This is a genomic window from Rhizobium phaseoli, assembly GCF_003985125.1.
Lineage (GTDB): Bacteria > Pseudomonadota > Alphaproteobacteria > Rhizobiales > Rhizobiaceae > Rhizobium > Rhizobium phaseoli.
This window is the reverse complement of record NZ_ML133574.1, coordinates 1-56407: the sequence shown is the minus strand read 5'-3', so window position 1 is coordinate 56407 and position 56407 is coordinate 1. Positions and strand designations below refer to the sequence as shown.

Annotated in this window: 54 protein-coding genes and 1 tRNA gene (1 of these 55 cut by a window edge); 23 read left to right on the top strand and 32 right to left on the bottom strand. The window is 60.6% G+C overall.

Going from position 1 to position 56407, the window contains the following annotated elements; all coding sequences use genetic code 11:
* Both argC and EFD56_RS17970 read left to right on the top strand, forming a co-directional pair.
* Window positions 1-49 carry the 3' portion of an N-acetyl-gamma-glutamyl-phosphate reductase gene (gene argC, locus EFD56_RS17975; RefSeq protein ID WP_037118496.1) on the top strand. The gene continues 884 nt to the left of window position 1, outside the view, so the window shows 49 of its 933 coding nt (coding positions 885-933); the start codon falls outside the window, past its left edge; it ends in the stop codon at window positions 47-49.
* Between the two features lie 4 nt (window positions 50-53).
* A complete protein-coding gene (locus tag EFD56_RS17970; RefSeq protein WP_037138061.1) occupies window positions 54-845 on the top strand; it encodes a sulfite exporter TauE/SafE family protein in 792 nt (263 codons plus the stop codon).
* A 124-nt stretch (window positions 846-969) separates the two neighbouring features.
* Here the strand turns inward: EFD56_RS17970 and EFD56_RS17965 are convergent, their stop codons facing one another.
* The gene (locus EFD56_RS17965; RefSeq protein WP_126905920.1) at window positions 970-2073 is read right to left on the bottom strand and encodes a COX15/CtaA family protein; all 1104 of its coding nucleotides are present in this window, start codon (window positions 2071-2073) and stop codon (window positions 970-972) included.
* A gap of 113 nt (window positions 2074-2186) precedes the next feature.
* Between EFD56_RS17965 and EFD56_RS17960 the strand changes: the two genes are divergently transcribed.
* Both EFD56_RS17960 and EFD56_RS17955 read left to right on the top strand, forming a co-directional pair.
* Window positions 2187-2396, top strand: coding sequence for a DUF2842 domain-containing protein (locus EFD56_RS17960; RefSeq protein ID WP_126905919.1), 210 nt, complete (start codon window positions 2187-2189; stop codon window positions 2394-2396).
* 118 nt (window positions 2397-2514) lie between these two features.
* Window positions 2515-3756 (top strand): GNAT family N-acetyltransferase, encoded by a 1242-nt coding sequence (locus tag EFD56_RS17955; protein ID WP_126905918.1) that lies wholly within the window; start codon window positions 2515-2517, stop codon window positions 3754-3756.
* Between the two features lie 53 nt (window positions 3757-3809).
* Here EFD56_RS17955 and EFD56_RS17950 read toward each other — a convergent pair whose 3' ends face one another.
* On the bottom strand, window positions 3810-5981 hold the full coding sequence (locus EFD56_RS17950; RefSeq protein ID WP_126905917.1) for a GumC family protein: 2172 nt from the start codon (window positions 5979-5981) through the stop codon (window positions 3810-3812).
* A gap of 190 nt (window positions 5982-6171) precedes the next feature.
* On the opposite strand from EFD56_RS17950, the gene EFD56_RS17945 reads away from it, so the two are divergent.
* From EFD56_RS17945 to EFD56_RS17930, 4 genes are read left to right on the top strand one after another with little or no spacing between them, the layout of a single operon-like run.
* Window positions 6172-6747 carry a polysaccharide biosynthesis/export family protein gene (locus tag EFD56_RS17945; RefSeq protein WP_012483394.1) on the top strand — a complete coding sequence of 192 codons (576 nt, stop codon included), beginning with the start codon at window positions 6172-6174 and terminating at the stop codon, window positions 6745-6747.
* Between the two features lie 3 nt (window positions 6748-6750).
* On the top strand, window positions 6751-7920 hold the full coding sequence (locus EFD56_RS17940; protein ID WP_126905916.1) for a glycosyltransferase family 4 protein: 1170 nt from the start codon (window positions 6751-6753) through the stop codon (window positions 7918-7920).
* Between the two features lie 56 nt (window positions 7921-7976).
* Window positions 7977-9539 carry an undecaprenyl-phosphate glucose phosphotransferase gene (locus EFD56_RS17935; RefSeq protein ID WP_126905915.1) on the top strand — a complete coding sequence of 521 codons (1563 nt, stop codon included), beginning with the start codon at window positions 7977-7979 and terminating at the stop codon, window positions 9537-9539.
* The gene (locus EFD56_RS17930) at window positions 9536-10816 is read left to right on the top strand and encodes an O-antigen ligase family protein (protein ID WP_016734073.1); all 1281 of its coding nucleotides are present in this window, start codon (window positions 9536-9538) and stop codon (window positions 10814-10816) included. Before EFD56_RS17935 ends, EFD56_RS17930 begins: the two co-directional genes overlap by 4 nt.
* On the opposite strand, the gene EFD56_RS17925 is transcribed toward EFD56_RS17930, so the two are convergent.
* The 3 genes from EFD56_RS17925 to EFD56_RS17915 all read right to left on the bottom strand — a co-directional run bounded on the left by EFD56_RS17925 (window position 10782) and on the right by EFD56_RS17915 (window position 13964).
* The gene (locus EFD56_RS17925) at window positions 10782-11612 is read right to left on the bottom strand and encodes a carbohydrate ABC transporter permease (RefSeq protein WP_016734074.1); all 831 of its coding nucleotides are present in this window, start codon (window positions 11610-11612) and stop codon (window positions 10782-10784) included. The genes EFD56_RS17930 and EFD56_RS17925 overlap by 35 nt on opposite strands.
* Entirely contained in the window at window positions 11612-12505 is an 894-nt protein-coding gene (locus EFD56_RS17920) for a carbohydrate ABC transporter permease (protein ID WP_012483389.1), read from the bottom strand. The genes EFD56_RS17925 and EFD56_RS17920 overlap by 1 nt, the downstream gene beginning before the upstream one ends.
* Window positions 12506-12629: 124 nt before the next feature.
* Window positions 12630-13964, bottom strand: coding sequence for an extracellular solute-binding protein (locus EFD56_RS17915; RefSeq protein ID WP_016734075.1), 1335 nt, complete (start codon window positions 13962-13964; stop codon window positions 12630-12632).
* 177 nt (window positions 13965-14141) lie between these two features.
* Here EFD56_RS17915 and EFD56_RS17910 point away from each other — a divergent pair, with 177 nt between their 5' ends.
* A complete protein-coding gene (locus EFD56_RS17910) occupies window positions 14142-14756 on the top strand; it encodes a GNAT family N-acetyltransferase (protein WP_126905914.1) in 615 nt (204 codons plus the stop codon).
* A 23-nt stretch (window positions 14757-14779) separates the two neighbouring features.
* Here the strand turns inward: EFD56_RS17910 and EFD56_RS17905 are convergent, their stop codons facing one another.
* Window positions 14780-16534 (bottom strand): glucosidase family protein, encoded by a 1755-nt coding sequence (locus EFD56_RS17905; protein WP_126905913.1) that lies wholly within the window; start codon window positions 16532-16534, stop codon window positions 14780-14782.
* Window positions 16535-16886: 352 nt separating this feature from the next.
* On the opposite strand from EFD56_RS17905, the gene EFD56_RS17900 reads away from it, so the two are divergent.
* Window positions 16887-18068, top strand: a complete 1182-nt coding sequence (locus EFD56_RS17900; protein WP_126905912.1) for an ROK family transcriptional regulator — start codon at window positions 16887-16889, stop codon at window positions 18066-18068.
* A gap of 186 nt (window positions 18069-18254) precedes the next feature.
* Window positions 18255-18548, top strand: a complete 294-nt coding sequence (locus EFD56_RS17895; RefSeq protein WP_004679940.1) for a helix-turn-helix domain-containing protein — start codon at window positions 18255-18257, stop codon at window positions 18546-18548.
* A gap of 48 nt (window positions 18549-18596) precedes the next feature.
* Here the strand turns inward: EFD56_RS17895 and EFD56_RS17890 are convergent, their stop codons facing one another.
* A complete protein-coding gene (locus tag EFD56_RS17890) occupies window positions 18597-18809 on the bottom strand; it encodes a hypothetical protein (protein WP_009996470.1) in 213 nt (70 codons plus the stop codon).
* A gap of 450 nt (window positions 18810-19259) precedes the next feature.
* The gene (locus EFD56_RS17885) at window positions 19260-19478 is read right to left on the bottom strand and encodes a hypothetical protein (RefSeq protein WP_012483384.1); all 219 of its coding nucleotides are present in this window, start codon (window positions 19476-19478) and stop codon (window positions 19260-19262) included.
* Window positions 19479-20031: 553 nt separating this feature from the next.
* On the opposite strand from EFD56_RS17885, the gene EFD56_RS17880 reads away from it, so the two are divergent.
* The gene (locus EFD56_RS17880; RefSeq protein WP_004679934.1) at window positions 20032-20664 is read left to right on the top strand and encodes a class I SAM-dependent methyltransferase; all 633 of its coding nucleotides are present in this window, start codon (window positions 20032-20034) and stop codon (window positions 20662-20664) included.
* An 81-nt stretch (window positions 20665-20745) separates the two neighbouring features.
* On the opposite strand, the gene EFD56_RS17875 is transcribed toward EFD56_RS17880, so the two are convergent.
* The 7 genes from EFD56_RS17875 to bcsN form a co-directional block, all read right to left on the bottom strand.
* Window positions 20746-20822: transfer RNA gene (locus EFD56_RS17875), tRNA-Pro, on the bottom strand.
* 100 nt (window positions 20823-20922) lie between these two features.
* Complete coding sequence (locus tag EFD56_RS17870; protein WP_037118475.1) at window positions 20923-21591, bottom strand: HAD family hydrolase; 669 nt, start codon at window positions 21589-21591, stop codon at window positions 20923-20925.
* A 66-nt stretch (window positions 21592-21657) separates the two neighbouring features.
* On the bottom strand, window positions 21658-23985 hold the full coding sequence (locus tag EFD56_RS17865) for a cellulose synthase (protein WP_126905911.1): 2328 nt from the start codon (window positions 23983-23985) through the stop codon (window positions 21658-21660).
* On the bottom strand, window positions 23982-25028 hold the full coding sequence (locus tag EFD56_RS17860; RefSeq protein ID WP_012483380.1) for a family 8 glycosyl hydrolase: 1047 nt from the start codon (window positions 25026-25028) through the stop codon (window positions 23982-23984). The genes EFD56_RS17865 and EFD56_RS17860 overlap by 4 nt, the downstream gene beginning before the upstream one ends.
* Entirely contained in the window at window positions 25025-27469 is a 2445-nt protein-coding gene (locus EFD56_RS17855) for a cellulose biosynthesis cyclic di-GMP-binding regulatory protein BcsB (RefSeq protein ID WP_126905910.1), read from the bottom strand. The genes EFD56_RS17860 and EFD56_RS17855 overlap by 4 nt, the downstream gene beginning before the upstream one ends.
* Entirely contained in the window at window positions 27466-29658 is a 2193-nt protein-coding gene (bcsA, locus tag EFD56_RS17850; protein ID WP_085743609.1) for a UDP-forming cellulose synthase catalytic subunit, read from the bottom strand. The genes EFD56_RS17855 and bcsA overlap by 4 nt, the downstream gene beginning before the upstream one ends.
* A 169-nt stretch (window positions 29659-29827) precedes the next feature.
* Window positions 29828-30811 carry a cellulose biosynthesis protein BcsN gene (bcsN, locus tag EFD56_RS17845; protein WP_085742198.1) on the bottom strand — a complete coding sequence of 328 codons (984 nt, stop codon included), beginning with the start codon at window positions 30809-30811 and terminating at the stop codon, window positions 29828-29830.
* Between the two features lie 319 nt (window positions 30812-31130).
* Here bcsN and EFD56_RS17840 point away from each other — a divergent pair, with 319 nt between their 5' ends.
* Entirely contained in the window at window positions 31131-31445 is a 315-nt protein-coding gene (locus tag EFD56_RS17840; protein WP_004677463.1) for a DUF1236 domain-containing protein, read from the top strand.
* A gap of 39 nt (window positions 31446-31484) precedes the next feature.
* On the opposite strand, the gene EFD56_RS17835 is transcribed toward EFD56_RS17840, so the two are convergent.
* Complete coding sequence (locus tag EFD56_RS17835) at window positions 31485-33131, bottom strand: ATP-binding protein (protein WP_126905909.1); 1647 nt, start codon at window positions 33129-33131, stop codon at window positions 31485-31487.
* Between the two features lie 373 nt (window positions 33132-33504).
* On the opposite strand from EFD56_RS17835, the gene EFD56_RS17830 reads away from it, so the two are divergent.
* A complete protein-coding gene (locus EFD56_RS17830; protein ID WP_004677459.1) occupies window positions 33505-33852 on the top strand; it encodes a response regulator in 348 nt (115 codons plus the stop codon).
* An 11-nt stretch (window positions 33853-33863) separates the two neighbouring features.
* On the opposite strand, the gene EFD56_RS17825 is transcribed toward EFD56_RS17830, so the two are convergent.
* The 6 genes from EFD56_RS17825 to EFD56_RS17800 form a co-directional block, all read right to left on the bottom strand.
* Window positions 33864-34406, bottom strand: a complete 543-nt coding sequence (locus EFD56_RS17825) for a MerR family transcriptional regulator (protein WP_004677457.1) — start codon at window positions 34404-34406, stop codon at window positions 33864-33866.
* Between the two features lie 150 nt (window positions 34407-34556).
* Window positions 34557-34895: an integration host factor subunit alpha gene (locus EFD56_RS17820; RefSeq protein WP_010019728.1), complete on the bottom strand. Its 339-nt coding sequence runs from the start codon at window positions 34893-34895 to the stop codon at window positions 34557-34559.
* Window positions 34896-35001: 106 nt separating this feature from the next.
* On the bottom strand, window positions 35002-35973 hold the full coding sequence (locus tag EFD56_RS17815) for a beta-ketoacyl-ACP synthase III (RefSeq protein WP_064817911.1): 972 nt from the start codon (window positions 35971-35973) through the stop codon (window positions 35002-35004).
* Window positions 35974-35993: 20 nt separating this feature from the next.
* Window positions 35994-37040 carry a phosphate acyltransferase PlsX gene (gene plsX, locus EFD56_RS17810; protein WP_029531529.1) on the bottom strand — a complete coding sequence of 349 codons (1047 nt, stop codon included), beginning with the start codon at window positions 37038-37040 and terminating at the stop codon, window positions 35994-35996.
* A gap of 99 nt (window positions 37041-37139) precedes the next feature.
* Window positions 37140-37694 carry a YceD family protein gene (locus EFD56_RS17805; RefSeq protein ID WP_064825076.1) on the bottom strand — a complete coding sequence of 185 codons (555 nt, stop codon included), beginning with the start codon at window positions 37692-37694 and terminating at the stop codon, window positions 37140-37142.
* An 11-nt stretch (window positions 37695-37705) separates the two neighbouring features.
* Window positions 37706-38311, bottom strand: coding sequence for a ubiquinol-cytochrome C chaperone family protein (locus EFD56_RS17800; RefSeq protein ID WP_126905908.1), 606 nt, complete (start codon window positions 38309-38311; stop codon window positions 37706-37708).
* Window positions 38312-38496: 185 nt separating this feature from the next.
* On the opposite strand from EFD56_RS17800, the gene EFD56_RS17795 reads away from it, so the two are divergent.
* Window positions 38497-39030 (top strand): outer membrane protein assembly factor BamE, encoded by a 534-nt coding sequence (locus tag EFD56_RS17795; protein WP_037117218.1) that lies wholly within the window; start codon window positions 38497-38499, stop codon window positions 39028-39030.
* A gap of 277 nt (window positions 39031-39307) precedes the next feature.
* On the opposite strand, the gene EFD56_RS17785 is transcribed toward EFD56_RS17795, so the two are convergent.
* The 3 genes from EFD56_RS17785 to ribH all read right to left on the bottom strand — a co-directional run bounded on the left by EFD56_RS17785 (window position 39308) and on the right by ribH (window position 42586).
* The gene (locus EFD56_RS17785; RefSeq protein ID WP_126905907.1) at window positions 39308-41446 is read right to left on the bottom strand and encodes a sodium-translocating pyrophosphatase; all 2139 of its coding nucleotides are present in this window, start codon (window positions 41444-41446) and stop codon (window positions 39308-39310) included.
* Between the two features lie 198 nt (window positions 41447-41644).
* Window positions 41645-42127 (bottom strand): transcription antitermination factor NusB, encoded by a 483-nt coding sequence (nusB, locus tag EFD56_RS17780; RefSeq protein ID WP_004674117.1) that lies wholly within the window; start codon window positions 42125-42127, stop codon window positions 41645-41647.
* Window positions 42128-42130: 3 nt separating this feature from the next.
* Window positions 42131-42586, bottom strand: a complete 456-nt coding sequence (gene ribH / locus EFD56_RS17775; protein ID WP_004674116.1) for a 6,7-dimethyl-8-ribityllumazine synthase — start codon at window positions 42584-42586, stop codon at window positions 42131-42133.
* A gap of 334 nt (window positions 42587-42920) precedes the next feature.
* Between ribH and EFD56_RS17770 the strand changes: the two genes are divergently transcribed.
* From EFD56_RS17770 to EFD56_RS17760, 3 genes are all read left to right on the top strand, one after another.
* A complete protein-coding gene (locus EFD56_RS17770) occupies window positions 42921-43280 on the top strand; it encodes a hypothetical protein (protein WP_126905906.1) in 360 nt (119 codons plus the stop codon).
* Window positions 43281-43457: 177 nt separating this feature from the next.
* Window positions 43458-43961, top strand: coding sequence for a cupin domain-containing protein (locus EFD56_RS17765; protein WP_126905905.1), 504 nt, complete (start codon window positions 43458-43460; stop codon window positions 43959-43961).
* 25 nt (window positions 43962-43986) lie between these two features.
* Complete coding sequence (locus EFD56_RS17760; RefSeq protein ID WP_126905904.1) at window positions 43987-44502, top strand: GNAT family N-acetyltransferase; 516 nt, start codon at window positions 43987-43989, stop codon at window positions 44500-44502.
* Window positions 44503-44603: 101 nt separating this feature from the next.
* On the opposite strand, the gene EFD56_RS17755 is transcribed toward EFD56_RS17760, so the two are convergent.
* Genes EFD56_RS17755 through EFD56_RS17725 form a run of 7 tightly spaced genes read right to left on the bottom strand, consistent with a single transcriptional unit; the run spans window position 44604 to window position 50535 of the window.
* Complete coding sequence (locus tag EFD56_RS17755; protein WP_064834504.1) at window positions 44604-45482, bottom strand: glycosyltransferase family 2 protein; 879 nt, start codon at window positions 45480-45482, stop codon at window positions 44604-44606.
* 45 nt (window positions 45483-45527) lie between these two features.
* Window positions 45528-46280 carry a class I SAM-dependent methyltransferase gene (locus EFD56_RS17750; protein WP_064821780.1) on the bottom strand — a complete coding sequence of 251 codons (753 nt, stop codon included), beginning with the start codon at window positions 46278-46280 and terminating at the stop codon, window positions 45528-45530.
* A gap of 3 nt (window positions 46281-46283) precedes the next feature.
* Window positions 46284-46727, bottom strand: coding sequence for a GNAT family N-acetyltransferase (locus tag EFD56_RS17745; RefSeq protein WP_064821779.1), 444 nt, complete (start codon window positions 46725-46727; stop codon window positions 46284-46286).
* Entirely contained in the window at window positions 46724-47695 is a 972-nt protein-coding gene (locus EFD56_RS17740; RefSeq protein ID WP_064821778.1) for a glycoside hydrolase family protein, read from the bottom strand. Before EFD56_RS17740 ends, EFD56_RS17745 begins: the two co-directional genes overlap by 4 nt.
* Window positions 47692-48660 carry a glycoside hydrolase family protein gene (locus EFD56_RS17735; RefSeq protein ID WP_064821777.1) on the bottom strand — a complete coding sequence of 323 codons (969 nt, stop codon included), beginning with the start codon at window positions 48658-48660 and terminating at the stop codon, window positions 47692-47694. The genes EFD56_RS17740 and EFD56_RS17735 overlap by 4 nt, the downstream gene beginning before the upstream one ends.
* Window positions 48661-48713: 53 nt before the next feature.
* The gene (locus EFD56_RS17730; RefSeq protein ID WP_064823108.1) at window positions 48714-49418 is read right to left on the bottom strand and encodes a WbqC family protein; all 705 of its coding nucleotides are present in this window, start codon (window positions 49416-49418) and stop codon (window positions 48714-48716) included.
* A gap of 10 nt (window positions 49419-49428) precedes the next feature.
* Window positions 49429-50535, bottom strand: coding sequence for a DegT/DnrJ/EryC1/StrS family aminotransferase (locus EFD56_RS17725; protein ID WP_064823109.1), 1107 nt, complete (start codon window positions 50533-50535; stop codon window positions 49429-49431).
* 195 nt (window positions 50536-50730) lie between these two features.
* Between EFD56_RS17725 and EFD56_RS17720 the strand changes: the two genes are divergently transcribed.
* Genes EFD56_RS17720 through rfbA form a run of 5 tightly spaced genes read left to right on the top strand, consistent with a single transcriptional unit; the run spans window position 50731 to window position 56113 of the window.
* Window positions 50731-52713 carry a CgeB family protein gene (locus tag EFD56_RS17720; RefSeq protein WP_126905903.1) on the top strand — a complete coding sequence of 661 codons (1983 nt, stop codon included), beginning with the start codon at window positions 50731-50733 and terminating at the stop codon, window positions 52711-52713.
* Window positions 52703-53281, top strand: a complete 579-nt coding sequence (rfbC, locus tag EFD56_RS17715; protein WP_126905902.1) for a dTDP-4-dehydrorhamnose 3,5-epimerase — start codon at window positions 52703-52705, stop codon at window positions 53279-53281. Before EFD56_RS17720 ends, rfbC begins: the two co-directional genes overlap by 11 nt.
* 6 nt (window positions 53282-53287) lie before the next feature.
* Window positions 53288-54343 carry a dTDP-glucose 4,6-dehydratase gene (rfbB, locus tag EFD56_RS17710; protein ID WP_126905901.1) on the top strand — a complete coding sequence of 352 codons (1056 nt, stop codon included), beginning with the start codon at window positions 53288-53290 and terminating at the stop codon, window positions 54341-54343.
* Between the two features lie 3 nt (window positions 54344-54346).
* The gene (gene rfbD / locus EFD56_RS17705) at window positions 54347-55234 is read left to right on the top strand and encodes a dTDP-4-dehydrorhamnose reductase (RefSeq protein WP_126905900.1); all 888 of its coding nucleotides are present in this window, start codon (window positions 54347-54349) and stop codon (window positions 55232-55234) included.
* 9 nt (window positions 55235-55243) lie between these two features.
* Window positions 55244-56113, top strand: coding sequence for a glucose-1-phosphate thymidylyltransferase RfbA (gene rfbA / locus EFD56_RS17700; protein WP_126905899.1), 870 nt, complete (start codon window positions 55244-55246; stop codon window positions 56111-56113).
* Window positions 56114-56407 lie beyond the last annotated feature (294 nt).

Below are 56407 nucleotides of genomic sequence, written 5' to 3'. Positions count from 1 at the left end.
CGCCTCTGGTGCCGCCGTGCAGAATATGGACCTGATGCTCGCCTCCTGACGTCATGACGCTGGATGCGCTTATCACTGACGGGCAGGCCTGGTTTGCCGCCGCCCTGCCCGATCACGGCATCTATGCCCTGATGGCCTTCGCCTTCATCGCCGGGCTCGCCCGCGGCTTTTCCGGTTTCGGGGCGGCGCTGATCTTCATTCCGCTCGGTGGCGCCATCATCGGTCCGAAGCTGGTCTCGCCGATCCTGCTCGTCATCGACGGCATCGCCACGCTCGGGATGATCCCACCCGCCTGGCGCGGCGCCAACCGGCCCGAAGTCTTCGTCATGGCGGCGGGTGCGGCACTGGGCGTCCCGGCCGGCACCGCGATGCTGGCACTGCTCGACCCGACGCTCCTGCGCTGGAGCATCACGATCATCGCCATCGCACTGCTCGCGCTTCTCGTCTCGGGATGGCGTTATCACGGCGCGCCTTCGGCACCGCTCAGCAGCGGCGTCGGGCTGGTTGCCGGCCTGTTCAGCGGCGCCGCCCAGCTCGGCGGACCGCCAGTCGTCGCCTACTGGCTCGGCGGCAAGAGCGACTTCACGCGCGTCAGGGCCAATGTCGTGCTGTATTTCTCGATCTCGTCCGTCTTCAGCGCCATCAGCTATTATATCGGCGGACTGTTCGTGCCGGCCGTCTTTGCCCTGACGGCCGTCATTTTGCCGAGTTATGCAGTTGGGCTCTACGGCGGCTCGAAACTGTTCGGCCTTGCTGAGGAACGAACCTTCCGCATTGCCTGTTACGTGCTGATTGCCGCCGCGGCCATTATCGGCATGCCGCTGCTCGACAGCGTGCTGCGCTAGAACAGAATGATTTTAGGCCCGGCGGTCCTAAAATTTAATCCTGTTCTAAATTAAAGAGTTAGAGCATGATGTCGTCCGAAAACCGCCTGCATTTTTCGGCATCATGCTCTAAACGGCTCGCGCTTCAATCGCGCTCCGCGATTGCCGTGGCGTGCGGGTATTCGCCGTAAAAGCCGCGCCAGTTGGCGACGGCGAAGCCGAAGACCACCAGAGCGCCGGCCTGATGCAGCAGGCCCCAGTGAAGCGGCACCTGCATCAAGAGCGTGGCGATGCCGATCGCCGCCTGCAGCGTCACCAGCGAGAAAAGCACGACGGCGCGGCGGGCATGCGTGGTCCAAGGTGCTGCGCGAAGGGCAATCACCATGTTGATCAGTGTCAGCGCGAAGAGCGTATAGGCGCCGATGCGATGGATGAACTGCACCGTCTTCGGGTTCTCGAAGGCGTTGATCCAGAACGGCTGCTGGATCAGCAAATCGGAGGGAATGACGGCGCCGTCCATCAGCGGCCAGGTGTTATAGGAGAATCCGGCGTCGAGCCCGGCCACCAGCGCGCCGAGATAGATCTGGAACAGCGCGAAGACGGCGATGACGGCGGCAAACCCGCGCGAACTGCGCGCCGGCGCCGGATCGTTGGAATGTGGCGAGAGCCCGCGCATGATCCACATGCAGCCGGCAAAGATCAGGCAGGCCATGACGAGATGTGTCGCAAGCCGGTACTGGCTGACGTCGGTGCGGACGGAAAGACCCGAGGACACCATCCACCAGCCGATAAAACCCTGCAGGCCGCCGAGCGCCAGAATGCCGACGAGCGGCCAGCGCAGGCGCCTTTCGATCCGCCCGGTCAGCCAGAAAAAGATGAGCGGCAGCGCGAAGATCACGCCGATGCCGCGGGCGATCAGCCGGTGGGCCCATTCCCACCAGAAAATGCCTTTGAACTCGTCGACGGTCATCGAGCTGTTCAATTGCCGAAATTCGGGGATGCGCTGGTAGAGGCGGAATTCCTCGTCCCATTCCGCTGCCGACAGCGGCGGAATGACACCATGGATCGGCTTCCATTCGGTGATCGACAGGCCGGAATTGGTCAGCCGCGTGGCGCCCCCGACGAGCACGAGACAGAAGAGCGCCAGAAGCACGAAGCCGAGCCACAGCCGCAAGGCGCGGCGATCGCGGTTCTGCTTGCGCACTTCGGTGAGGATCGCCTGTTCCGAGGTGAGGTTTGCGACGGCCATGATGTCTCCTTCTATCCGGCAGTTGATTTGCCCCACCGGCTCATGCAAAACAAGCCCCGAACCTTTGCGGCATGCCGTCGCGCCGTCCGCGCCACCCATAGAAGAGATAAGCGATGCCCGTCCGCCTCCGCAAATTCATCGGCACGATCCTCATCATCGTACTCGTGCTCGTCTATGCGCTAGTGGCGAACACGATCGCGGTGGCGACACTCGGCAACGCGCCCTGGTGGGGTCACCTGCTCTACTTCCTGCTCACCGGCCTGCTTTGGATCTTGCCGGCGATGGTGATCATCAAATGGATGGCCGGACCGCGGGGGCAGTAAGCCATTAACGGCCGGATAACCGTGATCGGCGGAAAACCTCGCTGATGGCTGACGATTAAACCAAATATACGTCCTGCATTCCTAACTTCCCGCTCAGCATTTTGACTGGAGAGTTCCCGTGCAGACGCAAAAGCTCGATGACTACGAACAGCCGTCAGACGACGCAGCGCTGGCCGACACGGCAATTTCACGCCTACGCCAGGTGAGCATGAAACTTGCCATGGCGAAAATCGACATCGCAGTTTTCGATGCGATGCAGCCGTTGGAAGATGATTGGCGGGCTCTGGAGGTCGACAATCTCCAGTCGCTCCATCAGAGCTACGATTGGTGTAGCGCCTGGGTAAACGCCTTTCAACGGCCGCTGGCGATCCTCAAAGGCACCTATGCCGGCGAGACGGCCTTCATTCTGCCGGTCGAGATCGTCAAGTCGCGTGGCCTTGCCGTCGCGAAATTCATCGCTGCCGATCACAGCAATATCAATACCGGTCTTTTCTCCGGGAATTTCGCCGAAAGTGGCGGGAGCATCGACGCCGAAAAATTCGCTCGTCAGCTTCAGCATGCATTGAAGGGGCGGGCCGATCTGCTGTTGCTGCAGAACATTCCGTTGGAATGGCGCGGACGGCCGACCCCGCTCACCGGGCTGCCGATGGTGCAAAACCAGAACCACGCCTATCAACTGCCGCTCCTTGCCGTTTTCGAGGAGACGCTGAAACAGATCAATGCCAAGAGCCGGCGCAAGAAATTCCGCGTTCAATCGCGGCGTTTCGAGGCCGCCGGCGGTGTCGAATACGTCGTCCCCGAAACATCGGAAGAACAGCATCGCCTGCTCGATATCTTCTTCCGTCTGAAGAGCATCCGCTTCGCCAGCCTTGGCCTGCCCGACGTCTTTGCCGACCGGGAAACACAGGCCTTTTTGCACGGCCTCATCGACAGGCGGGATGATGCCGGGCAGTCCTTCGGCCTGCAGATGCATGCCCTGCGGCTGAAGGGCGGAAATGAGGACCGGATCGCTGCGATCTCGGGCATCTCGCGCAAGGCCGATCATGTCATCTGCCAATTCGGGGCGATCGACGAAGACCTGGTGCCGGATACGAGCCCCGGCGAATTCCTCTACTGGCAGATCATCTCGGGTTTGCACGGCAAAGGCATCGCCCTGTTCGATTTCGGCCTCGGCGATCAGACCTACAAACGATCCTGGGCGCCGGTCGAGACCGCGCATTACGACGTGGTGCTGCCGGTTTCGCCGATCGGCGTCGCCGCCGGCGCGGCGCACCGGATCGTCACGCGCGGTAAGGCGCATATCAAGGCGCGCCCGAAGCTCTATAAATTCGCCCAGGGGATCCGCGCAAGGATCGGCTGAGCGGTCTTTGTCCGGCGCATAGGGTTGCTACAATAGCAGCATGCCGCCATGCGTCAGGCCGCCTCGCCGAACCTCTGCTCTGCCGCTTCGCCGTCCGACATCAGCACGACGCGCTCGAAGCCCGCGGCCTGGAATTCCGTCATCAGTGTTACGAAAACGGTCTCCTCGAGCTGCGGCAGGGAGAGGATGATCTCGACATCCCGGCTGCGCGTCAGGCGCGAGACGCCGGCGACATCGGCGGCGCCGCATTCGACGACAACGAGGTCGTAGGCAGCCGCCAGCGCATCGAGGAGCAGCGACAGCCGATCGACACCGCGCATGGCGCGGCGGACGTCGCTCCGGCCCTGTGGGATCAGATGGGCATCGGAAAACCGGTCGCTGTGGATGGTATCGCCGAAGGCCGCCTCGCCGCACAGCAGGTCGGTGACGCCGGCAGCGGCCTGGTCGTCGGCCATCAGTTCCGTGGGATGGCCGGAACCGGTCATGTCGATCAGGATAACGCGGCGGCCGGCATCGGCGAGAATGCGGGTCAGCAAAACCGTCGCTGCCGATCCATCGTCACCGGTCGGAGATATCGCGATTGCCAGCGGCGCCCGGCTGCCGGTGAGATAATCGGCAACCGAGGTGACGGAGAATTCATTGTCGTCCTGCGGCAGCTCCGCGGCAGTCTCCTCCTCCTGGTCGATCGCATCATCCTCTTCGTCGGCGACCACCGCGAGCATGCTCGGCTGGGCAGGCCTTCGGGCGGCGGCGACAGGGGCTGCCTGCGGCGCAATCTTCTCTTCGGCGACCGTTTCCGTCTCGATTGTCTCAGGACGCGCATCGATCGGGCGAAGCGCCCTGCCGCTGAAAAGTTCGGCGAGCATTGTGACGATGGCGCTGAGGATCAATGTGGCGACGGCTGCGACGACGACGATCGGCACGACCTTGGGGAAATAGGGATCGACCGGCTCGATGGCCTTGGAAACGATACGGGCGTCGGCCGGGCTCGAATTGCTGTCGGCGCGGGAGGCGGCCTCGCGGTAGCGCACCAGATAGGTTTCGAGCAGCTGACGCTGGGCGGTCGCCTCGCGCTCGAGCGCATTGAGACCGACTTCGTCCTCGCCGGCGCGGGCGCTGTTGGCCTGCACCGTATCCTTCTGCCGCTCGAGCTCGCTTGCCCGGAGGTCGGCGACCTTGGCCTCGTTTTCGATGCTCGCCAGGATCTTCTGCGTCTCCTGGCGGATCTGGGTGCGAATATCGGCAAGCTGGGCACGCAGGCTTTTCAGCCTGGGATGGCTGTTGAGAAGGCTGGTCTGCAGATCCGATATTTGCGACTGCAGACCCGATTCCGTTGCCTTCAACCGCTGGATCGCCTGCGAGGACATGATGTCAGGCAGCGTGTCGGAAGCTTCGCCTGACGACAGCGCATTGCGCACCGCCTGCGCCCTCGCCTCCGCATTGGCCTTGTCGCCGCGCACGCGGGTGAGCTCGGCGGAGATGTCGTTCAGCTGCTGGGCGGGAAAAGTGGTCGTGCCGTTCGTCTGTAAGAGCCCGTGGCTGGTGCGGTATTCGGCGACCTTCTTCTCGGCCTCGCTGACCTTGCGGCGCAGGCTTTCGATCTCCGGTTCCAGCCAGCGCGTCGCCTCGGAGTTGGAATCGAGCTTGGCGCCGCTCTGGGTGGAAAGATAGACATTCGCCATGGCGTTCGGAATGGCGGCGGCGAGCTTCGGGTCCTTCGAGGTGAAATTGATGCCGATGACGCGCGAGCCCGGCACCTGATAAACCTGCAGCCGCTCGACGAAAGCGTCGATCACCCGCTCTTCCGGAGGGTTCTCCATCGGGTTCTTCTTCAGATGCAGCTTCACCAGGATGCTGCTCAGCGCCGAGCCGTTAGCGGCATCGTCGAATTCCGGCAGATTGTAGAGCTTCAGGTCGTTGATCACCTTTTTCAAGAGATCGGCAGATTGCAACAGCTGCACCTGGCTGGCGATATTCAGCTCGTCCATCAGCGGACCGGCGCCAGCGTCGTTTACCTGCTGGGTGCTGGCGAAGGCCGGTGCGCGAGGTTCGATGAGGATGCGTGTTTCGCTGCGGTATTGCGGCGACATGATCTTGGCGCCGGCAAAGGCGACGCCCGCCCCCACGAGCGTGATCGTCAAAATCCTGAGCCGGCGCGCCCAGACGGCGCGAACCAGCTGGCCGAGGTCGATGTCCACATCCTGATCACGCGCTACGCCGGACATACTCTTACTCCACAACAAAGGTGCCATAAGCGTAAACGACCGTGGTAACTCAACGGTTAATGGTAACCTTACGAAGAAATAAGTGGGATCGGCAAAGAACGCCGGAAATTGTCGGCGGTCTTTTACCGGGCATTAACCCTAACGGATCGATAACGATCTCACCAAGTTCATTTTCTGTGAGCACCAGCGGATGTCTGTCGCCCCGCCCAAAATCCTTTTGGCCCTGAGCCTTGCAGCCATGACGGCAGCATTGGGCGGCTGCACGACGTACAAGCCGGCGCCGAAGGCCTTCAACGAGGCAACCATCCAGCCCTATACGCTCGATAGCGGCGATCGGCTGCGCATCACCGTCTTCGATCAGCAGAGCCTGACCAATACCTATACGGTGGATCAGGCCGGTTATATCGCCTTCCCCCTTATCGGCCAGGTCCCTGCCCGCGGCCGAACGCTGCAGCAACTCTCCGGACAGATCGCCCAGAAGCTGCAGCAGGGCTATCTTCGCGATCCCGACGTCACCATCGACGTCGATCGCTACCGCTCGATCTTCATCATGGGCGAAGTCGGCCAGCCCGGTCAGTATGCCTATGTTCCCGGCATGACCGTGCAGAATGCCATCGCCGTTGCCGGCGGCTTCAGCAGCCGCGCCAACCAGAGCATGGTCGACGTCACCCGCAAGATCAACGGACAGGTGCTGACCGGCCGCATCAACATCTCGGGGCCGATCATCGCCGGCGACACGATCTACGTCCGCGAACGGCTCTTCTGAGCAATGGGAAAACAAAAGCCGCTCCGCATCCTTCACTGCTTCAGGTCGCCGGTCGGCGGGATCTTCCGCCATGTCCGCGACCTGGTCGAGGAGCACGCCAAGGCCGGCCATGACATTGGCATCCTCTGCGACAGCTCGACCGGCGGCGAGCACGAGGACAGCCTGTTCGACGATATTCGTCCCTATCTCTCGCTCGGCCTGACGCGCGTGCCGATTCGGCGCTCGATCAGCCCGTCCGACATTGCGACGATGTGGGATACATACAAGAAAATCAAAAGTTTGCGGCCGGATGTGCTGCACGGGCACGGCGCCAAGGGCGGCGTGCTCGCGCGACTTGCCGGCTCAGCCCTGCGGGTGAACAGGTATCGCGTAGCCCGCCTCTATACCGCGCATGGCGGAAGCCTGCATTATTCGCGCTCCTCGCTCAGCGGACAGTTCGTCCTCAGGATGGAGCGCCTGCAGGAATATTTCACCGACGCGCTGGTCTTTATCTGCGAATATGAGCGCGACACCTATATGCACAAGGTGGGCAGGCCACGGACGAAGACGAGACTGATCTATAACGGCATCAGCGAGCGTGATTTCGAACCGATCCCCACCCGCTCGGACGCCGTCCATTTCATCTATGTCGGAATGCTCCGGGACCTCAAGGGTCCCGATCTGTTTGTCGATGCCTTTGCCAAGACCGAGCGGCTGCTCGGCCGGCCGCTGTCGGCGCTGATGATCGGTGATGGGCCTGACCGGGACCGTTACCGCGAGATGATGGTCGAACGCGGCCTTGGCAAGCGCATCGGCATGCTGCCGGCAATGCGCGTCCACGAAGCGTTTTCGATGGCGCAGAACCTTGTCGTTCCATCGCGCGCCGAAGCCATGCCCTATATTGTCCTCGAGGGCCTCGGCGCCGGTAAGACAATCATCGCCAGCCGCGTCGGCGGCATTCCCGAGGTGCTCGGCGCTGACAGCGCGGCACTGGTGGAGCCCGGCAATGCCGACGATCTCGCCCGCGTGATGGCGGAAACGCTGAGCATGCCCGGCTGGCACGCCAGGACGATGCCGAAGCCGGAGGCGGTCAAGGCGGTCTTTTCCTCCGCCGTGATGGCGCGTGATGTGCTGAAGTTGTATCATGAGCTGGTCGATCCCGCCGCAGGCCAGGCAATGTCGACAGCCTCGTAAATATTTCTTAGGGGCTTTCTGGTATTTCGCTTGCTGACAACGAGCGACAAAACCCCATGAACAAGCTGGAAAAAAGCGATCCTTTCGACGTGGAAGCGCTGCGCAAGCAGGTCTCCGACATCGAGGCGCGACGCAATGCAGGTCGGGAGCAGGCATCCGAACCGATCGAAATCAACCCCTATGCCCGGCAGATCGCCGAGCAGTTCCGCGACGGAACCCGTTCGCCTGCCATCATCATCGGGCAGTTACGGCTGCTGGAATTCCTGGCCCTCTTTTCGATCGCCCTGATCGTTCACTTCTTCGCACCCGGCGACGGCAGCGAACCCCTGCTGGTGCGGGCAGGCATGGCGGCAATCGCCTCCGCCCTGACCGTGGTCTGCCTGCAGCTTGCCGACACCTACACCATTCCGGCCCTTCGGGCGAGGCTGCGGCTGATGCCGCGCATCCTCGTCGCATGGGCGATCGCCCTCCTCTTCACCACCGGCCTGTTCGCGCTCGTGCGCGGCACCACATGGATGATGGCCGAAGCCTATCTCCCCTGGTTTGCCGCCGGTGCGTTTTTCCTTGCCGGCGAGCGTTTCCTCGTTGCCTACGGCATTCGCAACTGGGCGCGCAATGGAATCATGGAGCGGCGCGCCGTCATCGTCGGCGGCGGCGAGCCCGCCAAGGAGCTGATCCGCATCCTCGAACAGCAGGCCGACAACGACATTCGCATCTGCGGCATCTTCGACGACCGCGGCGAAAAACGCTCGCCGATCATGGTCGCCGGTTATCCGAAGCTCGGCACCGTGGCCGAGCTCGTCGAATTCGTGCGGCTGACGCGCATCGACATGCTGATCATCGCCCTGCCGCTGTCGGCCGAGGCGCGCATCTTCGACCTCCTGAAAAAGCTCTGGATTCTGCCGGTCGATATCCGTCTCGCGGCGCATGCCTATCGGCTGCGCTTCCGGCCGCGCGCCTATTCGCATGTCGGCTCGGTGCCGATGCTCGACATTTTCAAGAAGCCGATCCGCGACTGGGATTCCGTCGCCAAGCGCGGCTTCGACATCTTTTTCACCCTGGTCGCGCTGGCCCTGCTGTGGCCGCTGATGCTGATCACGGCTGTCGCCATCAAGGCGACCTCCGAAGGCCCTGTCTTCTTCATGCAGAAGCGCCATGGCTTCAACAACGAAATCATCAACGTCTTCAAGTTCCGCTCGATGTACACCAACATGGCCGACCCCACAGGCAAGGCCGCGGTGACCAAGGGCGATCCGCGCGTCACCCGCGTCGGCCGCATCATCCGCAAGACTTCGATCGACGAGTTGCCGCAGCTTTTCAACGTGCTGAGAGGCGAACTTTCGCTGGTCGGCCCGCGCCCGCACGCCGTTCTCGCCCAGGCTCGCGACCGCGCCTTCGGCGATGTCGTCGAGGGTTATTTCGCCCGCCACCGCGTCAAGCCCGGGGTCACCGGCTGGGCGCAGATCAACGGCTGGCGCGGCGAGGTCGACAATGACGAGAAGATCAAGTTCCGCACGGCCTATGACCTTTATTACATCGAAAACTGGTCGCTCTGGTTCGATCTGAAGATCCTGTTCCTGACGCCGATCCGGCTGCTCAACACGGAAAACGCCTATTGAGCGCGGTCGAGGCGACATATCCGCGTGTCGCCCAGCCGCAGCGGATGACGCTGCGTCTGATCGGCTCCGCCTTCGTCGCCTTCGGTGTCTTTCTCTCCGGTTTCGTGATCGACGAGCCGGCACCCTACGAACTCTGGATGGCCGGGCTGATTGGCCTCTGGTTTATCCTGGGATTAAGGATTTCACGCGGCGTGGCGCCCCTGCTTGCCCTGCTGCTCACCTTCAATATCGGCGGCATGCTGTCGCTGACGCAGATGAAGGATCTGGCGACGGCGCCGATGTATATCGCCGTGTCGACCTTCCTGGCGCTGACCGCGGTCTTCTACGCGGCGATCATCGAGGACAGCCACAAACGGCTGCCGCTGATCTTCAACGCCTGGACCTTCGCGGCCGTCGCCACATCGGCACTCGGCGTGCTCGGCTATTTCCATGCCTTTCCCGGTGCGGAAATCTTCACGCTCTATGACCGAGCCAAGGGCGCCTTTCAGGATCCGAACGTCTTCGGCCCCTTTCTGGTGCCGCCGTCGCTCCATCTCATTCACGGCATCCTGGCCGGGGACCTGAAGAAATCGCCGCTGAAGGCCGCCGCCCTGCTCGTGCTGGCGCTCGGCATCTTCCTCTCCTTTTCCCGCGCCGCCTGGGGCCTGTTCGCGCTCGGCGTCCTGCTGCTGATCTTCATCATGTTGCTGAAGGAACGCAGCGGCGCCTTTCGCCTGAGAGTCCTGGTGCTGTCGCTGGCGGCAATCATCATGCTGGTCGCGTCGCTGCTGGTGGCGCTGCAGATTCCAAAGGTCGCCGAACTGTTTTCGACACGTGCCCAGCTGGTGCAGCAATATGACGGCGAGCATCTTGGCCGCTTCGAGCGCCACCGGATCGGCTTCACCATGATGATGGAGCGCCCGCTCGGCATCGGCCCGCTGGTGTTCGGTACGATGTTTCCCGAAGACGAGCACAATATCTGGCTGAAGTCGCTCACCACCTATGGCTGGCTCGGCTTTGTCAGCTATGTCGGCATGCTCGTCTGGACGCTGGCGATCGGCTTCCGAAACCTGCTGCTCGACCGGCCATGGCAACCCTTCCTGATGGTCGCCTGGATCTCCGTCCTCGGCCATGCGACGATCGGCAATGTCATCGACATCGACCACTGGCGCCACGTCTATCTGCTGCTCGGCACGGTCTGGGGCTGCGCGGCGCTGGAAGCGCGCCACCGGCGCAGCCTGAGGTCGAGAGGAGCGACGCAACCTATTTCGTCGCACCTGCCGTCAGACCGGCAATAAACCGCCGCTGGAAGATGAGATAGGTCAGGATCAGCGGGAAAATGACGATCACAGCGCCGGCGGTCAGAACCGGCGTGTTGACGGTGTAACGCCCTTGGAAAAACAGCATGCCGAGGGGCAGCGTCCGATAGGCGTCGTCATTGACCAGGATGAACGGAATGAGAAACTCGTTCCAGGTCCAGATGAACAAGAACAGCGCCAGCGTCGACATTGCCGGTATCATCAGCGGGATAACGATCTTGCGCAGGATATAGAAGCGTCCGGCGCCATCGAGGACCGCCGCTTCGAGCACCTCCTCCGGCAATTGCTGCATCGCGCTGGCAAGGAAGATCGTAGAGAAGGGTATCGACATGGCGATCTGCGGGATGATGAGAGCCGCATAGGTGTTGATCAGCCCGAGATAGCGCATTTCATAATAAAGCGGGATGATGAAAGCCTCCGCCGGCACCATCATGCCGAGCGTCAGGATCGCGAACAGCGTGCGTCGCAGCGGAAATGACAGGTAGGCGAAGGCAAAACCGGTCAGCAGGCCCAGGAAGACGCTTGCGGCAACGACGGGTATGACGACGACGATCGAATTCCAGAAGTAGATGTTGAAATGCCCGGCATTCCAGGCATCGAAGTAATTTTCGAAATGCGGATAGGCCGGAAGGGCGAATGCGCCTTTCAGGACGTCAGCCTTGCTCTTTATCGAGGTCAGCAACAGAAGCAGGAACGGGGTGATCGTTACGAAAGCCAGGAGCCAGAGGACAATGCGAAGGAACAGCGCGGCGGGAATGTTGAACGAACGGCTCATCAAGCCAACCCTTTGCTTCTGGAGCCCACCAGCCGGTGAATTGCGAAATTGATTGCGAATGTCAGCAGGGCGCCGACAATGGCGATCGCGGCTGCGGCGCCGAAGCGATTGAGCTCGAAGCCGAGCTGATACATGTAGATATTCGGCACCAGCGTCGCGTTGGCGGGTCCACCGCGGGTCATCGTGAAAATCAGGTCGAAGCTTTTGATCGACGCAATGACCGTCAGAAGCAAAACCACCCTGATCTCAGGCATCAGAAGCGGCAGCGTTATCCAGAAAAAGGTCTTTCGCGGCGACGCGCCGTCGACCTTGGCGGCGTCGAAAAGGGATGGATCGATGCGCTGGATTCCGGTGAGGAAGATCACCATGCAAAAACCGAAGAAATACCAAGTGGCAACGATCCCGACCGCGGGGAGCACAAAATTGAAATCTCCGAGCCAGGGCAATGCGAAGCTGCCCAATCCCACCGCTCTCAGAAACTGATTGAATGGGCCGAATGCCGGATTGTAGAGCCATGCCCAGATGATGCCCAGCACGGCAGTCGGCATAATGTAAGGCAGGAACAGGAAGGTTCTGAGGGCGAGTTGCTCGCGCTGCTTCAGATTCCACACGCAGGCGGCAAGCGTGATGCCGAGCACGAGCGGCAGGACGCAGTAGAAGATCATGAGCTCGGCATTGTTGCGCAAGGCAATGTAAAAACGGCTGTCGGAAAAGAGAGCGGCGTAGTTGCCGAGCCCAACCCATCTCGGCATGGTCAGTCCGTCCCAACTGGTCAGGCTCAAACCCAAAGCCGCGACAATCGGCCCAAAGACAAACGCTCCATAGAGCAGCAATCCAGGCAATAAATAGATGAAATTGGTCTGTTGCGTTCCATCCAGTGCGGAGCGTTTCATCCAGTACTCCCTGCCAAATCTCTGGTCATCGCGCAGCAAGCGGTAAGCTCGCAACGCTCCTTCAGCGTGAGGAACAGGACGCCGGTCGAACCACCCGGGGGGCGCGACCGGCGTCCGCACTCCCTTATTTCTTATCCTTCAAATAGGCCTGATAGTCCTTGTCCATGGCATCGACAAAGGCTTCGGGCGTGATCTTGCCGGACAAGAGAAGCGGCGTGTTGTCGTCGATTGTCTTCAGCATCGTCGGGCTCGACCAATCGGGGTAATGGCCGAGCGCATCGTTGGCGTTAAGCGTCTTCCACATCTCGATGCCAGCGGTCAGGAGCGGCGTGAGCTTCGGCTTTGCATCCGCCGGGAGCGATGTTGCCGGAAGATAGCCTGCCGCGGCCCAGCTTTCAGCGGCCTTTTCAGACACCATATAGTCGATGTACTCGCCGGCCAGGTCCTGCTTCGCCTTGTCTTTGGCAAGGCTCGTTATCGCCCAGGCAAGATCGACGCCGCCGACGCTCATGGGCTTGGAAACACCCTTCGGAGCGGGAATGGCCATGAAGCCGATATCCGGATTGTTTTGCATGTCGCCGAAATACCAGGTCCCGGAGATCAGGAATGCGCCCTGCCCTGATATGAACAGCTGGACGGCGTCGTCACCCGAGATGCCCTCGAAGCCGGGATAAAAATAGCCGCCTTGCGCCCATTTCTGCACGAGTTTGGCCGATTCGATGTTCCCCTTGGTGTTCCAGGAGCCGCCTTTGCCGTAGATAAGGTCGTCAAGCTCGGCGCGGTTGGCCGCGTCGATATGCGCTTGATCGATAGCGCCGATCATGTGCAGGGCGAGATGCTGCTTGGCCGAGCCCATCATGAAGGGCGCAACGCCTTTTTCCTTGAGCTTGTCGAGATCGGCCAAAAGCTCTTCGAAGGTCTTCGGCAGCGCCACGCCCGCGTCGTCGAGGATCTTCTTATTGTAGTAAAGGCCGACGATCTCACCGAGACCCGATATGCCGTAGGTCTTACCGACCCCGAATTTCGTCCCCTCCCAGCGATCTCTGGCAAGCACGGAATCCGACTGCCGCTTATCCCAGCCATATTTCTTGATGTATTCGTCAACCGGCAGGAGCAAACCTTCCTTGACCATCGCGCCCATGTCGCCGGCGCCCTGGTTGACCTTGGTGATGACCGGGCCGTCCCCTGCCGAAACCGCAAGCTTCAGCGTCAGCTTCATATCATCGAAGGTTCGGGCGGTGCGTTTGATCGTGACACCGGGATGTGCGGCTTCGAACTCCTTGTTCAGCTGTTCGATGACCGCGCTCTGGCCCTCAAAGGTTTGGTCGTCCCACACCGCCAGATCGTCGGCGCGGGCGGCGGATAGGCCAAAACTCACAAGCGCCGCGCCGGCGAGCGCGACAGCTGCTTTCAATCGGTATGCCGGCAGTATGCTGATCGATTTCACGGTTCTTTCCATCTGCTCCACCTCACTTGGTTTATTCTCCACTCCCCGCTCAGGCCTTGCCCGAGGCACCGGCCGAGCGTTTTCTTCCCCCAGAGCTTTGCCTGGTCGGCGAATCTGAGGTAATCGTCAGTGCATCAGCTCCTCTCGTGACCTCAAATGACAAAGCGCCACGCAGGAGGTGGCATAGTGATGGACACCAGTTGCTTCATCCGTCCCGCGATTGAAGCGGATACTGAGGCCTTCTTTGAAATCTGCCTGAGGACCGCGAATGGCGGTCACGATGCCAGCGCCCTTTACAGCGACCCGCATCTGCCGGGCTACATCTGGTCGGTACCCTATCTCAAGTTCGCCAAAGACTTTGCCTTTGTTCTCGTTCAGGGCGACCGGCCGGTCGGCTATGTCATCGGCGTCCCCGACACCAGCCTGTTCGACCGGAATCTCGCGGCAAACTGGTGGCCGTCCGTGCGCCGAGAGATCGCCGGACTGGCGCCCGCCCGTCCGCGCGATGCCGACGTGCTGGAGCGAATCCAAAATCCGCGCAGCGGAACGCCCTGGCTTCAGGACCAGTACCCGGCGCATCTTCACATCAACATTCTTCCCGGACTTCAGGCAAGCGGCTGGGGACGACGGCTGATCGACACAGAGCTTCAGGCGCTTCGCAATCATGGGGTCACGGCCGTGCATCTCGGGGTCGATCCAAACAACGAACGCGCCAGAGGCTTCTACCGTCATCTCGGCTTTTCCGAATTCGAGCAGGATGGCTCCGTCGCCTTTGCAATGCGGATCGACGAGCGATCCCGCTAGAGCCGACGAAGCCAATCTGTTCATCACATTGGCTCCGAATTTGCGGCGTCAAGCCCATATTTCAAAACGACCGCCGCCGGCATGGCGCTCCAGCCCTGAAGCAGGGAGCCGCGCCCATAGGGCGGCGAGAAATATTCGACCGCGCCGATCCAGCCATTGTCGAGGCAGGTTTCCCACCAGCGTGTCAGCGCATAGCGCGCGCCCCCAAGTCCGTGGCGCAGGCGTTCCTCGGCATAGGCGCCATCCCAATAGGGCCAGTCCGAGCCATTATGATAGCGGTAGGGAAAAGCGGTCTTGGATCGCAGATCGCCAGGCCGCTTGAAGGGCGGATAGGCGCACATGACACCCCAGCTGCCATAGGGCTGTTCCTGATTGTTGCGCGTTTCCAGTCTGGCCTCAAACGCTCTCAGCAGACCAACGGCCTTCGGCCGCGAAATGGCACCGAACCGCGACAAAGTCAGGCTGTCGAGAGCCAGATGATCCTCGACGAATACACCAGGTGTTCCATAGTCGAGATATCCTCCCGTGGCCGGGACGAAGAGTTTGGCCTCGATTTCCTGGCGGGCCAGATTTGCGGCCTTGCCGGCGCGTTCGGCAAGAGCCGGATCATGCCCTTTGCCAAGCCTCGCCACCGCATCCATGGCGCCGACGAAAAGGCCGAGATCGTAGGAGACAAAGCCCTCGCGATAAACGTTGTCGGCCCAGTCCCGATCGTTACGCGGCTTTACCGGCAGGACGCTGTCGGGGCCGGCCAGGTTGAGATAGCGGTCGACGATCGCCCGAACGATCGGCCAGTGCAGCTGCACCTCGTCCAGGTCCTTCGTTGCACCGACATAGTCGTCGATGAACAGAATGAAGAAAAGCGGGCTGTCAAAGTGGTCGCTCCACCAGTCCTGGGGACGGTTGTGATATTCCGGGACTGCCCTTTTGTGGGTTTTGGGATTGGCCTTGCTGTCCGCGACAAATCGCTGCCACGCCTCCGATTGCGCCGGCCCTGTCAAAATCACGCCGCTCGGGGCTTCTCCATCCGGCTGTACACCCTTGGCGAGCAGCCGGATCTCGTCGCGCACCGCCTCCGGCGCCAGCGTCAGAAGCGGCTGCATCGTCCAATAGCCGTCACGGTAATAGGTCCGCGCCGGCGCGCTATAGGCCTGTCCGGCGGCAAGACCGGCGAAGGCGCCGTTTTCGTCGCACCTGATGCTGGAAAGGGCGGCATGGATGCCCTGGCTGACCATGCTGCGCATCAACGGGTCGCCATCGGGTGCCAGATCGCAGCGCGCGAGATAGTCGGCCGCTTGCGCCATGATGGCTTCGTTGGTGAGATCCATCGCTTTTTCGGCTTCCTCTCTTGAGGCGCCGACGGCAATGCGCAGATCGGAACCGACGGCCTCCACGATGAGCACACCCCAGCCCATTTCGAAGGTCTGGCGATGATGGTTCCTGGAGCCGCTCGCCCGTGCGCTTTGCCCATCCGGCTCGTGCCACCAGGCACAACGACGCGCCGGATATATGCCAAGAAGCCGCACGCCGCTGATCAACATCACCGGCAGCGACTGTGCGACAAAGACGCCGCCATGTTTGGAGACAATCCGGTTCGGACCGTAGGTATAGGGCCCCTTGATTGCAGAGAATCTCACCCGTCCCAGATTGCCAGCGCCCCACAGGGCAAGATCAGCATATCCCTCCGGGTGAATATCGGCCTGAAGGCGCGGCGCCATGACGGGCAGTAGAACTGGTCTTTCGCAGGACAGCTGTCCATCTGCCAAGGGTTTCAACATGGAATAATCCCCAACAGCTTGGTTGAGGCGCCAGCGGAAAACAAAATGGAAGGATTGCGGAACCGGCGAGCACCAGTTCCTCTTCGGGCGATATTGGCGGACATGCAGCTGCCCAGACAATATGTATGATGCATACTTGTCTTCGACCCTGTTTATTTTCATCACGCATTTGAATGCGCGTTGATCCCAGCCTACAGGCGACCTCCCATTTGTCAAGGACATAGACAAATCGCCAACTTCCATATACTAAATTTCGATCAGCTGAGGAGGCTGAGCTTCAGACGTGAGAGTTGAGAGCCAACACCTCCGCTAATTAGGTATACGCTCCGAACTAATTGGAACGAGCAGCCGAATGGCAATGACGCCCCCCGTCGCACAGACTCCAATCGCACGAAAAATTTCGACCAACGCCGTCATCCGGACCGTGTTGGCGAACGGTTCGATTTCCCGCGCCGACATCGCCAAACTGACCGGCTTGTCGAAACAGACGATCTCCGAGGTCGTGCGCGATCTTGAAGATGAAGGATGGCTGAGAGCCGTCGGCCGAACCGATGGCCGACCCGGCCGGAATGCGGTCATCTACGAAATCAATGCCAGAGCAGGACTGGCTGTCTCAATCGATCTCGGCGGCACCAAGATCGCGGCGGCCATCTGCGATCTGCTGGGAAACGTGGTTGCCGAAACCAAGGTGGCCACCGACCGGCGCGGTGGAATGCATCTCGTCAATCAATTCAGTAATCTCATCGTCGAGCTCGCCTCGGCGGCAGGGACGACCGCCGACAAGCTTCGTCTTGTCGTTCTCGGCACTCCCGGTGTACTCGATCCAGCCACCGGACATATCAATGTCGCGCCCAACATTCCCGGCGTCGACGCCATGGACCTGCGGCAGGTCTTCAGCAGCAGGATGGGTCTGCCCGTCATCGTCGAAAATGACGTCAATCTTGCCGCGCAAGGGGAGCGCTGGCGGGGACACGGCGTCGAGATCGACAATTTTGCATTCGTCGCGCTTGGAACAGGCGTCGGCATGGGCATCATTGCCAATGGGGCATTGCTGCGCGGGGCGCGGGGCGCTGCCGGCGAGATCGCTTATCTGCCGATCGGCGGCGATGCCTTTGATCCGGGCGGGTTTACGCTTGGCACCCTTGAAAGCGCCGTCGGCAGCGTTGCGATGGTTCGCCGCTACATCGGCTTCGGCGGGCGCAATGCAGCCACCGTGGCCGATCTCTTCGCCGCGTTCAACGCAGGCGAAGCGAGCGCTGTCGCCGCAATTGAAGAGACCGCAAGGCTGGTGGCGGTCGCCATTGCAGCAATCGGCGCGACCCTCGATCCCGAACTGGTGATTACCGGCGGCAGCATCGGCGCCAGGCCGGAGCTCGTCAATGCCATCCGGCGCTTCCTGCCGCGCTGCACACCCTATCCGCCGCGCATCGAGATCAGCCGGTTCGGCAACCGCGCCGCCCTCATGGGTGGCATGGGGATCGCGGTCGAGCGCATGCATGACGACCTGTTCGGCGTAAAATTGCGAGAGGCTTGAGGACTGCCGTGGTAATAGGCAGTAGGCAGTAGGCAACGGATAGATTCCGCCGGGACGATGCCGCGCAAGGCCCGCCAAACAAAGCGATAGCAGAAGCATGGCCGGAAGATCGGAGCGTCCGAGAAGTGAAACCGCAATCAACCGCCGCCACTTGCGAAGCGCTGCAAATGCGCTAGATTTTGCATCATGATAACGGCAACGCAGATACGCGGCGCGCGCGCCATGATCGGAATGAGCATCGAAGAGCTCGCGGCCGCAAGCGGCCTGCCGGTCGAGACGGTGGCGGCGCTCGAAAAGGGCGAATTTGCGGGCGAGCCGCATGCGCTGTTCGACGTGCGCAGCACACTCGAGGCGCAGGGCATCATCTTCCTTTCGAGCGGCAACCAGGACGAAGGCGGCCCGGGCATCCGGCTGCGGGCACGCACGTCAAGCGATGACGGCATCCGGCCGGAAAATCTCAACGCCGCCAATGACGATTGACGGCACAGGACCGTCGCCCTGTCCTCTATCCAGGGCAGAACCCGAGTTTCAGAGATATGTCTTGGCAAGGTCGGCGAGTTTGCCGCCGTCTCTCACGCCCTGCCTGTAAAGCTGAATGATGACCGCACCGATCCGCTCGGCCTCCGGCGCCGTTCTGACAAGGCCGCGTTCGACACAGACCTTGTCCAGCACTTGCGACAGCAGATCGAGATCTTCCGAAAAGAGCGGTAAATCATGCGGATGAATTGATGACCGTAACATCACGCCGCACTTCCCTCCGAGGGCAAACGCCTCCACGCTTGCATCGCCGGACGCCCTCCGCAACCGGCAATAAATCGATTATGCGCGAGGGTCGGAACTTTAGCAACTGCGCAAATTCCTGTGGAACAAAATATTGTCCGGAGCGTTACGGCCACGTTTTGCAGGAGGAATGCGCGAGTACAAACCTTGAGCGAAAGACGCTTCCCCTCCTCTGCCCCGAGTCCATTCTCCAGACCAGCAGCAGCTCAACGTTTCCATGGCCTGGGACACCGTCGAATATCTGAAGCTTGGCGCGGCCGGCGCGGACGCGACTATTGTATTGCTCCAGCACCCTGGAAGCACTCGACGGGCTGCAGCCCAAGCGCCGCATAGGCTGCCTTCGTCACGGCAGCAAAAACAGGGATGCTGGTGTGAGATCTGCCAGAACGAAGCGAGCGTTACCGTTTGCGCTTAGCTGCGGCGGTTACCGGCGGCTATGAATTGCGGGTGCATGGAACCTTCCGTGATCACCTTGGCGGTCATCTCGATCACCCGCTCCTCGGCCAGTTCGGCGAGCGCGAGGGCAACGTCGCCCTCCGGCCAGCCGGCCCTGACCGCCTCGTCTGACAGAGCCTGGAACGCGCTGGCTAGAGCCTGTCTGCAAGTGAGATTCTGATTCATATCAGGCATGCGTTCGCACCAGGCTATCGGTAACACGGGTATTTTCAATCTACACCTATTTGCGGGAACGCGAAGCGTTTTGAGATACTTTCAAACCGAATACAAAATTCTTATCACAAAACCGCGTATAACCTTAACAAAATCCAAAAGTCATCAATCAATTTGCAAATGATTTCTCAAAATGAACCGAAACAACTATTTGGTAATCGCGATTTAAACAGGCATTTTCCCGGATTGATTACTTTAAATAGTTAAATTGTCGAGCTGATAAATTCGAATTTTATTCGTCGCGATGAACAGCATTGGGATTTGATCGTTTCCATCACCTTCGCTGTCGGCTGTCAATCGGCATCGGGAACTCTCTGGTCCGTGCGCCGCCATCCATCGCATCGTGATGAAGAGGCGGTTAAGAATGGCGACAGGCCGCCGGGAATAGAAGGGTCGCTCGGATACCGAGGCGAACGCCTCAGGCGTTATTCACCTTAATACCACATCGGCACCACACTCCCGTCAAACTCCGCCGTACCATTGTCTTGGCGGGCCCACTTTTCCAGGAGGTGAAATGTCTATCGAGCTAGACGCGACTACCTATATTCACGCCAAGCCGGCGACTGCTCATTCTTATATCTTGCCGACTGTCGTCGATGTTCTTGAAAACAGTTTCCAGGAGGCGAACGAAACAGCGGTCTTCGACCTCGGTTGCGGCACCGGCGGCGCTGCCTCCGTACTGGCGGCCAAAGGCTATGATGTCGTCGGCGTCGATCCGTCGGAAGACGGCATCGCGAAAGCGAGAGCGGTCCATCCCAATCTTCCGCTGGAAATCGGCTCCGGATACGAAGATCTTTCCAGCCGCTACGGCACCTTCGACGCGGTGATCAGCCTGGAGGTGGTAGAACATGTATACGACCCCAAGGCTTTCACGGCGACCATGTACGACCTGGTAAAACCGGGCGGCATCGCCGTCGTCTCTACGCCTTTTCACGGTTACTGGAAAAATCTGGCGCTCGCCGTGAGCGGAAAGATGGATGACCACTTCATGCCGCTGAAGGACCACGGTCATATTAAATTCTGGTCGCCGGAAACGCTCAGCACGCTGTTGCATGAAACAGGTTTCGAAGACGTCGACTTCGAATATGTCGGAAGGATTCCACTCCTGGCGAAATCGATGATCGCAATCGCGCAGAAACCGCACTGACGGCCCACGTTCTTTTGCGCGGCACACCCGCCGTGCCCACCACGAAAGCTGATATTTTGACTGGGATTTCAAGGGGATAAATGGTCGGGGCGACTGGACTCGAACCAGCGACCCCTTGACCCCCAGTCAAGTGCGCTACCGGGCTGCGCTACGCCCCGACCTGCCGAAACGGCTTGCTTCGTTTAGATTTTCAGCGCGTGCAATGCAAGCGGAAAAAACCGGCCTCCCACAAAAAGGAAGCAGTTCGGCTGGCAACAATCAGATCGCGGCGATCTTCAGCCGCCCTTCGGCGGTCTGGCGGGGCTGCCATGCCTGATAGTTGGCAATCGAGAAATGCGGCGTTTCGAACGGCGTGGCGTGAGTTTCGGTGATGACAGTGACATCGGCGCCAGCCGCCTCGCCGGCAAGGATGCCGGCAACTGCGTCTTCGAAAACCAGACATCTCGTCGGATCGACGCCGAGACGGTTTGCGCCGAGCAGATAGCCTTCCGGGCTGGGCTTGCCCGATTTGACCTCTCCACCGCTGACGATGACCTTCGGCATCGGGATGCCGGCGGCGGCCATGCGGCGCCCGGCGAGCTCGATCGGCGCCGAGGTGACGATCGCCCATCGGTCTTCGGGAATGGCGTTCAGGAAGCGGACGGCGTCCGGGATCTCGACGATGCCGGACACATCCTCCATCTCCTCGGCGAGCAGCAGATCCGCCTCGTGGGCCGGATCGACGCCCGGCAGGCCGAGCCCGCGGATCACGTCGGAGGCACGGATACCGTGGATCGTCTTCAGGAAGACCTCCGGCTCCAGACCATGGCGCCTTGCCCATTCGCTCCAGACCCGTTCGACGACGGCTATGGAATTCAGCAGCGTTCCGTCCATATCGAAGAGGAATGCATCATAAGACCTGTCGAGGACGTCGTGGAGAGCGGACACGGGTGGTTCCTTGCGAGGGCGAGGGGGTAGGCAGGCGAGTAGCGGAGAGTGGCGGCGGCGTCAACGTCAGTCGTTGACATCGGGATGGGTGACCTTCCGCAGATCGGCGAGGCCGCGGGTGGCGTCACGGTTGCCGGTCGCAGCTGCAGCTTCGAAGATGCGGCCCGCATCATCGTACATTTTCAGATTGAGATAGCTGTAGCCGCGCAGAACCATCAGATCGATGCGCTCCTGCTGCAGCTGGGCGCGCTGATCGAGATAGATGAGGGTTTCGCGATAGCGGCCGGCGTCGAAGGCCTGCAGTGCACGATCGGCGAGGATCGCAACCTGCAGTTCGGCAGCGCGCTGGCGGCTTTGCGGCGCCTTGGTTGCCGCGACGGCAGCATTGTTGGAGAGACCGGCGCGCAGATAGGCAAGGCTCTGACCATAGGCGGCGTCTTCGCGGATCTTGCGGACCGGGCTCTGCAAAGCCGTCTCGAAGGCCGGGATCGCCTCCATCGGCCGGTTGATCTCCATCAGGCACCAGCCGCGCGACAGCGCCTCGGACGGCCCGAGTTGTCCGGCGTCGATGGTCGTCGCGCAGCCCCGCGCCCGGCGCGGACCGCGCTCAACCGCCACCGTCTGCATCGCCGGCCTTGTGACGCGAACGGAGACTTCCGGCTCCGGCTGCGTTGAAGCGGCCGGGGGCAGCGGCGGCTCCGCCGGCTGAACCGGCTGGTGCGGGGCAAGCGGCGGCGTTGCCGGCTGCGCGCCGGCATTCGACACCAGCGTGTCTTCGAGCTTGGCAATGCGCGCCGACCGGCCGGCCCAGGCGCGTTGGAGGTCGAGCACGCCCTTGCGGTCGTTCAGCTGCTCTCTGGTAACGGCAAGGCCATAGGCGGACGGTTCGTCGTCCGGTTTCCACGCAAGCGCGGTTTCGAACCAGCGCGCGGCGGTCTGGAACTGGTTGAGCGAGCGTGCATACCAGCCGAACTGCTGCGCCGTCGGCACATATTTGCGGGCGATGACCTCGGCCGCGATACGATGCAACACATCTTCGGCAAGATCGGCCGGCGGCTGCAGCGCCATCAGATTGGCGGTTGCGGCAAGATAGGTCGATGTCGCATCGTCGGAATCGGCGCGCCAGCGGAACATCACGTCCTCGGCCTCCTGAGGCGCCCTGCCTGCGATCAGCGCCAGCGCCAGGCCTTGCGAAGCGACTGCCGTATTCTCCTTGGCTCGGGCCGCGCGAAACCACTTCTCGGCATCGGCAGGGTTGTTGCGGCGAAGCTGGTACCAGCCGAGCAGCAGCGCATCGGAGGCGAGACCTTCGCTTTCCGCCAGTTTTTCGAGGCGAGCGATGTAACTCGGCGCGATGGCAAGCCTCGGATTCTCATTGCTCTCGGCCACGAAGCGTCGGGCGAGGTTGTCGCGGATCGCGTCGAATTCCTTGCCGCCGTCGGCTGCCGACTTCTCCAGCGCCAGCAGCGCCTGCATGGGCTGATAGTCAAGCAGCGTCGAGGCCTTTTCGACTGTCGCCCGGCGTTCGGCCGGATCGCCGCAATTCTTCAGTATATAGGCATAGGCATCCTGGCCGCGCTGCGACCGCTCGGTGCGAACGAAGGCTTCGGCGACGCGCCAGAGGACATCCACCTCGCTGCAGGTCAGCAGGCTTGGCGTCGCCGCGCCAATATCGACCACAGTCGCATATTGCTTGAGATCCGACGCGTTGATGAGACGGGCGCGGGCCTCAGCGACATCAAGCCGATCGAGCAGATCGGTCGGCGGCTGCCATCCGGCATCGGCGGCCTGCCGGTCGGCAATCGCCTTGCGCAGTTCCGCATAGCGGCCATCGGAATAGAGTTTCCACATGGCTTCGAGCTGTTTGTCGCCGTTTTGCGGCACAGCCAGCGGATCGGCCGGCGGAACCCAGTTCGGATAGAGCGCCTGCAGGCGGGAGATTTCAGCCTGCAGGCGCACCTTGTCGCCGCGGCTGGCAAAATAGCGAAGCGCGCTTTCATCGACGTCAGGCTGTGGCGGCGCTGCCGCCTGTTGCCGCGCCGGCGGCTCGGTGACGATCGCCGGAGGGACCGGCGCCGATTGACCGGCTGCCTGAGATCCCTCAGCTTGAGGTGCTGCAGGTGGCTCCTTTGCGACGTTCGGCTCAGGCGTGTCCCGTGCGGGCGGCTGCGGAGAGGTGATCGCCTCGATCTTGTCCGCGACGGCCTCGGCATTGACGTTTGCATTGCCGGCAGGAGCGTCGGTCGGCTTGATGCGGCCCATCATCATCAGATCCGGCGCCGGCTTGACGGCGGGAATGCCGAACCTTTCCTGCATAGCGGCGCGATCCTTCAGCCCGGTGACGAGGGTCGCTACCACGGCTGCCGCTGAAATCGCCACGAGAGAAGACTTCACAGACACTCCGGATGCTTCTCCCCGATATAGGCCAGCCCCAGCAGTTGAAGCGTGGACGGATAATAGAGTGTGGGTGCAAACTGCAGCGCCGAGCTCGGCAGCTTGGTCCCATCGACAACACAGGCCACAACATCGTTAACAATTCTATAACCGGGGTCTGACAACACGGTCTTCGGCCGGCCGGTGGTCAGATCGATGGTGGCTGGAATGCCATCCTGCGACATGCCCTTTCTGAGGCGGGTCAGCAGCGCCTTGTCCGTGATGCCGCCACGCGCGAGATAGAGCGGAATGCGAAGGGCGTTATAGGCGAATTCGGCGTCGAAACCCTCCGCCGGTCGCGGCGGGCCGCTGAGGCTGACCCATTCGGCAGGAAGCTTGCGCGGACCGAACTGCATCGTCTTCAACAATGCGACGCCATCATCCGACAGCTCTTTCCAGGCATCCGACGGGGCAAGTGCGGCCATCACCGGAATTGCCTCATAGATCCAGTAGGAAGGGTTGACGACGGGGCCGTCCTTGCGGTCAGCGGCGGTGAAACCTTCGCTGCCCGGCAGCAGCAGCATTTGGCCGGCCGAGCGCGCGACTGTTTTGGCGAGCAGCGCCTCGGCCATACGGGAGGCGGCCAGGATATAGTCGTTGCGGTTCCACTGAGTGCCGGCAAGCGCCAGCGCATAGGCGATCAGCATATCGCCGTCGGTGGCATTGTTGGTGTCGGTGACATGCGGCTTGACGTTCGGATCCCATTTCCACACGGCCAGGCCATCGTCGCGCAACAAGAGTTCGGTGCGGGTAAAATACCAGATCTGCTCGAAATCGGCGGGGCTTGCCGAGAGATAGGCGAGCAGCATGCCATAGCCCTGCCCCTCGCTGTGGCTGATATTGCCGTTGCCGTTATCGATGATACGACCGCTCGGATCGAGAAACTTCGACTTGTAGGCGGACCATGCATCGGCATTGATCATCGCCTGCTGGGCGACGGCCGGCGGGATTGCGGGCGCGAGCATGGCCGTCGCCGCAACGAGGAGCGCGCGCCACAACCTCATTTCGACCGGCCCAGATTTTTCAGCATGCGCGATGTGGTGATGCCGATCAGCAGCAGGAAGGTCACGAGCAGGAAAGCGTAGGAGAGAATGTTCGTCGACAACCAATTGGCGGCGATCAGACGATAGTTGGAGATCGACCAGGGTGTGGAGGGCACGAAATCGAAGCGGGTGACGGGGACCGTCTCGATCTTGGCCGTCTTGCTCGAATAGGTGGTGATGTGGCCGGATAGCTGTGGCCAGTTCATCTGCGCAGTGAGGACCTCCAGTCCCTCGCGCAGATCTTTCGACGAGGGCGCCGTCACCACGGTCCATGCGCCGGTGCCCGCAGGACTGGAGCCCTGGGCAACCAGCAGCGTGGCCAGATTTGGCGGCGTGAAGATCTCCTCGGCCCCGGGGATGAATTGCAGCGAACTGCGGGTAATGTCGAAATTACGTCCCACCCATTCGCGGAAGGCGGTAATCTGTCCGCGCAACAGACCGCCGCTGACTTTGGAATTCCATTGCTCAAATGCAGCACCGGTATCAACGACGCCGGGCTGCGCATCGACCACGGGACGCCACGAAGCCTGGCTGGCCGTGGAGACATTGGCCTGCGTCAAGGCGGTCGCCGGCATCTGTGAGATCGAGCCGATGAAAATGGCGTCGCGATCGCCGATCGTATTCGGCGAAGCCACGCTTTCGACGGCGATCGGATGGCCGGCCATGATCGCCATCTGGCCGAGCAGCGTAGCGGCGGCCGAGAGCGTGTCGGCGTCGGTGCGGTCGATGAAGAGCGGCGTCGGTTCGGAAGCTCGACTGTAGGGATAAGCCGTGCCGGCCATTGCGGCCAGATTCGGACGCTGACCGACGCGGGCAAAATCCGGGATGTGCAATTCGGAGGTATCGAACAGGGCAAAGCGCGCATTGGCATCGGCGCTGCTGCCCGGCGCGCAGGCGGCATCACCCTTGGTCGTCAGGATCGCCTCGATCGCCACGGTGTTCAGACCCGGCTTGAAGTGGTGCATCGTTACCCGGATCGGCAGATGGCGGAGAATGCCGCCTGTCGTCGAGGTGAGCGGCACTGTGGAGGCGATGTTGTCGTTGACGTAGATATCGATGTGGCTGCCCGGCAGAACCTTGTCGGTATAGGCAGCGTCGAGCAGTACCTTCGCCTCGCCATAGGCATTGGCATAAAAATCCGCGGGCACGGCGACATTGAAGCTGGTTCGGAACCGGCGGCCGGAGAATTCGGTGGTTTTTACGCCGAGCTGGGACAAGGCAATGCTGGTATCGGAAAAGATCAGCGGCGCGTTCGGTGCGCTCCAGCGTTCGGTGGTCAGCTCGTCGCGGCGGACATCGGCAGGCCTATCCACCGGCGAGACGATCGTATCGATCGCCGAGGAGACCGCCTGCCAGGAAGGACCGCTGATGAGAAGCACCGGCGAACCGCTGCGCGGATCGGTAACGAAAGCGGCGAGCGGCGCACTTTCGGCGGCGGGCGGCAGCTCGGGAAAGAGCGGCCGCAGCTCGGCGGCGGTGCCGACGAGCACGCCGAGCCTGCCCGGACCGGCGGCCGGAAGCGAAGCGCTGTTGAAGGCAAAGATCTGGTTCGGCATGCTGCTCAGCACCGACAGGCCCTGCGCCAGCCGCAGCAGCGGCTTGGTGGTTCCCGGCTGCTCCAGCGCCGGGACGACGATATCGAACTCCGTCCTGCCGGTGCCGTCGACGCCGATGGCGCGGATTGCGTCGGCGCTCGAGAGTTCCTCGGCATTCCCGCCGGCAAAGCTCAGATAGGTTCCGGCCGGGTCGATATTCGACCAGAGTTCGTAGGTGGATTGAATGCTGCAATCGGTGCGATGGCGCTGATCGGCTTCGAAGGTGACGAGGTTGGCGCCCGGCTGCAGCAGACCCGGGGGAACCGCGAACGTGACGGCCGATGGACCGTCCGGCGAGCCGATGCGCTGCTGGCCGATCGGGCGATTGTTGAGATAGACGGTCAGCGCCGAGGCCTCGGGCGCGACGACGATCGAATTCTGATAGGCGAAGGTGAAACTTGCCTTCGCCGCCGCCTGCTCGGGCGTCAGATAGACAGACCATGAGCGGCGGTCGTATTCGCCGCCGAGGCTGAATTTCGAAAAGGGCACCAGATAGTGCGTGATATCGCGGGGCTTCGGCTGCGAGGCGGCATTTGTTGTCGCGCCCGGCTGGGGCGCCGGCTGTGGCTGGACAGTGATCGGCGCAGGAACGGCCGCAGGCGCTGTCGGTGTCACCGGTGCGGGTTTGACGGACACGGGAGGCGTGACGGGGACCGGTGCTGTCGGGGGCTGAGCGGGCGGCGTCGGTCTCGGGGCAACGGATGCGCCGGGCGGGCGCTCGCCGGACATGTCGAAGGGTGCGGTCTGCGCCTGGGCGAAAGCGGAAGCACTTAGCAGGAGTAGCGAGGCGGCGATGATGCTTTTCATCCGGCGTTGACCTTTGCCGCCTGCTGCTGTGCCTCCCGTTCCGGCCGCATGCTGCGGAAGAGGTAAACGAGGCCGCGGCTGGTCTGATAGAGCGCCGTGCCGGCGAACCAGATGGTGCCGCGGATCAGGCCCGGATTGCGGCGGCGCGAGGCCTGGAATTCGGTCCATTGGCCGGAATTGGCGAACATCAGGTCGGCGATCAGGCGATGGTCGAGGGCACTTTTCGGCACGTACTGGCAACCGACATTGCTGATATCGCCAGACGGCTCGATGTTGCGGACGATAAGCGGCAGGGTTTCCAACTCGGCGCCGCTATAGGGCCGGAAGCGGATTTCGCCGGGGGCGCCGACCATCATCTCATCCAGCTGTTTGTTGAAGATGTGAAGCCTCGCGCCATGAACGGAAACGTCTTCGATCGAGGCCGCGTACCATTTGCCGTTGGCGCCGAATTCGCAGCGCCGGTTGACGCGGACGCGGCGGGACAGGGCGCGCTCGCCGCGTTCCGACACGACACCCAACGCACAGCCGGCCATGATCAGGTTGACGAAATTCCATCCGCCGACGACGAGCGTGACGTCGGCTTTATAGGGTTCGGCATAAATCCTGTAGACGGTAATGACGAGCGCAATGATCTGCACCGCGAAGATGACGAAGAACGGACGGCTGATCTCCGACAGGCGGCTGACGGCAATCGATTCGTCCTTGGCGGTCACCTTGAAGGTCGGCTTCCTCGGATTGAGCATGACGGAGACGACAGCCGGCAGCAGATGCACCGTCTGGACATATTCGTAGAGTTCGGAAATCCAGGGCCAGCGGAACGAACCGTAGAGGTAGTTCTGCATCATCAGATTCACGAGCATGTAGGCAAGCGTATAGGCCAGGAACTCGCCGCCGGAGGCAGTGAAGATCTCCAGATCGAAGAACAGGTAGAAGAGCGGCGCAAACAGAAAAATCGTGCGTGGGAACGGGAACAGCCAGAAAAGCGTGGAGGACATGTAGCAAAGGCGCTGAGGGATCGTCAGTCCGCGTTTGAACAGCGGGAAGCGGAAGCGCAGAATCTGCATCATGCCCTGCGCCCAGCGGCTGCGCTGGCCGATGAAGCTTGCGAAGGTGGCCGGCTGCAGACCGGCGATCAGCGGCTTGTCGACATAAATACTGTTCCAGCCGCTGCCATGCAGCGCTAAGGCCGTCTCGCAATCCTCCGTGATGCTGATGCCGGAAAAGCCGTTCTGCGATTCGAGCGCCTTGCGGCTCAGCACAGCGGCCGAACCGCAGAAGAAGGCGGCGTTCCATTTATCGAGGCCGCGCTGGATGATGCCGTAGAACATCTCGTTCTCGCTCGGCATCTTGTCGAAGGTGCGCAGGTTGCGCTCCAACGGATCCGGATTGATGAAAAAGTGCGGCGTCTGGACGAGGAAGAGCTTCGGATCGTCTTCGAAGTAGCCGACGGTCTCGAGCAGAAAGTCGCGGGCGGGCGCGTGGTCCGCATCGAAGACGGCGATGAGTTCGCCCGTCGAATGTCTCATGCCGTTGTTGAGATTGCCCGCCTTGGCATGCTCGTTGCGGTCACGGGTGAGATAGGTGACGTCAAGATCCTGGCAAAGCTGCTTCAGTTCGATGTGGCGGGCGGCCGCCGCCTGCGCCTCCAGCAACTTGCCGGAATTGCGTTTCTGCAAGGTGCCGCCGTCGTCGAGCAGCCAGACATGCAGCTTGTCGGCCGGATAGTCCATCGCCTTGGCGGCAGCAAGGGTGTTACCGAGAAGACCGGCATCCTCGTTGTAGGAGGGCACGAAGACATCGACATGCGGCAAACGCCCAGGGTTGGCCGCCCGCGATGGGCGCGGCGGCAGCGGCGTGGCGACGATGAAAAGGCTGAGCGCCAGCATCGCCACACTATACATTTCGGCAAGATAGAGCAGCAGGCCGGGAATGAAATTCTCAGGCTGGTTCAGCGGCGGCAGCGTGTTGGTGGTGCGCCAGTAGACGTAGCGCAGCACGATCGACGTGCCGAAAGCAAGCGCCACCAGGCGCCACGTCCCCTCGCCCTTCAGGATTTTGATCAGCGCCATCACCGTGACGACCGAGATGCTGGTGATGAGCTGGGTCTGCAGGTTAACCGGCAGGGTGATCAGCACAATCATGCAGAACGAAACTAGGGCCCATATGAAGACGCTGCGGGCTTTGCGCATCGACGTTCCTTCGAAATTGCTCGCCGAGGCATCGTCCGACACCCCGGGCACGCTCGCTGGAACAGGACGATTTCAGGCCAAGTCGGCTAAAATCTGAAACCTGTTCGAAATTAAAGAGTTAGAGCACGACGTAGTCCGAATACCGAGCCACACTTTTCGGCATCATGCTCTATCTCCGGCACACGGCCGTCATGGCCGTGTCGCCTATGCAGTCCGGCGAAGGCACGGTGACACCGATTGCCCTTGCCGATTGTTCCAACGGCGCAGCAACCGCCTCCGGCGCCACGCTTGTCTGTGGCGCCTCGCCCGGCAGCGGCACGCGCGGGCCGATGGGCGCCGGCAACGGTGCGGCGCCTTGCGCCGGTTGCCGACTCGGGGCGCTGCGAGCCGGAGCCGTCCGAGGCAGGCTGATTACGGCGGCGGGCGCCGGCTCATATCCGATCGGCATCGGGCTGGCGCGATATCCGCCCTCGTCGGGATAGATCGGATCGCCGGTGCGCCCGAGCGCCGCGTCGGCCGGCGGCGGGGCGCCATAGGGGTTCCAGATCACGCCGTCGAAGGTGCCTGATATCGTGTAGCCGTAGACGATGCCGAGCAGCTGGCGCTCGGATGCGCGCGCATCGCACAGGCGCAGACGCAGCTGGATCATGCCAAAATTGCGGGCCTGCGTGTTGGCGGCCGCGCTCGACCGGATCTGTTGCCAGGCGAAGATACAGGCGTCGCCGGCGCGGCTTCGGCCGGAGGCATAGCCGAATGGGCCATAAGCGTTCTGCAGGAAAGTCGCCGAGGTAGCCATCGGCACGCCGGGGGCCGCGCGAGCCATTTCGCGGGCAATAGCGCTCTCATTGATCATGCTGAAGCCGGCATTGCCCGCTCCGGGATTGGCCCCGGACGCGCCGAAAAACTGGATCTTCAGAAAATTCTGGCCGGGCACGGAGGAAGACGTAAACAAGGAGACCGTCTGTTCGACACCATTGCCACGCTTGCGCTCGACGACACTAACGATCGAAGGCCCACCCGGCGGCGGCAGAACCAGCGCCTTTTCGGGCGCCACTGTCTCCGGCGCGGAAGGCTGCCGCACACCGCCTGTCGACGTACAGCCGGCCATCATGCCCGCCACTGCCACCAGCGATATCGTCTTCCGCAAGCGCATGTCTCGAGCCGCCGCTACCGTCTTTGCAGATGTCCATTCGCAAACCGAAGCGCGACGGACCTTCGAATCAACGACCGTCCGGCCGTTCACCTGACATAAACCGCCGACATGGTTAATGAAGGGTAAAGAGCGCGCCTCTGCTGCCACCTGAAGACTCGCATTGAACGTGATTCGCACAGCTCAACCGTATGGTGCATAAAGTCGTATAGCAACAAGCTACTGGGATCCCCGGCCTCCGCCAAGGCGGCCGGTCGGCGGCGGAACTATGCAGCATGGGCGGCGTTGCCTTGATGTCCAAGCGTTAAAAAGGAGAACTCCCATGCGCAAGACCATGTTGGCTACGGCCGCCATGCTGACCATTTGCTCGGCGGCCTTCGCGCAGAGCACCGTCGTCGTCACCGATCCCGCACCAACCGGCTCCGTCGTCCTGCCCGGCGAGGTGCGCACTTATGTCATGGAGCAAAACACGCCATCGGTCGTCTATGATGGTGAGATCACGGTTGGCGCGACGTTGCCGGATACCGTCGAAGTCCATACCGTGCCCAATGTCGACGGCTATGGCTACACTGTGATCAACGAGCGGCGTGTCATCGTCGAGCCGAAGACGCACCGGGTGATTCAGGTGCTTGAATAAGGCAATCGGGAGGCTGGAGACGCGCGATCGCGCGCGACTTCACGTCCCCTCGTCTGCCCCCCTTACCGGCATATTCAAGAGTTCGCGGATCTTATGGGCGAGCTGCTCCAGGCTGAAAGGCTTGGCGAGTAGCGAAACGCCGTGATCAAGCACGCCATTGTGGACGATGGCGTTGCGCGTGTAACCCGTGGTGTAAAGGATCCGGATCGTCGGCCATTTTTCCTGAACGACGTCGGCAAGCTGACGCCCGCTCATCTGCGGCATCACAATATCGGTGAAGATCAGGTCGACATCCGGATTTTCCTCCAGAAGGAGAAGCGCCTCCATGCCGCTTCCCGCCTGCAAGACGGTGTAACCGAGTTCATGCAGGCTTTCGGCGGTCATGGTGCGGACATGTTCATCATCCTCCACCACCAGGATCGTATCGTTGACGCTGCCCTGGGGAAGCGGCTGGGCGCCGGCGGCCGCGAGGCGCGCATCCGCCTTGCCGACATGGCGCGGCAGATAGATCTTCACCGTCGTTCCGCGGTCGATCTCCGAATAGATTTTGATATGACCGCCGCTCTGCTTGATGTAGCCGTAGACCTGGCTGAGGCCGAGGCCCGTCCCCTTGCCGGGTCCCTTGGTGGTGTAGAACGGATCAAAGGCGCGGTCGATCACGTCAGGCGACATGCCGGTGCCGGTGTCGGTCATGCTGATCATCACATACTGACCCGCTTCGACCTCCGAATGCATCCGCGAATATCGCTCATCCAGTTCGGTATTGGCAGTCTCGATCGTCAAATGACCGCCGCCAGGCATGGCGTCGCGTGCATTGACGGCCAGGTTCAGCATGGCGTTTTCGAGTTGGCTCAAATCGGCAAAGCTCGGCCAGAGGCCGCCGGCGAGCACGGTTTCGATGCGGATATGTTCGCCGAGCGTGCGCCGCAGCAACTCCGACATGCCACCGACCAGCTTGTTGACGTCGACCACCTCCGGGGCGAGCGGTTGCTGGCGCGAGAAGGCGAGAAGACGCGCGGTCAGCACCGCGGCCCGCTGGGCACCGTCTCTGGCATTCTGAAGGGAGTTCAGCAGGCGCGGATCTTCATGTCCGGTCATGCGCCGCTGAGCAAGATCGAGATTGCCGATGATGATCGCAAGCATATTGTTGAAATCATGGGCGACGCCGCCTGTGAGCTGACCGATCGTCTCCATCTTCTGCAACTGCCGGACCTGCGCCTGGGCGGCGGCATTCTCTTCCATCTCGTGCCTGAGTGCGGCAGTGCGCTCGGCCACCGTCTCTTCCAGGCGCGCGTTGAAACTGTTGAGCGCGGCGCGCAGGCGGCTCTGCCTGCCATGGGCGATGATGATCATCTCCATCAGGGCGATGATGATCGCAGCATTGACCAGATAGGTTGAAAGGCCAACCCACTGGCCGGCGCTGACTGGCCAGAAGGCGTCATGCGGCTCGACGAAAAACTGCTGAACGACGAAGGCTGCAACCACGGCCGCGACGAAACCCGGCCCCGCGCCGCCAATGAAACTGGCGAGCAATATCGCCGGGAGGAAGCTCAGGAAGGGAAAACCGGAGAGATAGTCACTGGCGGCAAGTCGCAGAAAAAACGTCAGCCCCACGAAGGCAACGGCCAGCGGATAGGTGTAGCCCGGCCTCTGACGCAGCCAATCCGTGGCACTCAGCAAATCCATTCCACACCCCTTCTCACAGCGCCGTGCGTCTTTTCAGATGCGCGATGGACGCTGCAACACTCTGAATTACTGCATAATTTCTTCCGTAAATCGATTCCAATTTCAGGAATTATGCAGCAGCCGTCACCGAGACGGCGTCCCAGCTTTTGCACATCGAATTTCGCCGGGCAATATGCTCCTTCCAAAGCGCGGCGTGATCTTTCAGATTCGCTTGCCGCGCATCAGCTTTTTATGTTTAGACATGTCGTGTCGTAAGACCGCGGCGCGGTTTTGTGCGACAGGCTTACCACCGCTGCGCGCAGCGTCTTGACGAGCTGCACAAGCGGTCCACATAAATCTTCGTGCCCGGCAAGGGGAATGGGTGGACGGGATCATGAAAGACATATTCATCGTCGAGGACGATGCACTGATCGCCATGTTGCTCGAGGACATGCTCAGCGATCTCGGCTATCGGGTTTGCGCGACTGCACCCGATCTGGAACGGGCGCTCGCAACTGCCAGAGACGCGGCGTTCGACGCCGCCATCCTCGACGTCTCGCTTGCCGGCCGGAGTTCGCTGCCGGTCGCAAAGCTGCTCGACGAGCGCGGCAAACCCTATCTCTATGCGACAGGCTACGGCAGCGCACCGGAAGGCAGCACTCCAAGCACCCTGCCGGTGCTGCGCAAACCTTTCCAGCTCAGCGAGCTCGAACAGGCGATGAAGCTGCTTACGGACGCCTGAGGCGTGTTTCCTCAGCGCACCTGATCGAGCAGACGCTTGCATTCCAGGAGGTCGTAAAGCGCCTCCTGCAGCAGTGCCCTGTCTTCCTTGCCGACGCTTGACTTGCCGATTGAGACTTCCGGCTGATCGTCGTCTCCGGCAACGAAGTTGAAGAACCGGCGCGTGATCGGCGGTTTGGCGCGGCCGACGATCTGGTCCTCCTCGGCCATCCCGACGCGCGGCTCGCCCGATCCCGTCTCCTGCACGCCCGAGGCAAGCGCCTCGACGCTGGCGAGATCGCCGTGGCCGACCGATATGACGAACTTGTTGCCGTTGGTCTTCAGAAGCTTCTGCACGCCCTTGATCGTGTAGCCGTGATCATAGAGCAAATGCCGGATGCCCTTGAGAAGGTCGACATCCTCCGGCCGATAATAGCGACGGCCGCCGCCGCGCTTCATCGGCTTTATCTGGGGAAACCGCGTTTCCCAGAAGCGCAGCACATGCTGCGGCAGATCAAGATCGTCTGCGACTTCGCTGATGGTGCGAAAGGCATCGGGGCTCTTGTCCAACGTCATACTGCTACGCAACCTCGCAGACTCATCCAACGGCGACTCATCGTATTTCAAAGGTTTGGCGCCGACAATTCAAGTCATGTGTCGACGTTGCGCACAGGCGATGAACGATGAGAGAGAAAAAGGCCGCTCCGAGCAGGAGGAAGACCAATATCAGGGAGCCGGGTTCTGCGGCTTCAGCTTGACCTTGCGAGAGACATGCGCCTTGAGGATGCGCGTCTTCAGCACGTTCGATGCCTTGAAGGTCATGACCCGGCGGGGAGAGATCGGAACCTCCTCGCCGGTCTTCGGGTTGCGGCCGATCCGCTCGTTCTTGTCGCGAACCTGAAACGTGGCGAAGGAGGAAAGCTTGACGGTTTCACCACGCACGATGGCATTGCAGATTTCGTCGATGACGGTTTCCACAAGTTCGGCGGATTCTGTCCGGGAAAGCCCAACCTTTCGGAAAACGGATTCCGCCAGGTCTGCTCGCGTCACTGTTTTTCCGGTCATGGTTTCCCCGCCCATTACAAATTATTTTGTGAAAGCGAACGAAGAGTATTTGTCTTGCGCCTCACGGTCAAGCTCTTGTTCGCCGCCAGTTTTTTAGGATTCGTGCTTACCAGCGCAGCAGAACGGCGCCCCAGGTGAAGCCGCCCCCCATCGCTTCGAGCATCACCAGGTCGCCCTTCTTGATGCGGCCGTCGCCGGCAGCGGTCGCGAGCGCAAGCGGGATCGAAGCGGCCGAGGTATTGCCGTGCAGATCGACGGTAACGACAACTTTTTCCGCAGCGATGTTCAGCTTCTTCGCCGAACCGTCGATGATGCGTCGATTGGCCTGGTGCGGTACCAGCCAGTCAAGATCGTCGGCGGTGGTGCCGGTCGAATCGAATGCAGCCTGGATGACATCGGTGATCATGCCGACGGCGTATTTGAAAACCTCGCGGCCTTCCATGCGCAGCTTGCCGACGCTGCCCGTCGTCGACGGTCCGCCATCGACATAAAGCTTGTCCTTGTGCGAACCGTCGGAGCGCAGATGAGCGGTCAGCACGCCGCGATCTGCGGACGTCCCCTCGCCTTCGGCCGCCTCCAGCACGATCGCGCCGGCGCCGTCGCCGAAGAGCACGCAAGTCGTGCGGTCGTTCCAGTCGAGAATGCGCGAAAAAGTCTCGGCGCCGATAACCAGAACGCGTTTTGCAAGGCCGCCGCGGATATAGGCGTCCGCGGTCGTCACCGCATAGACGAAACCGGTGCAGACGGCCTGAACGTCAAAGGCGAAGCCGTGGCTCATGCCGAGACGGTTCTGGATATTGACCGAGGTCGCCGGAAACGTGTTGTCAGGAGTCGAGGTGGCGCAGATGATGAGATCGATGTCGGCGGGCGTCAGGCCGCCATTTTCGAGCGCCGCACGCGCGGCGGCCTCGCCGAGCGAGGCGGTCGTTTCGTCGTCGCCGGCCACGTAACGCTGCCGGATGCCCGTGCGCTGGACGATCCATTCGTCCGACGTATCGACGATGGCCTCCATGTCGCGATTGGTCACCACGCGCTTCGGAAGTGCGGCTCCGAACCCGCGAACCACTGAACGGATCATATTCGATTGAACCTCATCACTCATGCCGCTTCCGGGCCCATCGGGGGCAGGCGCTTGGCATGATATTTCTTAAGATCGTTTTCTATTTTCTGATTGAGGCCGTTCTTGGCCATATCGTAGCCGACCTCGATCGCAGCGGCGATGCCCTCGGCATTGGCGCCGCCATGGCTCTTGATGACGATGCCGTTCAGGCCGAGAAACACGCCGCCATTGACCTTGCTCGGATCGAGTTTCTCGCGAAGCATGTCGAAAGCGCCTTTGGCGAAGAGGTAGCCGATGCGGGCGAGCAACGTGCGCGACATGGCCGCACGCAGATATTCGGCGATCTGCTTGGCCGTGCCTTCGGCGGTCTTGAGCGCGATATTGCCGGAGAAGCCTTCGGTGACGACGACGTCGACGGTACCCTTGCCGAGATCGTTGCCCTCGACGAAGCCGGAATATTCAAGCGAATCGATATTCGCCTCGCGCAACAGCCGGCCGGCCTCCTTGACCTCTTCCTGACCTTTCACCTCTTCCACGCCGACGTTCAGAAGGCCGATCGTCGGGCGTTCGATCTCGAAAAGCGCGCGCGCCATGGCGCCGCCCATCAGGGCGAAATCCATCAGTTGCTGCGCATCGGCGCCGATCGTCGCGCCGACATCGAGCACGATGCTCTCACCCTTCAGCGTCGGCCAGATCGCCGCGATCGCCGGGCGCTCGATATTGGCCATGGTGCGAAGACAGAACTTCGCCATCGCCATCAGCGCGCCGGTATTGCCGGCCGAGACCGCGACATCGGCATCGCCCGTCTTCACCGCCTCGATCGAACGCCACATGGTGGAGATATAACGGCCACGGCGCAGCGCCTGGCTCGGCTTCTCTTCCATGCTGACCGCAAGCTCGCAATCGTGAAAGACCGATTTTTCCTTAAGTTTCGGAAACTTGGCGAGAAAAGGGTCGCACTGTTCCTTAAGACCATAAAAAACGAAGGAAATATCCGGATGCCGATCCAGCGCTTTGGCGGCGCCGGGGATGACAACCTGGGGACCAAAGTCGCCACCCATGAGGTCGAGAGATATTCTGATCACGCGTCCCTGATCCTTCTTTCCGCCGAGGGGCGAAATTTCGGCCAAAATACCGGTTTTGGCGTCGCATACAACTGAATTGTGTGAAATGCCCGTGAGGCTTCAGTCCTTTTTCCAGTCCTTGAGAACCGCGAAAGCGGAGGGCTTTTTATCGTTCTCGCCGCTATCCTCGATATGACCTTCGAACTCGACACCCTGCTTGCGCGGATAGGGATCGATCGCAAGAGCGGCGAACTCCGCAACTACCTCGCCGGCATCGATCGTATCGCCGACAAAGGTCTCGGGCAGATCAGGACCGTCGGGATCGAGCAGCATTTCGCCGGCGTCATTGCCGGGCTGGCGGGCAAGCTTGGATCCTTCAGGCACGAAAATCTGCTCGAAGCTTTCGTCGATAGCCGCTTCGACCGGTTCCAGGGTCACGACGCAGGACTGGACGATCTTCGCCTGCACCCGGCCCTTGACGCGCACGCCATCGCGCTTCCAGCGGGCAATCTGCAGGTCGGCGCTGAGATCCTCGACGGCGACGACGCTCCAGGACTCGGCGAGCGCCTTCAATTCGCCGGCGTCGGCCTCGATATGGACCTCAACAGGGTTGGCGGAGATATGGCCGACCTTCACGCGATAGGAGAAAGGAACATCATCCCGATCGTTTTTCATCGTTTCCTCCTTCAGGCGACCGATGAGTTTGCGACCGGCGGCAGCTTTGCCGCGCCGCCGGCAATCATCTCTTCCGGAATGGCGGACAAGTGGGCTTCTGCCGCCATCATCCAGCCGGCGAGGCCGGACATATCGGCCGGCGCCGGACTTTCGGGGTAGATATTGCGCTGGAGGGCGAGCGCGAGCGCTTCGCGATCGCCGGCATCCATCGCCTTCGAATAGGCTTCGAGCCGGCCGTAGAACATGCCGGCGAGCTTCTTCATGCGTTTCGGCACGCTGTTGTCGCCGATGCCGAGTTCGCGGATCGAGTAGTCGATGTCCTGGAAAAAGGCGTCGACGATCTCCTGGGCGATCTCCTGGCCGCTGACGGCAGAGGCGCGCGTGCGGCGAAAAAACAGAATCATCACGATCGACAGCATTTCGAAACGGCCCATCACCGTATCCGGCACATTGAGCCGCTCATAGAGATCAGGCATGCGCGCGGCCGCCGTCAACGCCGCATATTGTCGGTCGACGATCGCCTGATTGTTGTTTTTCTTGCGGAAGAGTCCGAAGATCATTGTTTTTTCCGGAAATGCCTCAATCTTCACGCCGGCTAGCGTCTGGCCTTGTTGCATGATTTCGAAAGCTGGTTTACCGAAGCAGGCGCGAATTGCAATGCCGATCGTGGCCTGTTTCGGGACGATGCCTTCGAGGCGTCGGCGGAACGAATTCGGGACATTCGACCCGGAATGGCCACAATGGTTTTGCAGGAGGAAGCGTGTAAGGCCCAAACGGCTGCTATCGACACTCAAGGGAGTAGATGTCGTTGAAGAAACGGTATTTCAAGTCTGACATGAAATTCTTCAGCAACGCGGCCATTGCCTTCATAATCGCCTCCACCACTGCTCTTTCGGGCTGCCAGACCGGCACCGTGCTCAATGGCGGATACGTCGCCGACCAGCAGTCGCTGAACCTCGTTCCAGAAGGCTCGAGCCGCGAGCAGGCGCTGCTTTCGCTCGGCACCCCGTCGACGACGGCGACCTTCGACGGCGAAGTCTTCTATTACATCTCGCAGCGGCGCACGCGTTCGGTCGCCTTCCAGAAGCTGAAGGTCGTCGATCAGAGCGTTCTGGCGATCTATTTCGACAAGGACGGCGTCGTCAGCCGCCGCGCCAATTATACGCTGCAGGACGGCAAGGTCTTCGACACGATCGGACGCGTCACGCCGACCGGTGGCAAGGAACTCACCTTCCTGCAGCAGATGCTGTCCGGCGGCAGCGCCGCGAGCGCGGCCCGCAGCCTGTTCGGCGGCGGCGCCGGCGGCACGCCGCAAAATCCGAGCAGCCTGCGCTGATCGGATAGATTTCCATCAAAAACCCGCCGGATCGCTCCGGCGGGTTTTTTGCTGACAAACCTTGGTTTTAATCGGCGTCATCTTCCGTCCAGGGGATTGGACGCCCGCCCCTCATCCGGCTGCCGCCACCTTCTCCCCGTAAACGGGGAGAAGGGGATATGCCGCGATCTCTCCGTCCCCCGCATGCCTCTCGCAGGGCAAGTCCCCTCGCCCCGTTTACGGGGAGAGGGTTAGGGTGAGGCAGCCACGACGGTTGGCACCGTGGCGAATTGCGGTATCAACCGGCGAGAACGGCCAACAGCAGAAGTGCCACGATATTGGTGATCTTGATCGCCGGGTTGACGGCGGGGCCGGCTGTGTCCTTGTAGGGGTCGCCGACGGTATCGCCGGTAACGGAGGCCTTGTGTGCATCCGAACCCTTCATGTGACGCACGCCGTCCTTGTCGACGAAACCGTCCTCGAAGCTTTTCTTGGCATTGTCCCAGGCGCCGCCGCCAGAGGTCATCGAGATGGCGACGAAGAGGCCGTTGATGATGACGCCGAGCAGCGATGCGCCAAGCGCGGCAAAGGCCGAGGCCTTTGAGCCGGAGATCAGAAGCACGCCGAAGTAGACAACGACGGGCGCCAGCACCGGCAGCAGCGACGGCACGATCATCTCACGGATCGCCGCTTTGGTCAGAAGGTCGACGGCCTTGCCGTAATCCGGCTTTTCCGTGCCCTGCATGATCCCCGGCTTCATCTTGAACTGTCGGCGCACTTCTTCGACAATCGAGCCGGCGGCGCGGCCGACGGCGGTCATGGCGATGCCGCCGAAGAGATAGGGAATCAGGCCGCCGAACAGCAGACCGGCGACGACATAGGGGTTCGACAGTTCGAAGGAGATTTCGCCGATATTGGCGAAGTAGGGATACTGGTCGCCGTGGGCGGCGAAATACCTCAGATCGTTGGCATAGGCGGCAAAGAGCACCAGCGCGCCGAGGCCGGCCGAACCGATCGCGTAGCCTTTGGTCACCGCCTTGGTGGTGTTGCCGACGGCATCGAGCGCATCCGTCGACTTGCGCACCTCGGACGGCAGATGCGACATTTCGGCGATTCCGCCGGCATTGTCGGTAACCGGGCCGAAGGCATCGAGCGCAACGATCATGCCGGCAAGGCCGAGCATGGCGGTGACCGCAATGCCGGTGCCGAAAAGGCCGCCGAGCTGATAGGTGGCGAGAATGCCGCCGACGATCACGATCGCCGGCAGCGCGGTCGATTCCAGCGAGACCGCCAGACCCTGGATGACATTGGTGCCGTGACCGGTCACCGAGGACTGGGCGATCGAAACGACCGGACGCTTGCCGGTGCCGGTGTAATATTCGGTGATGACGACGATCAGCGCGGTGACGACGAGGCCGACGAGGCCGCAGACGAACAGGTTGGTGCCCGTCACGTCGGCGCCTGCGACGGTGCCGAGCGAGCCCCAGCCGACCGTCAACGAGGTGGCGGCGCCGAGGCCGACGATCGACAGCAGCCCGGTGACGATGAGGCCCTTGTAGAGAGCGCCCATGATCGAGCCGTTCGAGCCGAGCTTGACGAAGAAGGTGCCGATGATCGAGGTGATGATGCAGGCGCCGCAGATCGCCAGCGGATAGATCATCGCCGACTGGAGGATCGGCGCGCCGGCAAAGAAGATCGCCGCGAGAACCATGGTGGCGACGACGGAGACCGCATAGGTCTCGAAGAGGTCGGCGGCCATACCGGCGCAGTCGCCGACATTGTCGCCGACGTTATCGGCAATCGTCGCCGGGTTGCGCGGATCGTCCTCGGGAATTCCGGCTTCCACCTTGCCGACGAGGTCGCCGCCGACATCGGCGCCCTTGGTGAAGATGCCGCCGCCGAGACGGGCGAAGATCGAAATCAGCGAAGCGCCGAAGCCGAGCGCCACCAGCGCATCGATGACTTCGCGCGAGCCGCTTTCATGGCCGAGCCCGACGGTCAAAATCGTATAGTAGATGGAGACGCCGAGCAGCGCGAGGCCCGCCACCAGCATGCCGGTGATCGCACCCGACTTGAAGGCGATGTCGAGGCCTGCGGAGAGGCTGGCGGACGCGGCTTGCGCGGTGCGCACGTTGGCGCGGACGGAGACGTGCATGCCGATGAAACCGGCAGCGCCGGACAGGACGGCGCCGATCAGGAAACCGATGGCGGCCGCAGCGGAAAGAAGCAGCCAGGCTGCGATGAACACAACGACGCCGACGAGGGCAATGGTGCGATACTGGCGCGTCAGATAGGCCTGGGCGCCTTCGCGGATATAGCCCGCGATCTCCTGCATCCGGCTATTGCCCTGATCGGCGGCAAGCACCGACCGGGTTGCCCAGGCGGCATACACCACCGAGAGCAGACCGCATGCAATTACGCATAAAAGAATGGTCATTTCGCTCTTTCCTCCCATAGGCCGGAGTTTACTCCTCCTCCGGCAGATACGCCGCCGACTCGCCTTCCTCTCCACAGAAATGCCACAGCTAAGCGGTCCGGAGATTGCGTGGTCGATCACGTGGCGTCAAGACCGCAACGGGCGAAAACCATTGCGGCATGAAGAAAGAAACGGGAAGATCGTTTGGCGGCTAAGAGGTTACTTCTTCGCCTCGCCGCGAACCTGCTTGGCGATGCGATCGAGCACGGCATTGACGAGCTTCGGCTCGTCGTCATCGAAAAACGCCTGCGCGATTTCGACATATTCGGTGACGATGACCGCCACCGGAACATCCTTGCGGTCAAGGAGTTCGAAGACGCCGGCGCGCAGGATGGCGCGGACGGTGCTGTCGAGCCGTGACAGAGCCCAATCATCCTGCAGCGCTGCAGCGATCAGCGGATCGAGGCGAACCTGATCGCGCACCACGCCGGAGACGATGGAGCGGAACCAGCCGGCATCGGCCTTCAGATAGGTCGCGCCGTCGATTTCCTGGCCGAGGCGGTGCGCCTCATATTCAGCGACGATTTCCAGAACGCCCGTGCCGCCGACATCCATCTGATAAAGCGCCTGAACGGCAGCAAGGCGGGCAGCGCCCCGCTGGTTCGCAGTCTTGACCGGCCGTTCCGTCTTCTCGTCACTCATTCTTCATGCACCCAGTTTCTGCTTCAACTCGATCATCGTCAGAGCTGCGCGAGCGGCAAATCCGCCTTTGTCCTTGTCCGAGCGGCGCGCGCGCGCCCAGGCCTGTTCGTCATTTTCCACGGTCAGGATGCCGTTGCCGATGGCAAGGGACTCGCTGACCGCGAGATCCATCAATGCGCGCGAGGATTCGTTCGATACGATATCGAAGTGATAGGTCTCGCCGCGGATAACCATGCCTAGGGCGACATAGCCGTCATAATGCGTGCCGCCATTGTCGTCTCCATCGAGCGACATGGCAATCGCTGCCGGAATTTCCAGCGCGCCGGGAACGGTGACGACCTCAAAGGTGGCGCCGGCCTCCTGCAAAGCGAAGGTCGCGCCTTCGAGCAGGGCATCGGCCATGTCGTCGTAGAAGCGGGCCTCAACGATCAAAATATGGGGAGCGGTCTCTCTCGGCATGGTTCACCTTCGGTTTGCGGGGCGTTTTCCACTCGGCAGGCCGCGGTCAAAACATGCCTTCATCAGAATGGCAAGCACTTTCGCCTGATGCCGCAACGCCAAAGACGAAATATCGGCAAAGGGATAGCTGCACAGCCGAGCAAGCCTTTCGATCCAGCGTCTCCGGCCGCTTGGAAAACGGCAATTCGAAGGCAATTTTCATGAAGAATTTTTAATGGATTTTCAGTTGCTTAGCCCATTGAATCGCGAAGATGACAACGCCAATTCCATGTTGTGACGCAGACGATCCCCTGCAACGACAGCCGACCGTCATAGCAGATGAAAGGATACAATCATGAACCGCGTTGTCACACTCACTGCCGCCGCCGCCCTCTCCTCGCTTGCATTTGCCGGCGCCGGCCGGGCCGAAAGCCTTGGAATGAACACCGCCCAGGGCATCGAGCAAACGCTCAGGACCTTCCAGGGCAATGATTTCAACGTCGAGCAGGTCCATAACTGGCGCAATCTCGACGACGAGACGACGGGTCCGCGCTCGGCGCCGGAACGCTCCAGCCAGGCCATTCGCGGCATCCAAGCCTCGATCGACGCCAACAGGTCGCTTGCCCATCGGCTCAACAATGAAGGCGTCGATGTCCGCAACATCGTCAATGCCGAACAGGCGGCCGACGGAAGCCTGACCTTCTACGTCCGCTGAGCTTCCCGCGCATTGCCGACGACAGAGCGTCCCGGCGCGTCCATCCGAAGCGCGGCGCTCGAAGCATGGGCGGCGGTCTCCTCTCCGCCCATGCCGGGGCATTTTCCGGATCAGCGCAGATGGGCATTGAATTTTCCGACGAGATGATAATTTCTCCTCCTGCAACAGGAGGACAGCATGGCCACGGAACCGAAAGCGGTGATCAATATCGCCGATCTCGCGCTCGATCACTGGAAACAGGGTGAATTCTACGAAGGCGCCGACGCCTCGTTCGGCGCACGTCTTGGTCTGGCCGGCCTCGGCATCAGCTATAACGAAGTGCCGTCGGGCAAATCGAGCTGCCCCTTCCACAATCACCATGTCGAAGACGAGCTTTTCTACGTGATCGCGGGCACCGGCGAATACCGTTTCGGCGACGAGCGCCACGCGATCAAGGCCGGCGACGTGCTCGGCGCGCCGGCCGGCGGGCCTGAAACGGCGCACCAGATCATCAATACCGGCATGGCGCCCCTCGTCTATCACGGCATTTCGACGATGGCCAAAACCGAGATCGTCGAATATCCCGATTCCGGCAAGTTTCTCGCCAAAACCAAGAGAGATGGCGCAAGGCCCGGGCGATTCCGCCATATGGGACGCGCGGAAAATCCGCTCGATTACTGGGACGGCGAACCCGGCGCCTGACGGCGCAGCTTCTAAAGGACCTGATGTGACCAATATTCCGACGCTCGAAACGGAGCGGTTGACGCTTCGCCCTCACCACCTCGACGATTTCGAAGCGCATGCGGCGTTGTGGGCGAACGAAGACGTCGTCCGCTTCATCAGCGGCGCACCCTCGACGCGCGAGCAAAGCTGGGCCCGTATGCTGCGCATTGCCGGCATGTGGCATCATATGGGCTTCGGCTTTCTTGCGATCGTCGAGAAAACAAGCGGCCGGTTTATCGGCGAAGCCGGTTTTCTCGAGGCCCGCCGCGAAATGGAGCCGTCAATCGAGGGAACGATGGAGGTCGGCTGGGTGCTGATGCCGGCCGCCCAGGGCCGCGGTTATGCCACCGAGGCGCTGACAGCCCTGATCGGCTGGGCGGAAGTACGTTTTCCCGGAAAGGCAATGAGCTGCATCATCAGCCCCGACAACGCGGCGTCGCTCAGGGTCGCAGCCAAGCTCGGCTTCCGCGAGACGGCGCGCGCGCAGTATAGTGGCGAGATCATTCAGTTTTCGCGGTAGGGAATTTCGCCAAACGGGCAGCGTGGCGCAGAGCGTCCACCGCGCCAACCCGATGCTCCTGGAATGCGGAGTTACGAATGCCCGAGGGCATGCCACCTTCCTTACATCAGTGCTTCCTCAATTTGCGCAATTCTCGCTCCAAGCTGAGGGAACGAATTCTGCCAGTACCGGTAGACATTCAGCAGGTTGCGATATGAGGTAGGCAAGTCGCTTGCCGGCAAATAGCCTCTTTCAAACGCAAAATTCAGCACGTCCTCATAGTAGGTGATTGCATAAATGAATTTCCAGTTGACCTCGGGGTTCGACGTGGCGTTCTCATGGCGCCTGAAATAGGAAAGCGGTGTAGGATGGATGACGAAGTTGCCGAGCTGCGCGAGTTCCACCCAGGCTGACAAATCAATCAGGCCAGGAAAAAGATCGCCTTCCATCTTATACAATCGGAATCGACCATTGCTATCGAATGCATCCTCCTTCCGAAATAAAGCCGTTGTGTACTCTCCAACCAAATTGACGTGATTGAGAGCCGTCAACCGCAAGAAGTCGTCGCCAGAAACGATCTTGAGGCCATCTCCGGAAGCGTTGAAGTGGTTAATGAACCCGGTAGTATGATTTTTTCCGTCAATTAAATAACGAGGAGAAAACGAAAGGCGCGTGTTTTTTTCTTTTGTCGACTCCAGCGCCTCTAGCAGGAACTGTATGCAGAAAGGGTGTAGCACGTCGTCATCGAACAAGAACTTGATGTATTCGCCGCTCGCGATTTCCACCAGTCTGCGCACATTGCTCTCGGGACCGGGATTCGGATTGCGGCTGTATTGGACGAACCCGTCGTAGTTCCGGCAGATCGCCAGGATTTCATCGGTCGGACAATCATCCGACACCAGAATTTCGACATCGGTGAAGCTTTGAGCTAACGCACTTCGCAGGCACAGTTCGAAATAGTCGGCCTTGTATGCGGGAATACAGATCGATACGCGCGGCATCGGACATCCTTGGAATTCAGAAGTTGCGTTCGGGTAAAGCGCAGCCTATTGCGCCCGGCCGGCTTCACACATGAGAAAGATGCTGGCGCAAAGATCGGGATAAACTTGCCCCAGCTGATAGCAACCCTCCAGATATTGGCTGGAAATGATGTCCGTCTGAAGTAAGCGATCCCACTGGAAATTTGCCAGGGCTTTGAAGAAAACGCCGGACCGATGCACCACGTTCAATCCCGCCAACCTTGCATCGCGCTCCAGTGTATCCAGTGAATATGTGATGCGGTGACCATGTTCCGCTTCCGCCTTCGTGATTGCGGAATTGTGGCTTATCAAACCCATTTTAACAGCGATCTGACGGGACGGCGCATTCGCATTCGGGCATACCAGGAAGAGCCTGCCCCCTTCCGATAGCCATTCGTCATTGACGCGCTTCAGCACGCCTACGGGATCGTCCAAATGCTCGAGAACATGTGTCAGCAGGACATTGTCATAGCGCTTGGGGAGCTTCACCTCTTCGAACACATCATTGATAAATGTCAGGCCGTCACCCAGTTCGTTCCTCGCGACGGCTATTGCCTCATCGGAGGCTTCTACGCAGGTGATATCGTCGAAATAAGGAACGATCCTTTTCGTGAAATCGCCCCGGAAACTTCCAAGTTCAAGCAGGCTTCCCGGGCGGAAAAAGGGCATAAAAGACTTCAGCATATAATGATGCATGACGTCAAAATCGAAGTTGTATGCGTAGCGATGATCACTAGCATCCTTGATTTCGCTATTATAATCGCGCTTCTTCTCAGCCATCTTCTACCCCAAATCTCGCTTCATTGTCAGCATTGACTGTTCGCCATCCAGCACCACGAACCCATATCTGCGATAGACAGCGACGGCGGCCGTGTTTTTCGCCTCGACCTCGAGGCGTATCGTTTCAAACCTCTTCTGCCTGGCCAAAGCCATGCTCCGTTCGAGCAACGCTCCCGCTATTCCCCTGCAGCGCCATTCCTCCAACACACTTAGATTCGTAATGAATGCCGATGTCTGTTGGGGATTGTTGCAATATATCGCCAGAAGCCCGATCAACTTACCGTCAGACCATGCCTCAAAGCGCTCGGCATTGAGCAGGATTTTCAGCGCATAAGCGTCGATGTCCACGCGTGCGCGAAGCCCCTCGGTGAAAACAGTTCCGCATCCATTCAAGTGGTAGGCGATGTCGCTTGCCGAAGCGAGGTTGTGGCCCCAATCCGGCGTCATGCAGCGCCTTCCAATATTGCGGCGCCGAATCCATGCCGGCCAAACTGGTTTCCGTTATAGAGGAGGTAAATTGACCCATCCGCCTCAAAGACGTGCGGATAGCACAACATGTCGGAATCCCAGTCGCCGTCCGTTCCTTCAATCCCCAATTCAAGGTCATCGCGTGACCAGTTGATCAGATCGTGCGAATAGGCATGGCCGATTTGATAGCCGCGTTTCCTATTCGTGCGAAAATCCGACGATTGCCGATAGCAGAAGAACATATGATAGCGATCATCGATCCGGATGACGGTCGGCAGAGCTTGGCTCTCGTCGGCCCCAAGCCGATCGGGTATGATCTGCCTGCCTTCCTCCTTCTGCCAGTTGATGCCGTCTGGCGAGGTCGCATGACCAATTTTATAAGTGCGATCCGGAGGCGCGCCCGGGGAGTATTCTTTCCACCCAGTCCCGAAAATGTACCACATGTGAAAGAGGCCATCGATGAACTTCACAAAGCCGTCGCCGACCAGGCACGGCTCCTTCAGAGAGGCCGACAGGACCGGCCCATCGCCGATCCTCTTGAACGACATCCCGCCGTCGTCACTGACGGCAAGCCCGATTGCCGTATCGACCGAGACCGCAACCCTTCGATTCCAGCCGCATGTGTAGCCGTAGATCTTCCCTTCGTGTCGCATCACATTCATCGGGAAGATGCCATGCTCGTCAAAGCAACCGAGTTTGCCGAGTTCAATAACCGGCCTGTCGGAAACGCGAATGGCCCGCTCCAGAGTCTTGTCCATGTCGACGAAAGCGACATGGCTGAGATATTTGCCGTTCACGTCAGTTGCGCGCGTTGAGAAGTAGATTCGTATAAAGTCATCGAAAACGAGCGCTTGGGGCGACTGCGCAAACTCGACACAGCCTGCGGGCAGATGATGCTGCGTGGGATCAAAGATCTTGCCCAGTTTCTTCCATCGCATTTTGGTCATGCGTCACCGAGCTTTCCGTCGAGAACAGCAAGGCCGAAACCATTGCGCCCGACTTGATTGCCGAGATAGGCCATATAGGTCTTGCTATCCAACTCGAAGACATGCGGGTAGCTGACCATCTCATCATCCCAGCCTGTGTCGGACACCGTCAGCCCCGCTTTGCTATCGTCACGTTGCCAGTTGACCAGATCGTTGCTCGAGGCGTAGCCAATCCGGTATCCTTTTTCCTTGCCGCGATAATTCGTGCTGTGGCGATAGCAGAAGAACATGTGGTAGCGCCCACCGGCAAAGATCACATCGGGGCTCGCCTGTGCCTCGTCGGTCTCGACGACAGATTCGATCAGATCTCTGTTCGCTTTCGTCCAGTGCACGCCATCTTCAGAGGTGGCCAGACGGATTTTGTACACAGGCTCCGCACGCCCATCGGCCATGATCCACTTGGAACCAGAGATATAGAACAGGTACCACCGGTCGTTAAAACGCCGAATCTTAGGACCACTGAGGACGAAGGGTTCATCCGGCGAGTATGGCACGACGGGTCCCCTGCCCGCCTTAGAGAAGGTCCGGCCTTCGTCCGTGCTCAAGGCCAATCCTATACCGACGTTGAAAGGCACGGATTCGCATCGCGTCCAGCCGGCATAGTAAGCGCGTATGAGGTCGCCATCCCTCGCTACGGAGATCGGATAGGTACCAAATTGATCAAATTCGCCGAGATCGCCCAATTCCAGGACCGGACGTTCGCTGATCCGCATGATCTTGAACAAGTCAGCCCTGTCCACGTCAATAAAAGCAGAATGCGAGACATATTGCCCGGCCTGATCCGCTGGTGGGCGGCAGGAAAAATATATTCGGACAAAGTCGTCGAAAACCAGCGTTGCAGGCGCTTGAGCAAACTCCTTGAGCCAGGGACGATCAGTCACCTCCTGCGGCGTAAAAACCTTGCCTAATTTCTTCCATTTGAACATTGCGTCACCGATTTATTCTTATTAGACCGCTGAAAGCCGACGCTCGTCTGCACCTAGGATTGGATGAGCTCATACTCGGCGAGGATATTTTTCTGAATCTCTTCCGCCGAGTTGAACATGATGACATCCACAATCGACAGCCAGGGCACGAAATCAGCGCCGAACTGAAAATATTCCACGTACTTCGGCTTGATGAATTTCAGTTCTATGTCACGCGCAGCAAACGCATCTTGTGAGTAAAGTTCCATGCCCCCTATCGCATTCACATAGACCTTCGCGCCCGCTTTGTCGCAAAGTGCCAAAACCTTTTCCTGGGACTTGAGATCGTGATTTATCGCTATTTCAGAGGAGACGGCGAACTCTGTCCCGATTGCAAGGTAGCCGCAGATTTCCCTGATGGAGTTGAAAATATAGGAAAAAAGATTGTTGTCCGGGAAGCTTATCGCCTGCTCGAGCACAGGGAAAGCATTGGAAAAAAATGGCGCGCGTCGATAAGCGCCTTGAAGTTGATTCAGCAGCTTGTTGCGGTCGAAGTCTGGCGACAGGCTGCGTTCGCACACGTCTAAACTATCCGGCGCGGCCTTCAGCGGCAGAGAGAATGTGGCGTCCCGGCCGTCGCGCAACATCCGGTTCCGGTTAATCCAACCCTTTTTTGTGTATTTGATATTGTCGTAGACGATGAATTTATCGACCGCACTGATCAGCTGAAAGTAGCCAATGTAAGGAAAGAAATACGGCTGCATAATAGCCAGTTTCATTTCATCCACCCTAAGAAGCAATGATCGCGCAGACCTTGTCGACGATCTCCATTTCCATATCGGGATAGATGGGAAGGCAGAGCACCTGCTGTGCGGCTTCGGTTGCGACCGGCAGATTCGCAGGCTGCGCGGAAGGCAGGCTGCGGTACATCGAAAAGCTTGAGATCAGCGGATAGAAATAACGGCGCGGATGAATGCCGTTTTCCTTCAGAAGCTCATAGAGCTCATCGCGCGAAATCGGATAGCCAGGGCGTACGAGGATCGGGAAATAAGAGAAGTTGGAGACGGTCTCGCCGGAACGGTTCAGGCATTCTATGCCCGCGACGCCGCGCAGACGCTCGCGGTATGCGGCATCGATGAGCCCACGCCTTTCAAGGGCGAAGTTGATGTACTTCAGCTGCAACAGGCCAAGCGCAGCGTTGAATTCGCTCATCTTGCCGTTCGTGCCTGGCGCCACCACGGTCACTTCATCGACGTAACCGAAGTTCTTCAGCTGGTCGATTCGCGTCTTCGTCTTGACATCAGGGCAGATGATGGCCCCGCCTTCGAATGTGTTGAACACCTTCGTCGCGTGAAAGCTCAGAATAGAAAGGTCGCCATGATTGAGAATGCTTCCCCGCTCGTCTTCCACGCCGAAGGCATGGGCGGCGTCATAGATGACCTTGAGATTATAGAGATCGGCGATCTTCTGGATCGAATCGACGTCGCAAGGGTGGCCGTAGCAATGCACCGGCATGATCGCCGTCGTCTGCTGCGTGATCGCCGCTTCGATCTTCGCCGGATCGAGATTGAGCGTCACCGGATCGATGTCGACGAAGACGGGCTTCAACCCGTTCCACAGAAGCGAATGCGAAGTGGCCACGAAGGAATAAGGCGTGGTGATGACTTCACCCGTGACGCGGAGCGCCTGAAGTGCCGTCAGCAACGCAACGGTGGCGTTCGAAAACAGGCTGATGTGCTTCACGCCGAGATGGTTGCAGAGCTCCTGCTCCAGTTGCTCGTGGAATGGCCCGCCATTGGTCAGGATGCGATTGTTCCAGATCGCTTCCAGCGAAGGAATGAATTCTTCGAGCGGCGGCAGGCTGGGCTTCGTTACATAGATCTTTTCGTTTTTCATGACGCCGTCCAAAGTTAGGCACTATCACGCAGTTGGCCTGACACGACCATTACGGCTTAACCTGTTCCCAAGCTGACCAGCGAAATTGCTGCCAACAGTGTGGCGCAAGCTTCACGTCCAATAGTCGACACCCGAACCAGCCGAATGCTGTTGCGTGAATCACGAAGACGGCGGCCATGCGCGAAGGACAATACCTTGACGATCAATCAGCCCATTTCTTCCCTGCCGGCCGGTCTTCCCGATTTGGCGCTTCTCACGGAGAAAGCGGCCAGCACTGGATCCGTCATTATCTATCAGCCTTATCTCGATCCTTTGCAGCGCAGTCAGCTCGATGCGGCGGCCATGCCGTTCGACATCTCGTTCAATACGCAGGCGACGACCCGCGAATATGAACTTTTCCTCACCCTGCATCAGCATCACGAGGCAATCGGCCTCGGCGAGGACGTGTTCTGGGGGTTGCTTTCGAGCAAATTCGAGATGAAGTCGGTGACGACCTTCCCGTCCTTCGTCACGGAAGCGGAAAAGGCCAGGGCGGAAGGTGCGGACGCCTATCTTTACAATCCGCTGATCGGCCATGCGGCGATCTATAGCAACGTCTGGGAACATTCGCTGCTTGGCGGTCATCCCGGCATGGAGCCGATCTTCCTGCATCTCCAGCAGCTCGGCTATCCGATCGCGCCGCCGCAAGACAAGACCGCCTTCATGTTCTGCAACTATTTCTGCGGCAACAGAAAGTTCTGGTCCGGTTATTTCGCCTTCTGCGAACGCATTCTGGAATCGCTGGAAAACGAAGCGCGTCGTGGCACGCCGGCGGGCACTGCCTATGCCGGTTCGGCACAGTATTCACGCGATGCCAGCGCGAAGATGCGCCCCTTCGTGATCGAGCGCCTGCTCGGGCTCTATGTCCATCAAGCCGCGGCGGCAGGATTGAAGATCGCCGCCTTCGTGCCGGCGCCTGCCGATTTCGAGTGGAAGTTCGGCGTCCGCCTCGGCCGGGTGCTGCATGGTCTCTTCACCGCCAAGGAAGCCTTTCTCAGGAGCCGTGATGAGGCTCTCCTGACAAAGTGGCAGGAAGGCCGCCAACCACTCACCAAGCAGCCGCACCTGATCTGGTTCGCCGATGACCCGCCGGCCTGGATGCCGCGCGGTCAGTTCACGGGCGGCCGCGAACTGACGCGTGCCTATGCTCAGCAGGATCCAGCCTATCCGGGACCGCAGCAGCCGGTGCGGACGGAAAGGCCCGCCATACCGGCCGCGCCGAAAATCGAGCAGCCGCTGTTGCAGCCCTTTGCCGGCGGATGGCAGGCGCACAAGGACCGTCATTGTATCTGGATCGTGACGCCCGAAAACTACAATCACAGCCACGCCTTCGACGAAGTCGCGCTCGGCCTGCAGGGCGCCTTCGAGGAACTCGGCGGTTCGGCACCGATCGTCCGCGACATGAACGCATTTGCCGGCCGGGCGCCAATCATCTACGGCGGCAATCTTCTGGCCCCCGAAATGGTCGGCCTCCTGCCGAAGGACAGCGTTCTCATCAACCTCGAACAGGTGTCTGAAGAAAGCACCTGGATCAATTCACGCTATGTGTCGATCCTGAGGGCGATGCCGGTGCTCGACTACAGCCCGCGCAACCGCGAAAACCTTGCCGCCAAGGGGATTGACCACGCCGGCGTGCTCGAAATCGGCTATAGCCGCTGCCTGAGCCAGATTCAGCAGGCCCCGGTCAAGGATATCGACGTCCTCTTCTACGGCTCGATGAACGAACGCCGCCACCATATCCTGAAGACGCTGAAAGACGGCGGGCTGAAGGTCGCGCATCTCTTCAACATCTATGGTGCGGAACGCGATGCGGCCATTGCCCGCGCCAAGATCGTCATCAACATCCATCATTATGCGAGCGGCGTCTTCGAGATCGTCCGCATTTCCTATCTGCTCGCCAATCGCGTTTGCGTGCTGACGGAAGGCGACATCCGCGATCCGGACCTGCAGCCGTTCATCGGCGGCTTGGCAATCGAGCCCTATGACGACATGATCGAGCGCTGCTTCAAGCTGATCGCAGATGCCGACGAGCGCGATGCCATTGCCGCGAAAGGCCTTGAGGCCATTCGGAGCCGCTCGCAGGCGGAGATGCTGGTGAGCGTTATGAAGGCCGCAGAAAAGGTAAGTCATGCGCATTGAGACCGCGGCCATCGAGGGCATTGTTGCAATCACGCCGCCACGCTTCGGCGATCACCGCGGCTACTTCTCCGAGGTATTCAAGGATGCCTGGTTCCGGGAAAATGTGGCCGACGTCACGTTCGTCCAGGACAATGAATCGCTTTCGGCGCAGGCCGGCACCGTCCGGGGGCTGCATTTCCAGATAGCGCCCTTCGCCCAGGGCAAGCTGGTGCGCTGCCTTGCCGGCCGGATCATGGACGTCGTCGTCGACATCCGCGTGGGATCACCGAGCTACGGCAAATGGCTCTCTCAGGAGCTCTCGCCGGACACCGGCAAGCAGCTCTGGATACCGGCCGGTTTCGCACACGGATTCGCAACGATCGAGCCGAACAGCGTCATCAGCTACAAGGTAACCGCGCCCTACAGCCCGCAGCATGATCGGGGCATCGCGTGGAACGATCCGGCGATCGGCATTCGCTGGCCGTTCGATGAGGGAGACATGGTATCGTCCGACAAGGACAAAACGCTGCCGCGGCTCGCCGATCTGCCAAGCCATTTTTCCTATTCAGCACAGCAACCCCAGGATTGATCGACAATGCGCATACTGGTTACGGGCGGAGCGGGCTTCATCGGATCGGCATTGGTGCGCCATCTCGTCAGCGAGATCGGCGCCGAGGTGCTGAATGTCGACGCGTTGACTTATGCCGGCAACCGGGCCTCGCTGAAATCCGTCGAATCGGCACCGAACTATCAATTCCTGCATGCCGACATCTGCGAGCGCGCCAGGATGCAGGAAGCATTCGCGTCCTTCCGCCCTGATATCGTCATGCATCTCGCGGCCGAGAGCCATGTCGACCGCTCGATCTCGGGTGCGGCCGATTTCATTCAGACCAACATCGTCGGCACATTCAGCCTGCTGGATGCCGCACGGCAGTATTGGGATGGGCTTGACGCTCGCCGCAAGAGCGCCTTCCGCTTTCTGCATGTCTCGACGGACGAGGTCTACGGCTCGCTCGGCGACGAGGGCCTCTTCGAGGAGACGACGCCTTACGATCCGTCCTCGCCCTACTCCGCCTCCAAGGCAGCAAGCGATCATCTGGCGATCGCCTGGCACCGCACCTACGGCCTTCCCGTCGTCGTCTCCAATTGCTCCAACAATTACGGCCCGTTCCATTTCCCGGAAAAGCTCATTCCGCTGATGATCTTGAACGCGCTGGAGGGCAAGCCTCTTCCGGTTTACGGCAATGGCGCGAATGTCCGCGACTGGCTCTATGTGGAAGACCATGCCCGTGCGCTCTTCACGATCGCATCCAGAGGGCGCCCCGGCGAAAAATACAATGTGGGCGGCCGCAATGAACGCAGGAACATCGATGTCGTCCATCGCATCTGCGCTATTCTCGACGGCGTCTACAGCGACAAGGCACCACATGCGCACCTGATCACCAACGTCACTGACCGCCCCGGACACGACGCACGCTACGCGATCGATGCCTCGAAGCTCGAAAGCGAACTCGGCTGGAAGGCGCAAGAGACCTTCGAAACCGGCATCGAGAAGACAGTGCACTGGTACCTGGAAAACGAATGGTGGTGGAGGCCGCTGCGCGAGAACGTCTATTCCGGCGAACGCCTCGGCGTTTTCAAGGAACAATAAGCGATGCGCATAGCCGTCACCGGCAAACAGGGCCAGGTCGTTCAGTCGCTGCTCAGACGCGGCGCCGAAACGGGCGTCGACATCAGCGCGGTCGGGCGCCCGGAAATGGACCTTTCGGATCCTGCAAGCGTCGCAGCCGCCTTCTCGGCTCTGCAGCCGGATGTGATCGTCTCGGCCGCCGCCTATACGGCGGTCGACAAGGCAGAGAGCGAAGCCGAACTTGCTTTTTCCGTCAACGCGACCGGAGCCGGGGCGGTTGCCGAGGCTGCCGCGCGGATCGGCGTCCCGGTGATCCACATTTCGACCGACTACGTCTTCAGCGGCGACAAGGCCTCCGCATATTCCGAAGAGGATGCGACGGCGCCGATCTCCGTCTACGGGCGTTCGAAACTCGCGGGCGAGAAGGCCGTCGCGGCGGCGAACCCCAACCATGTCATCTTGCGCACCGCCTGGGTCTATTCGCCCTTTGGCACCAATTTCCTGAAAACGATGCTGCGGCTTTCCGAGACGCGCAATCATCTTCGCGTCGTCGCCGATCAGACAGGATGCCCGACCTCGGCACTCGACATCGCCGACGCGATTCTTGCGATCGCGACGCGTATCGTCGCGGACCCCGCGCCATGGCTGCGCGGCACCTTTCACCTGACCGGCAGCGGCGAAGCAAGCTGGGCTGATTTCGCCGAAGCGATATTCGCGGCGCTTCTTAAATCCGGTGGCAAAAATGTCGGCGTCGAGCGCATCCCGACGGCGGACTATCCGACACCGGCCAAGCGTCCCGCCAATTCACGCCTCAACGGCGACAAGCTCGCCACAACCTATGGAATCCGGCTCCCGGAGTGGAAGCAGTCCATGACGATCGTCATGCAAGACCTTCTGAACAAAGGTCTTTAAGGAGAAAGCATGAAGGGAATTATTCTCGCCGGCGGCACAGGCACACGTCTGCATCCGATCACGCAAGCCGTCTCGAAACAATTGATGCCGGTCTACGACAAGCCGATGATCTACTATCCGCTGACGACGCTCATGCTCGCCGGCATCAGGGAGCTGCTGATCATCACCACGCCTCACGACGTCGAAGCCTTCAAGCGCCTTCTCGGCGACGGCTCGCAATGGGGAATTTCGCTGACCTATGCCGTGCAGCCGAGCCCGGACGGCCTCGCCCAGGCCTTCATCATCGGCGCCGACTTCGTGCACGGCGATAGCTCGGCGCTCGTTCTCGGCGACAACATCTTCTACGGGCACGGATTGCCGGAAATCATGAAATCCGGCACGAGCCGGCGGGAAGGCGCGACGGTGTTCGCCTATCACGTCACCGATCCGGAACGCTATGGCGTTGTCGGCTTTGACGAAAAGATGAATGCGCTGTCGATCGAGGAGAAGCCGAAGGCGCCAAAATCGAATTGGGCGGTGACCGGCCTTTATTTCTACGACCAGCAGGTGGTCGATATCGCCGCCAACCTCAAGCCGTCACCGCGCGGCGAACTGGAAATCACCGATGTCAACCGCGCCTATCTCGAGCGCGGCCAGCTTTTCGTGGAGCTGATGGGTCGGGGCTATGCCTGGCTCGACACCGGCACACCGGATAGCCTGCACGATGCCGCAGGTTTCGTCAGCACGCTGGAGAAACGCCAGGGCTTCAAGATCGCATGCCCGGAAGAAGTCGCTTGGCGCATGGGTTTCATCTCGCAGGACGACCTCGCCAAGCTGGCAGAGAAGCTCGACAAGAGCGCCTACGGCCAATATCTGACGAAGCTCTCCCCGGTTTGGTGAGCTGTCCGGCCGGCCAGACGCGCTGTCGCTTAGACGTCAAGAGATCGGGGCGAGCAGCCCCTCATCCGCCTGCCGGCACCTTCTCCCGCACGCGGGGCGAAGGAGGATGGCCTCAACCTCTCCGTCCCCCACCACCTCTCGCAGGGCACGTCCCCTCGCCCCGTTTACGGGGAGAGGGTTAGGGTGAGGGGCAACACCCAGGTACAGCCCGGGCAGATCCCTGACAGAATGAACCGGGTTGATGGTTGACAAGTCATAGTGCGTCGGAGGGAGGGCTTCCGATGCCATTTGTGG

Excerpts from the sequence above, each read along its gene's own strand:
- EFD56_RS17905 (WP_126905913.1), bottom strand. The coding sequence starts at position 16,534 with ATGTTGAAACCCTTGGCAGATGGACAGCTGTCCTGCGAAAGACCAGTT.
- EFD56_RS17755 (WP_064834504.1), bottom strand. The coding sequence starts at position 45,482 with ATGCCGCGCGTATCGATCTGTATTCCCGCATACAAGGCCGACTATTTC.
- EFD56_RS17745 (WP_064821779.1), bottom strand. The coding sequence starts at position 46,727 with ATGACGCCGGATTGGGGCCACAACCTCGCTTCGGCAAGCGACATCGCC.
- EFD56_RS17830 (WP_004677459.1), top strand. The coding sequence starts at position 33,505 with ATGAAAGACATATTCATCGTCGAGGACGATGCACTGATCGCCATGTTG.
- EFD56_RS17925 (WP_016734074.1), bottom strand. The coding sequence starts at position 11,612 with ATGAGCCGTTCGTTCAACATTCCCGCCGCGCTGTTCCTTCGCATTGTC.
- nusB (WP_004674117.1), bottom strand. The coding sequence starts at position 42,127 with ATGAGTGACGAGAAGACGGAACGGCCGGTCAAGACTGCGAACCAGCGG.
- EFD56_RS17960 (WP_126905919.1), top strand. The coding sequence starts at position 2,187 with ATGCCCGTCCGCCTCCGCAAATTCATCGGCACGATCCTCATCATCGTA.
- rfbB (WP_126905901.1), top strand. The coding sequence starts at position 53,288 with ATGCGCATACTGGTTACGGGCGGAGCGGGCTTCATCGGATCGGCATTG.
- EFD56_RS17945 (WP_012483394.1), top strand. The coding sequence starts at position 6,172 with ATGTCTGTCGCCCCGCCCAAAATCCTTTTGGCCCTGAGCCTTGCAGCC.
- EFD56_RS17920 (WP_012483389.1), bottom strand. The coding sequence starts at position 12,505 with ATGAAACGCTCCGCACTGGATGGAACGCAACAGACCAATTTCATCTAT.
- bcsN (WP_085742198.1), bottom strand. The coding sequence starts at position 30,811 with ATGCGCTTGCGGAAGACGATATCGCTGGTGGCAGTGGCGGGCATGATG.
- EFD56_RS17825 (WP_004677457.1), bottom strand. The coding sequence starts at position 34,406 with ATGACGTTGGACAAGAGCCCCGATGCCTTTCGCACCATCAGCGAAGTC.
- EFD56_RS17770 (WP_126905906.1), top strand. The coding sequence starts at position 42,921 with ATGAACCGCGTTGTCACACTCACTGCCGCCGCCGCCCTCTCCTCGCTT.
- EFD56_RS17915 (WP_016734075.1), bottom strand. The coding sequence starts at position 13,964 with ATGGAAAGAACCGTGAAATCGATCAGCATACTGCCGGCATACCGATTG.
- EFD56_RS17725 (WP_064823109.1), bottom strand. The coding sequence starts at position 50,535 with ATGAAAAACGAAAAGATCTATGTAACGAAGCCCAGCCTGCCGCCGCTC.
- EFD56_RS17785 (WP_126905907.1), bottom strand. The coding sequence starts at position 41,446 with ATGACCATTCTTTTATGCGTAATTGCATGCGGTCTGCTCTCGGTGGTG.
- EFD56_RS17815 (WP_064817911.1), bottom strand. The coding sequence starts at position 35,973 with ATGATCCGTTCAGTGGTTCGCGGGTTCGGAGCCGCACTTCCGAAGCGC.
- EFD56_RS17800 (WP_126905908.1), bottom strand. The coding sequence starts at position 38,311 with ATGCAACAAGGCCAGACGCTAGCCGGCGTGAAGATTGAGGCATTTCCG.
- EFD56_RS17835 (WP_126905909.1), bottom strand. The coding sequence starts at position 33,131 with ATGGATTTGCTGAGTGCCACGGATTGGCTGCGTCAGAGGCCGGGCTAC.
- EFD56_RS17935 (WP_126905915.1), top strand. The coding sequence starts at position 7,977 with ATGAACAAGCTGGAAAAAAGCGATCCTTTCGACGTGGAAGCGCTGCGC.
- ribH (WP_004674116.1), bottom strand. The coding sequence starts at position 42,586 with ATGCCGAGAGAGACCGCTCCCCATATTTTGATCGTTGAGGCCCGCTTC.
- EFD56_RS17765 (WP_126905905.1), top strand. The coding sequence starts at position 43,458 with ATGGCCACGGAACCGAAAGCGGTGATCAATATCGCCGATCTCGCGCTC.
- rfbA (WP_126905899.1), top strand. The coding sequence starts at position 55,244 with ATGAAGGGAATTATTCTCGCCGGCGGCACAGGCACACGTCTGCATCCG.
- EFD56_RS17900 (WP_126905912.1), top strand. The coding sequence starts at position 16,887 with ATGGCAATGACGCCCCCCGTCGCACAGACTCCAATCGCACGAAAAATT.
- EFD56_RS17840 (WP_004677463.1), top strand. The coding sequence starts at position 31,131 with ATGCGCAAGACCATGTTGGCTACGGCCGCCATGCTGACCATTTGCTCG.
- EFD56_RS17820 (WP_010019728.1), bottom strand. The coding sequence starts at position 34,895 with ATGACCGGAAAAACAGTGACGCGAGCAGACCTGGCGGAATCCGTTTTC.
- rfbD (WP_126905900.1), top strand. The coding sequence starts at position 54,347 with ATGCGCATAGCCGTCACCGGCAAACAGGGCCAGGTCGTTCAGTCGCTG.
- EFD56_RS17880 (WP_004679934.1), top strand. The coding sequence starts at position 20,032 with ATGTCTATCGAGCTAGACGCGACTACCTATATTCACGCCAAGCCGGCG.
- EFD56_RS17965 (WP_126905920.1), bottom strand. The coding sequence starts at position 2,073 with ATGGCCGTCGCAAACCTCACCTCGGAACAGGCGATCCTCACCGAAGTG.
- bcsA (WP_085743609.1), bottom strand. The coding sequence starts at position 29,658 with ATGCGCAAAGCCCGCAGCGTCTTCATATGGGCCCTAGTTTCGTTCTGC.
- EFD56_RS17895 (WP_004679940.1), top strand. The coding sequence starts at position 18,255 with ATGATAACGGCAACGCAGATACGCGGCGCGCGCGCCATGATCGGAATG.
- EFD56_RS17805 (WP_064825076.1), bottom strand. The coding sequence starts at position 37,694 with ATGAAAAACGATCGGGATGATGTTCCTTTCTCCTATCGCGTGAAGGTC.
- rfbC (WP_126905902.1), top strand. The coding sequence starts at position 52,703 with ATGCGCATTGAGACCGCGGCCATCGAGGGCATTGTTGCAATCACGCCG.
- EFD56_RS17970 (WP_037138061.1), top strand. The coding sequence starts at position 54 with ATGACGCTGGATGCGCTTATCACTGACGGGCAGGCCTGGTTTGCCGCC.
- EFD56_RS17890 (WP_009996470.1), bottom strand. The coding sequence starts at position 18,809 with ATGTTACGGTCATCAATTCATCCGCATGATTTACCGCTCTTTTCGGAA.
- EFD56_RS17855 (WP_126905910.1), bottom strand. The coding sequence starts at position 27,469 with ATGAAAAGCATCATCGCCGCCTCGCTACTCCTGCTAAGTGCTTCCGCT.
- EFD56_RS17885 (WP_012483384.1), bottom strand. The coding sequence starts at position 19,478 with ATGCCTGATATGAATCAGAATCTCACTTGCAGACAGGCTCTAGCCAGC.
- EFD56_RS17940 (WP_126905916.1), top strand. The coding sequence starts at position 6,751 with ATGGGAAAACAAAAGCCGCTCCGCATCCTTCACTGCTTCAGGTCGCCG.
- EFD56_RS17860 (WP_012483380.1), bottom strand. The coding sequence starts at position 25,028 with ATGAGGTTGTGGCGCGCGCTCCTCGTTGCGGCGACGGCCATGCTCGCG.
- EFD56_RS17950 (WP_126905917.1), bottom strand. The coding sequence starts at position 5,981 with ATGTCCGGCGTAGCGCGTGATCAGGATGTGGACATCGACCTCGGCCAG.
- EFD56_RS17740 (WP_064821778.1), bottom strand. The coding sequence starts at position 47,695 with ATGACCAAAATGCGATGGAAGAAACTGGGCAAGATCTTTGATCCCACG.
- EFD56_RS17750 (WP_064821780.1), bottom strand. The coding sequence starts at position 46,280 with ATGGCTGAGAAGAAGCGCGATTATAATAGCGAAATCAAGGATGCTAGT.
- EFD56_RS17735 (WP_064821777.1), bottom strand. The coding sequence starts at position 48,660 with ATGTTCAAATGGAAGAAATTAGGCAAGGTTTTTACGCCGCAGGAGGTG.
- EFD56_RS17910 (WP_126905914.1), top strand. The coding sequence starts at position 14,142 with ATGGACACCAGTTGCTTCATCCGTCCCGCGATTGAAGCGGATACTGAG.
- EFD56_RS17730 (WP_064823108.1), bottom strand. The coding sequence starts at position 49,418 with ATGAAACTGGCTATTATGCAGCCGTATTTCTTTCCTTACATTGGCTAC.
- EFD56_RS17795 (WP_037117218.1), top strand. The coding sequence starts at position 38,497 with ATGTCGTTGAAGAAACGGTATTTCAAGTCTGACATGAAATTCTTCAGC.